Here is a 53,252-nt window from a genome sequence, read left to right as displayed (position 1 = left end):
GCGCCCCCCCTACCTGTTGATTCGTGTTATGCGGGTTTTGGGGGGCCCCGGGCCCCCCCCCCCCCCACCCCGCCCGTTAGCTAGGCAGTACAGACGACGACATAGGGGACATAGTGCTCGACGTCAACTTCTTCGACGAGCTGCGCATTGGCCTCGCCACCGCCGACGACATCCGTCAGTGGTCCCACGGCGAGGTCAAGAAGCCCGAGACCATCAACTACCGCACCCTGAAGCCGGAAAAGGACGGGCTCTTCTGCGAGAAGATCTTCGGTCCGCAGCGGGACTGGGAGTGCTACTGCGGTAAGTACAAGCGGGTCCGCTTCAAGGGCATCATCTGCGAGCGCTGCGGCGTCGAGGTGACCCGCTCCAAGGTCCGCCGGGAGCGGATGGGGCACATCGAGCTGGCCGCTCCGGTGACCCACATCTGGTACTTCAAGGGCGTGCCGAGCCGGCTGGGCTACCTGCTGGACCTCGCCCCGAAGGACCTCGAGAAGATCATCTACTTCGCCTCGTACGTCGTGACGAGCGTGGACGCCGAAGCGCGTCACCGTGACCTCTCGACCATCGAGAACGAGATCCTGGCCGAGAAGCGGCAGGCTGAGAACAGCCGCGACTCGGAGATCGAGAAGCGGGCCGCCAAGCTCGAGGCCGACCTGGCCGAGCTGGAGGCCGAGGGCGCGAAGGCGGACGTCCGGCGCAAGGTCAAGGAGGGCGGAGAGCGCGAGATGCGCCAGATCCGCGACCGGGCCCAGCGCGAGATCGACCGCCTCGACGAGGTCCTCGACACCTTCCGCAAGCTCGAGCCGAAGCAGCTGGTCACCGACGAGCTGCTCTACCGCGAGCTGCGCGACCGCTTCGGTGAGTACTTCACCGGCAGCATGGGCGCCGAGGCCATCAAGGCGCTGGTCCAGAACATGGACCTGGAGGCCGAGGCCGAGAGCCTGCGCGAGACCATCCGGTCCGGCAAGGGCCAGCGGAAGATCCGGGCGCTCAAGCGGCTCAAGGTCGTGGCGGCGTTCCAGAACACCCGCAACTCGCCGCTCGGCATGGTGCTGGACTGCGTCCCGGTCATCCCGCCGGACCTGCGTCCGATGGTGCAGCTGGACGGTGGCCGCTTCGCGACCTCCGACCTGAACGACCTGTACCGACGGGTGATCAACCGGAACAACCGCCTCAAGCGGCTGATCGACCTCGGCGCGCCCGAGATCATCGTCAACAACGAGAAGCGGATGCTCCAGGAGGCCGTCGACGCGCTGTTCGACAACGGCCGTCGCGGCCGGCCGGTCACCGGTCCGGGCAACCGCCCGCTGAAGTCGCTCTCCGACATGCTCAAGGGCAAGCAGGGCCGGTTCCGCCAGAACCTGCTCGGCAAGCGCGTCGACTACTCCGGCCGTTCGGTCATCGTGGTCGGCCCGAAGCTCAAGCTGCACCAGTGCGGCCTGCCCAAGCAGATGGCGCTGGAGCTGTTCAAGCCGTTCGTGATGAAGCGGCTGGTGGACCTCAACCACGCGCAGAACATCAAGTCCGCCAAGCGGATGGTCGAGCGGCAGCGGCCGGTCGTGTGGGACGTGCTGGAAGAGGTCATCGGCGAGCACCCGGTTCTGCTGAACCGGGCGCCGACCCTGCACCGGCTGGGCATCCAGGCCTTCGAGCCGCAGCTGGTCGAGGGCAAGGCCATCCAGATCCACCCGCTGGTCTGCACCGCGTTCAACGCCGACTTCGACGGTGACCAGATGGCGGTCCACGTGCCGCTGTCCGCCGAGGCCCAGGCCGAGGCGCGGATCCTGATGCTGTCGTCGAACAACATCCTCAAGCCGGCCGACGGCAAGCCGGTCACCATGCCGACCCAGGACATGGTCATCGGCCTCTACCACCTCACCCACCTCACCCCCGGTGGGCAGGGCGAGGGCCGGGCGTTCAGCTCGGACGCCGAGGCGCGGATGGCCTACGACAACCGTGAGCTGCACCTGCAGACCCCGGTCAAGATCCGCCTGCGGGGCATCGTCGGGGTCGACAACGGCGCCGGCGCGGAGCCGTGGGTCGCGCCCGAGGGCTGGGTCGAGGGCGAGCCGGTGACGGTGGAGACCACCCTGGGCCGGGTCCTGTTCAACGAGACGCTGCCGCAGGGCTACCGCTTCGTGAACTACGAGATCCGCAAGGGCCAGCTCTCCGCGATCGTCAACGACCTCGCCGAGCGCTTCCCGAAGGTGGCCCTGGCGGCCACCCTCGACGGGCTCAAGGAGGCCGGCTTCCACTGGGCCACCTGGTCCGGCGTCACCATCGGCATGGAGGACGTCATCGCTCCTCCGCGCAAGCGGGAGATTCTGGACAAGTACGAGAAGGAAGCCGACCGGATCGACAAGCAGTACCAGCGTGGTCTGATGACCGCCGAGGAGCGTCGCGGCGAGCTCATCGAGATCTGGACCAAGGCGACCAACGAGGTCGCTAAGGAGATGGACACCGCGCTGCCGCAGGAGAACCCGCTGTGGAAGATGATCAACTCGGGTGCCCGCGGTAACCTGCTCCAGCTCCGGCAGATCGCGGCGATCCGTGGTCTGGTGGCCAACCCGAAGGGTGAGATCATCCCGCGGCCGATCAAGGCCTCGTACCGGGAGGGTCTGTCCGTGCTGGAGTACTTCATCTCCACGCACGGCGCCCGGAAGGGTCTCGCGGACACCGCCCTGCGTACCGCCGACTCGGGTTACCTGACCCGACGTCTGGTGGACGTCTCGCAGGACGTCATCATCCGCGAGGAGGACTGCGGCACCGACCGCGCCATCCCGATGCAGATCGGCGAGCGGCTCGACGGCAAGCTGGTCGTGCACGAGCACGCCGAGACCAGCGTGCACGCCCGTACCCTGGCCGACGACATCAAGGGGCCGGACGGCACCGTGGTGGCCCACCGGGGTCAGGACCTCAACTCGATCCTGGTCGACGCGATCGTCGCGGCCGGGACCGAGACGGTGCGGGTGCGCAGCGTGCTCACCTGCGAGTCGAAGCTGGGCGTCTGCGGTGCGTGCTACGGCCGCTCGCTGCCGACCGGCAAGAGCGTGGACGTCGGCGAGGCGGTCGGCATCATCGCCGCCCAGTCGATCGGTGAGCCGGGTACGCAGCTGACGATGCGTACCTTCCACACCGGTGGTGTCGCGGGTGAGGACATCACCCAGGGTCTGCCCCGTGTCCAGGAGATCTTCGAGGCCCGGGTCCCGAAGGGTAAGGCGCCCATCGCCGACACCCCGGGTCGGATCCGGATCGAGGACGGCGAGCGGTCCCGCAAGATCGTCGTCATCCCGGACGACGGCAGCGACGAGATCGTCTACGACAAGATCTCGAAGCGGGTTCGGCTCCGGGCGCACGACGGCGACCACGTCGAGGTCGGCGAGAAGCTCACCGAGGGCACCATCGACCCGCACGAGCTGCTGCGCATCCTCGGCCCGCGCGCGGTCCAGGTCCACCTGACCCAGGAGGTCCAGGAGGTCTACCGCTCGCAGGGTGTGCTCATCCACGACAAGCACATCGAGATCATCATCCGCCAGATGCTCAAGCGGGTGACGGTCATCGACTCCGGCTCGACCGAGTTCCTGCCGGGCGTGCTGGTCGACCGGGCGCTGTTCGAGTCGGAGAACCGCCGGCTCGTCGGCGAGGGTGGCGAGCCCGCCGCCGGTCGCCCGGTGCTGATGGGTATCACCAAGGCCTCGCTGGCCACGGACTCCTGGCTCTCGGCGGCCTCCTTCCAGGAGACCACCCGGGTGCTGACCGACGCGGCGATCAACTCGCGCAGCGACTCGCTGGTCGGCCTCAAGGAGAACGTGATCATCGGAAAGCTCATCCCGGCCGGTACGGGCATCAGCAAGTACCGCAACGTCCGGGTCGAGCCGACCGAGGAGGCGAAGGCCAAGGTCTACTCGATGACCGGCTACCCGGAGACGGACTACGGCTTCGGGCCGGCCAGCGGCCAGGCGGTGCCGCTGGACGACTTCGACTTCGGGTCGTACCGCTAAGCAGTGGGAAACGACGAGGCCCCCGGCACCCGCCGGGGGCCTCGCCGCGTTCCCGGACGTGTCGAGCGGCCGTGGGACCCTCCGGTGGCGCGTCGGGGCATGATGGTGGGCATGACGACCGTGCCCGGGCAGGTGCCCGTCGTTCCGCAGGGGCACCGCCATCCGCTCGACCCCGAGCCGGTCCGCTCGACCAAGGCCCGCGCCGTCTTCGCCCTCGGGCTGATCGGGGCGCTCACCGGCTTCTTCGTCGGCGGGGTGGTGCCCGCGACCATCGCGCTCACCCTGGCCCGGCAGGCCCGCCGGGAGGCGTACGTCTCGGGTGGTTTCCTCACCGGCGCCGGCTGGCTGCGCCGCGGCGAGCAGTTGGCCTGGACGGGCCTGCTGCTCGCGGCCGTCGCGATCGTGGCGGCCGTGGTGGTCGGCCTGGTCCGGCTGGCGGGCGCCCCGTTCGGGCACGACTTCGCCCCGAACGTCGACTGACCGGGCGGGGGAGCCCGCACGCGCCCGACCCCGCCGGCGCGACCCGCGACGGTAGCCTGGCCGGTGTCCGCCGCGCGGTGGGCGCGCCACGTCGACAGGAGGACCCCGTGACGGAACCGGCCCCGCCGCCGGGAGGCGACCCGACCCGCCCCGGCACCGGGGCGGACGCCGCCGGGCCGCCGCAGTCGGCCCCGCCCGGGTCCTGGCCGCCCGCCGGGCCGTATCCGCCCGCGCCGCCCGGCCCCCCGGCACACCACGCCGGGTACGCCGCCGGGCCGTCGGCTCCGCCCGGTTCCCCGTCACAGCACACCGGATACCCGTCTCCCGCCGCCCCCGGACCGTCGACCCCGGCCGGCTGGCCGGCGTCCGGGGCGTACCCCGGGAACCTGCCGGCGTCCGGGGCGTACCCGGGGAGCCAGCCGGCGCCCGGCGGTGGGTGGGCGGCGCCGGGGAGCGCGCCGGCCGGCGGTGGCTGGGGTCCGGTGCCCCCGGCGTCGGTGCCGCCGCCCCCGCGCGAGGCGCCGCGCCCGCCGAAGCGCGTCGACGCGGTCCCGGGCACCCCGTTCGGGGTGGTCCACCTGGACGTGCCGCCGGTCACGTCGGGGCTCGCCATCGGGTCGCTGGTGATCGGGGTCGCCTCGATCCTGGTGTCGCTCCTGGTCCTCTGCTTCGGCGTGGCCGGGCGGAACTACGGTGGCGCCTGGGCCGCCGGGGCGTTCACCGTGCTGGGGGTGATCGCCGGCACGGCGGCCGTCGTGGCGGGGCTGCTGGCCCGGCGGCAGATCGGGCGGCCGGCGCCGCCGCCAGCGGTCCGGTTCACCGGGCGCGGCCTGGCCGTCGCCGGGCTCAGTTGCGGGGGAGTGGGCCTGCTGGTGAGCCTGGCCGGGCTGGCTCTGGCCCTGGTGGTGCAGATCACGTGACCGGGCCGGGCGGTCGGGCCGCGCATTGACCGGCAATGACCGGTATGCCGGGATCTCCGGTGCGCGGGTGGAAGCGGGGCCGCCGGGCCGAGCGCCGTGGAAGCCGGTACACTTGTCACCGTAGGTGCCCATGACGGGCGCGTGGGCACGATGTGATCGGCCGTCGGACCGCGACGCGGTTCTCCCGAGCCGCTCCGTTTTGACCGGCGCGGCTGTGGTAGGTACTCTTTCCCCTTGTGCCCGGGCCAGCCCGGGCAATGCGTGCGTGCGCTGGAGCCGGTGAGCCGGTGATCGCGCGGCCGCACGACAGAGCCGCAAGACCTGGCGTCGGGAGTTTCCTGCGCCGGTGACAAAAACCCGGTCGGACACGCACGTGACCGGGCCGGAACCGTGACTCGGGCGACACGCCCGACCGCGGGTGCTGGGACCCCGTCAGGTGGCCCTGGTTGGAATGTAGGAGAGCCGTCCATCAGGCCGGCTAGAGCAGACGGCGCGGTCGCCTCGCAGCGGCCGAAGGGAGCGGAGAAACCCGGTGCCCACCATTCAGCAGCTGGTCCGAAAGGGCCGTCAGGCCAAGACGACCAAGACCAAGACCCCGGCGCTCAAGGGGTCTCCCCAGCGGCGCGGCGTGTGCACCCGCGTGTACACCACCACCCCCAAGAAGCCGAACTCGGCGCTGCGCAAGGTCGCTCGCGTCAAGCTCAGCAGCCAGATCGAGGTGACCGCCTACATCCCGGGCGTCGGCCACAACCTGCAGGAGCACTCGATCGTGCTCGTCCGCGGCGGTCGTGTGAAGGACCTCCCCGGCGTGCGGTACAAGATCGTCCGCGGCTCGCTGGACACCCAGGGTGTCCGCAACCGCAAGCAGGCTCGCAGCCGTTACGGCGCGAAGAAGGAGAAGAGCTGACATGCCGCGTAAGGGACCCGCTCCGCGGAAGCCGCTGGTCGCTGACCCGGTGTACAACTCGCCGCTGGTCACCCAGCTGGTGAACAAGATCCTGATGCGCGGCAAGCGCCAGCTCGCCGAGCGCATCGTCTACGCCGCCCTGGAGGGCTGCCGCGAGAAGAGCGGCACCGACCCGGTCGTCACGCTCAAGCGCGCGATGGACAACGTCAAGCCCACCCTCGAGGTGCGCAGCCGCCGTGTCGGTGGCGCCACCTACCAGGTGCCGGTCGAGGTCCGTCCGGCCCGCGCGACCACCCTCGGCCTGCGCTGGCTGGTGACGTACTCCAAGGCCCGTCGCGAGAAGACCATGGTCGAGCGGCTGATGAACGAGCTGCTGGACGCGAGCAACGGCCTCGGTGCCGCCGTCAAGCGGCGCGAGGACACGCACAAGATGGCCGAGTCCAACAAGGCCTTCGCGCACTACCGCTGGTAACACCCTGGTTCCGGCGCCCACGAGGCGCCGGAACCGCCACCAGTTGTGTCTAGACGACGATAAGTAGGGATTGAAGTGGCCGCCGCAGACGCGCTCGCCAACGTACGCAACATCGGCATCATGGCGCACATCGATGCCGGTAAGACCACGACCACCGAGCGGATCCTGTTCTACACCGGTATCACGTACAAGATCGGTGAGGTCCACGAGGGCGCTGCCGTCATGGACTGGATGGAGCAGGAGCAGGAGCGTGGCATCACCATCACCTCCGCTGCTACCAAGTGTGAGTGGAAGGGCCACACGATCCAGATCATCGACACGCCCGGTCACGTCGACTTCACGGTCGAGGTCGAGCGGTCGCTGCGGGTGCTGGACGGTGCGGTCGCGGTCTACGACGGTGTCGCCGGTGTGGAGCCGCAGACGGAGAACGTCTGGCGGCAGGCCGACAAGTACCACGTCCCGCGGATGTGCTTCGTCAACAAGCTCGACCGGACCGGTGCCGACTTCTTCCGCTGCGTGCAGATGATGATCGACCGGCTCAACGCCACTCCGCTGGTGCTCCAGATCCCGATCGGGCTCGAGGGCGACCACATCGGCGTCGTCGACCTGATCGGCATGCGGGCGCTCACCTGGCGCGGGGAGACCCAGAAGGGTGAGGACTACGCGATCGAGGAGATCCCGGCCGACCTGGCCGACTCCGCGGCCGAGTGGCGCGAGAAGCTGATGGAGACCCTGGCCGACGTCGACGACTCGGTGATGGAGAAGTACCTGGAGGGCGAGGAGATCTCCGTCGAGGAGATCAAGGCCGCCATCCGGCGCGCCACCATCGCCAGCAAGGCCAACCCGGTGCTCTGCGGCTCGGCGTTCAAGAACAAGGGCGTGCAGCCCATGCTCGACGCCGTGGTCGACTTCCTGCCGTCGCCGCTGGACGTCCCGGCCATCGAGGGCACCGCCACCGACGGCGAGACGCCGATGCAGCGGAAGCCGTCGAAGTCCGAGCCGTTCTCCGGCCTGGCCTTCAAGATCCAGACCGACAAGCACCTCGGCAAGCTCACCTACGTCCGGGTCTACTCCGGTGTGGTCGAGACCGGTACCCAGGTGGTCAACTCCACCAAGGACCGCAAGGAGCGCATCGGCAAGATCTACCAGATGCACGCCAACAAGCGGGAAGAGCGCGGCTCGGCCCAGGCTGGCGACATCATCGCGGTGCAGGGTCTCAAGCAGACCACCACCGGCGACACGCTCTGCGACCCGGCCAACCCGGTCATCCTGGAGTCGATGACCTTCCCGGAGCCGGTCATCGAGGTCGCGATCGAGCCGAAGACCAAGGCTGACCAGGAGAAGCTCAGCACCGCCATCCAGCGGCTGGCCGAGGAGGACCCGACCTTCCGCGTCAAGCTGGACGAGGAGACCGGTCAGACGGTCATCTCCGGCATGGGCGAGCTGCACCTGGACATCCTGGTCGACCGGATGCGCCGCGAGTTCAACGTCGAGGCGAACATCGGTAAGCCGCAGGTGGCGTACCGCGAGACGATCCGCCGCAAGGTGGAGAAGATCGAGTACACCCACAAGAAGCAGACCGGTGGTTCCGGCCAGTACGCCCGCGTGATCGTGAGCATCGAGCCGCTGCCGCTGGACAACGACTCGCCGACCTACGAGTTCGCGAACGCCGTCACCGGTGGCCGCATCCCCCGAGAGTTCATCCCGTCGGTGGACGCGGGCGCCCAGGACGCCATGCAGTACGGCATTCTCGCCGGCTTCCCGCTGGTGGGTGTCAAGCTGACGCTGCTGGACGGCCAGTACCACGAGGTCGACTCGTCGGAAATGGCGTTCAAGATCGCCGGCTCGATGGTGATGAAGGAGGCGGCCCGCAAGGCCGACCCCGCGTTGCTCGAGCCGATGATGGCCGTTGAGGTCACCACCCCTGAGGAGAACATGGGTGACGTCATCGGCGACCTCAACTCCCGGCGGGGCATCATCCAGGCGATGGAGGAGCGCAGCGGCGCCCGCATCGTCCGGGCCCTGGTGCCGTTGTCGGAGATGTTCGGCTACGTCGGCGACCTGCGGTCGAAGACCCAGGGCCGGGCTAGCTACAGCATGCAGTTCGACTCCTACGCCGAGGTTCCTCAGAGCGTGGCGAAGGAGATCATCGCCAAGGCGACGGGTGAGTGACGCTCACCTGAGCTGACCCGATGATCCGGGGGCGGTCGCGGGAGGGATCTCCCGCCTGCGGCCACCTCGGTCGGGTTGTGTGAAATCCGGGCCTGTAGGCTTCATCGCCGCAGAACCCACCAAAGGCTCTCCGGCCGTCAGGTCGGAAAGGCTGTCGACAGAGTCCTAAGCGCCGACCGGCGCACCGGGGCGAACGAACCAAGAAAGTCCACAGGAGGACACCAGTGGCGAAGGCGAAGTTCGAGCGGACTAAGCCGCACGTCAACATCGGCACCATTGGTCACATCGACCACGGTAAGACGACGCTGACGGCGGCCATCACGAAGGTCCTGCACGACCAGTTCCCGGACCTCAACCCGTACACGCCGTTCGATCAGATCGACAAGGCGCCGGAGGAGAAGGCCCGCGGCATCACGATCTCGATCGCGCACGTCGAGTACCAGACCGAGGCGCGTCACTACGCGCACGTCGACTGCCCCGGTCACGCCGACTACATCAAGAACATGATCACCGGTGCCGCGCAGATGGACGGCGCGATCCTGGTGGTGGCGGCGACCGACGGCCCGATGCCGCAGACCCGCGAGCACGTGCTGCTGGCCCGTCAGGTCGGTGTGCCGTACATCGTCGTGGCGCTCAACAAGAGCGACATGGTTGACGACGAGGAGCTCCTGGAGCTCGTCGAGCTCGAGGTCCGCGAGCTGCTCTCGTCGCAGGAGTACCCGGGTGACGACCTGCCGGTCGTGCGGGTCTCGGCGCTGAAGGCCCTCGAGGGTGACCCCGAGTGGACCGGCAAGCTCATGGACCTCATGAACGCTGTCGACACCGCGATCCCGCAGCCGGAGCGCGAGACCGAGAAGCCGTTCCTGATGCCGATCGAGGACGTGTTCACGATCACCGGTCGTGGCACCGTCGTCACCGGTCGCGCCGAGCGCGGCATCCTCAAGCCGAACGAGGAGGTGGAGATCGTCGGCATCCGCGAGAAGTCGATGAAGACCACCTGCACCGGCATCGAGATGTTCCGCAAGCTGCTCGACGAGGCCCGGGCCGGCGAGAACGTCGGTCTGCTCCTCCGCGGCATCAAGCGCGAGGACGTCGAGCGCGGCATGGTCGTCATCAAGCCGGGCACCACGACCCCGCACACGGAGTTCGAGGCGACGGTCTACATCCTCTCCAAGGAGGAGGGCGGCCGGCACACCCCGTTCTTCCAGAACTACCGTCCGCAGTTCTACTTCCGGACCACGGACGTCACCGGCGTCGTCACGCTGCCCGAGGGCACCGAGATGGTCATGCCGGGCGACAACACCACGATGTCCGTGAAGCTGATCCAGCCCATCGCGATGGAGGAAAACCTCAAGTTCGCGATCCGGGAGGGTGGCCGCACGGTCGGCGCTGGTCGCGTCACCAAGATCGTCAAGTGAGCTGGGTAACCCCGATTAGCGTCGCCGCCGGTCGTGCGGCATACTAGTCAGGTTGCGTAACGACGGTCAGTCGCCCGCGTCCGGTTAACGCTGGACCTCCGGGAGACAGACAGTCTCGCGTGGGGTGGTTGATCGCCACTGGCGGTCAACCACCCTCGCGCGGCGTCCAGGTCGCGGTCACCGCGATCGGCGCCATGACCCACCGCGTGGTCGGAAATCGCTCCGGAGCCCCGGGGCGGAGCCCGGCCCACGGGCGCGACACGCCCGACCGCGGGGGTCGGCGAAGTGGGCCTGTGCCAGCCGGTACAGGCGCCCGCAACACAGCGGCATCGAGAGAAGGAACAGAAGCCACCATGGCGGGACAGAAGATCCGCATCCGGCTCAAGGCCTATGACCACGAGGTCGTCGACTCCTCGGCTCGGAAGATCGTCGAGACGGTGACGCGTACCGGGGCGCAGGTCGCTGGCCCGGTGCCGCTGCCCACGGAGATCAACCGTTTCTGCGTCATCCGCTCGCCGCACAAGTACAAGGACTCGCGCGAGCACTTCGAGATGCGCACGCACAAGCGTCTGATCGACATCATCGACCCGACCCCGAAGACGGTCGACTCGCTCATGCGCCTCGACCTGCCGGCTGGCGTCGACATCGAGATCAAGCTGTAGGGACCGGACAAATGGACAGGCAAGTCAAGGGGATCCTGGGCGCAAAGCTCGGCATGACCCAGGTCTGGGACAACAACCGCGTTGTTCCCGTGACCGTGGTTCAGGCCGGCCCGTGCGTCGTGAGCCAGGTTCGTAGCGCCGACAAGGACGGTTACTCCGCGGTCCAGCTGGCGTACGGGGCCATCGACCCGCGCAAGGTCAAGAAGCCGATCGCCGGGCACTACGCCAAGGCGGACGTCGCGCCGCGCCGGCACATCGTCGAGCTGCGCACCGCGGACGCCGCGGACTACTCGGCCGGCCAGGAGGTCACGGTCGAGGAGTTCCCGGCCGGCGTGACCATCGACGTCACCGGCAAGACCAAGGGCAAGGGCTACGCCGGCCCGATGAAGCGGCACGGCTTCCACGGTCTGCGCGCCAGCCACGGTGTGGAGCGCAAGCACCGCTCGCCGGGCTCGATCGGCGCCTGCGCGACCCCGGGTCGCGTCTTCAAGGGCACCCGGATGGCGGGTCGGATGGGTGGCGTTCGCTACACCGTCCAGAACCTGACCGTCCAGGCGGTGGACAGCGAGAACAACCTCCTGCTCGTCCGTGGCGCCATTCCCGGCCCCAAGGGCGCGCTGGTCCTGGTCCGTACCGCGGCCAAGACCAAGGTGAAGAAGGGCGGTGCGGCCAAGTGACCACCGTTGACGTCCTCAACGTCGAAGGCAACAAGGCCGGCTCCGTCGAGCTGCCCGCCGACATCTTCGACGCCCAGGCCAACATCCCGCTGATGCACCAGGTCGTGGTGGCTCAGCTGGCGGCGGCCCGGCAGGGCACGCACAAGGTCAAGACCCGCGGCGAGGTCTCCGGTGGAGGCAAGAAGCCGTACAAGCAGAAGGGCACCGGTCGTGCCCGCCAGGGCTCGATCCGCGCGCCGCAGTTCGCCGGCGGTGGCGTGGTCCACGGCCCGGTGCCGCGCGACTACAGCCAGCGCACCCCGAAGAAGATGAAGGCCGCCGCCCTGCGTGGCGCCCTCTCCGACCGGGCCCGCGCCGGCCAGGTGCACGTCGTCGAGGCGTTCGTCTCGGGCGAGAAGCCGTCGACCAAGGCCGCGCTGGCCACGCTGGCGAAGCTGACCGAGGCCCGTCGGGTCCTGGTCGTGCTGAGCAGCACCGACGAGCTGAACTGGGTGTCGCTGCGCAACGAGCCGCGGGTGCACCTGATCGAGTCCGGCCAGCTCAACACGTACGACGTGCTGGTGGCCGACGACGTGGTCTTCACGAAGGAGGCCCTGGACGAGTTCCTGGGCGTTCCCGCCGAGACCACCGAGGAGGGTGGCAAGTGAGCACGATCGCCGATCCGCGCGACATCATCGTCGCCCCGGTCGTCTCGGAGAAGAGCTACAGCGAGCTGAACCGGAACTGGTACACCTTCCTGGTGCACCCGGACGCCAACAAGACCGAGATCAAGATCGCTATCCAGCAGATCTTCAACGTCCGCGTCCTGACGGTCAACACGCTCAACCGCGAGGGCAAGCGCAAGCGCACCAAGACCGGCTTCGGTCAGCGCAAGTCCACCAAGCGGGCGATCGTGAAGCTGGCTGACGGTGACCGTATCGAGGCCTTCGGCGGCCCGGTCAGCTGAGGGGTGTAGACAATGGCTATCCGTAAGTACAAGCCGACGACGCCGGGCCGGCGTGGCTCGAGCGTTGCCGACTTCGCCGAGATCACCCGGTCGACGCCGGAGAAGTCGCTGCTGGCTCCGCTGCCGAAGAAGGGCGGACGCAACGCCCACGGCCGGATCACCACCCGGCACCACGGTGGCGGCCACAAGCGGCAGTACCGCCTGATCGACTTCAAGCGGGTCGACAAGGACGGCGTGCCGGCGAAGGTCGCGCACATCGAGTACGACCCGAACCGCACCGCGCGCATCGCGCTGCTGCACTACGCCGACGGCGAGAAGCGCTACATCCTCGCGCCGAAGGACCTGAAGCAGGGCGACCGGGTGGAGTCGGGGCCGAGCGCCGACATCAAGCCGGGCAACAACCTGCCGCTGCGCAACATCCCGGTCGGTACCACCATCCACAACGTGGAGCTGCGTCCGGGCGGCGGCGCCAAGCTGGCCCGCTCGGCCGGCGTCGGCATCCAGCTGCTCGGCCGTGAGGGCGCGTACGCGACCCTCCGCATGCCGTCCGGCGAGATCCGGCGGGTCGACGTGCGCTGCCGCGCCAGCGTCGGCGAGATCGGCAACGCCGACCAGTCGAACATCAACTGGGGTAAGGCCGGCCGGATGCGGTGGAAGGGCAAGCGCCCGACCGTCCGTGGTGTCGCCATGAACCCGGTGGACCACCCGCACGGTGGTGGTGAGGGTAAGACCTCCGGTGGTCGCCACCCGGTCAACCCGCAGGGTAAGCCCGAGGGCCGCACCCGTCGTAAGGGCCAGCCGAGCGACCGGCTGATCGTCCGCCGCCGCTACGCCACGCGTAAGCGCGGCTGAGGGAGATAAGACATGCCTCGCAGCCTGAAGAAGGGCCCGTTCGTCGACGACCACCTGCTCAAGAAGGTGGAGACGCAGAACGACAAGGGCTCGAAGAACGTCATCAAGACCTGGTCGCGGCGCTCGACGATCATCCCGGAGATGCTGGGTCACACGATCGCCGTGCACGACGGACGCAAGCACGTCCCGGTCTTCGTGACCGAGGCCATGGTCGGGCACAAGCTCGGCGAGTTCGCGCTGACCCGCACGTTCAAGGGTCACGAGAAGGACGACCGGAAGAGCCGCCGGCGCTGACGCCGCGGGCATACGGATAGAGGAACAAGGGGTTACAGCGATGCCAGGAAAGGGCGACGCTCCGGTGCTTCCGGGCGCGCGGGCGGTTGCGCGGCACGTGCGCATCTCGCCGATGAAGGCGCGCCGGGTGGTCAACCTCGTCCGCGGCCTGCCCGCGAAGGAGGCGCTCACGGTGCTGCAGTTCGCGCCGCAGGCTGCGAGCGAGCAGGTGTACAAGGTGCTCGCGAGCGCGATCGCCAACGCGGAGAACAACGAGCGGCTGGACCCCGACGCGCTGCTCGTCAGCGAGGCGTTCGTCGACGAGGGCCCGACGATGAAGCGGTTCCGGCCGCGGGCGCAGGGCCGGGCGTACCGGATCCGCAAGCGGACCTGCCACATCACCGTGGCGGTCGAGGCGGTGGCACCGGCCGCGCCGAAGAAGTCGGCGAAGAAGGCCCAGGCGCAGACGAAGGCCGAGGCGACCAACCAGGCCGAAGCGGCTGAGGGGCAGAGCACGACGGAAGGTGCCGAGTAATGGGTCAGAAGGTTCACCCCACTGGGTTCCGGCTCGGCATCTCGACCGACTGGAAGTCCCGCTGGTTCGCGGACAAGCTCTACAAGGACTACATCGGCGAGGACGTCAAGATCCGCCGGATGATGTCCAAGGGCCTCGAGCGCGCCGGCATCTCCAAGGTCGACATCGAGCGCACCCGGGACCGGGTCCGCGTCGACATCCACACCGCCCGGCCGGGCATCGTCATCGGCCGTAAGGGTGCGGAGGCCGACCGGATCCGCGGCGAGCTGGAGAAGCTCACCGGCAAGCAGGTCCAGCTGAACATCATCGAGGTGAAGAACCCCGAGTCGGACGCGCAGCTGGTTGCCCAGGGCGTCGCCGAGCAGCTGTCCAGCCGGGTCAGCTTCCGTCGGGCCATGCGCAAGGCGATGCAGTCCGCGATGAAGAACCCGGCCTGCAAGGGCATCCGGGTTCAGGTCTCGGGCCGTCTCGGCGGCGCCGAGATGAGCCGGACCGAGTTCTACCGCGAGGGACGGGTCCCGCTGCACACGCTGCGGGCCAACATCGAGTACGGCTTCTTCGAGGCCCGTACCACCTTCGGCCGGATCGGCGTGAAGGTCTGGATCTACAAGGGCGACGCCGTCCCGGGCCGGGAGGCTCCGGCCGAGACGGGTCCGTCCCGCCCGCGCCGTGACCGCGGTGACCGCCCCGAGCGGCCGCGCCGTGGCCGGTCGGGTTCGTCGGGCACGACCGCCGGTGGCACCGAGGCCGGCCGGGCTGCCGCGACCACCATCGCGCAGCAGGCCGAGACGCCGAGCGGCGAGCCGGTTGACGCCGGCGCCGTCGCCGCGGCCGCCACTCAGCCGGCAGAGACGCAGCAGGAGGGCTGACAGATGCTGATGCCGCGCAAGCCCCCGAAGGGCTTCCGCAAGCCGCACCACCCGGACCGCCACGGCGCGTCCAAGGGCGGTAACCGGGTGGTGTTCGGCGAGTTCGGGATCCAGGCTCTCGAGCCGGCGTACGTGACCAACCGTCAGATCGAGTCGGCGCGTATCGCGATGACCCGTCACATCAAGCGTGGCGGCAAGGTCTGGATCACGATCTTCCCGGACCAGGCCCTCACCAAGAAGCCGGCGGAAACCCGGATGGGTTCCGGTAAGGGTTCGCCCGAGTGGTGGGTCGCCAACGTCAAGCCGGGGCGGGTTCTCTTCGAGATGTCCTTCCCCAACGAGCAGATCGCGCGAGAGGCGATGCGTCGCGCGATCCACAAGCTCCCGATGAAGTGCCGCATTGTTACGCGCGAAGTGGGTGAATCCTGATGGCAGCGGGCGTCAAGGCCTCCGAGCTGCGTGAGCTCTCCGAGGAGGAGCTGGTCACGAAGCTGCGCGAGGCGAAGGCGGAGCTGTTCAACCTCCGCGTGCAGGGCGCAACCGGGCAGCTCGACAACAACCGACGGCTGCAGGTCATCCGTCGGGAGATCGCCCGGATCTACACGATCATGCGTGAGCGTGAGCTGGGTCTCTCGGCCGCGCCGACTGAGGTGACTGCATCATGAGTGAGAACACGACCGCCGCCGCGCGGGCCCGTCGCAAGGTGCGCGAGGGCCTCGTGGTCAGCGACAAGATGGACAAGACCGTCGTGGTCGAGGTCGAGGACCGGGTCAAGCACGCGCTGTACGGCAAGATCATGCGCCGCACCAGCAAGCTGAAGGTCCACGACGAGCAGAACTCGGCCGGCATCGGCGACCGGGTCCTGATCATGGAGACCCGGCCGCTGTCCGCCACCAAGCGGTGGCGGGTCGTGGAGATCCTCGAGAAGGCCAAGTAGCGAAGGCTCGAGCTCGGCCGGCTTCGGTCGGGCGCAGGTTCCGCCAGGCTCCGGCCACCCCCGGTGGCCGGAGAACCGGCAGACATAGGAGATAGACGTGATTCAGCAGGAGTCGCGACTGCGTGTCGCCGACAACACGGGTGCCAGGGAGATCCTGTGCATCCGGGTTCTCGGTGGCTCCGGTCGGCGCTACGCGAGCATCGGCGACGTCATCGTGGCCACGGTCAAGGACGCGATCCCCGGTGCCGGTGTGAAGAAGGGCGACGTCGTCAAGGCTGTCGTCGTTCGCACCGCCAAGGAGAGGCGGCGGCCGGACGGGTCGTACATCCGCTTCGACGAGAACGCTGCCGTCATCATCAAGGACGGTGGGGACCCGCGCGGTACCCGCATCTTCGGTCCGGTGGGCCGCGAGCTGCGGGACAAGCGGTTCATGAAGATCATCTCTCTCGCGCCGGAGGTGTTGTGACCGTGAAGGTCAAGAAGGGCGACACGGTCGTCGTCATCGCCGGCAAGGACAAGGGCGCCAAGGGCAAGGTCATCGCGGCCTACCCGCGGCAGGACAAGGTCCTGGTCGAGGGCGTGAACCGGGTCAAGAAGCACACTCGCATCAGCACCACCCAGCGTGGCGCCAAGACCGGTGGCATCGTCACCCAGGAGGCCCCGATCCACGTCTCGAACGTGCAGGTCCTGGACTCCGACGGCAAGCCGACCCGCGTCGGTTACCGGGTCGACGACAACGGCCAGAAGGTCCGCATCGCGCGTAGCACCGGTAAGGACCTCTGATGACCACGGCTACCGAAACCAAGACCCTGCCGCGCCTCAAGGAGCGGTACCGCAACGAGGTCGTGGCGAAGCTGCAGGAGCAGTACAGCTACGGCAACCCCATGCAGGTGCCCGGGCTCGTCAAGATCGTCGTCAACATGGGCGTCGGCGAGGCCGCTCGGGACGCCAAGCTGATCGACGGCGCCGTCCGCGACCTGGCCACCATCACCGGCCAGAAGCCGCTGGTGCGGCGGGCGACCAAGTCCATCGCGCAGTTCAAGCTGCGTGAGGGCATGCCGATCGGCGCGAAGGTCACCCTGCGGGGCGACCGGATGTGGGAGTTCCTGGACCGGCTGCTCTCCATCGCGCTGCCGCGTATCCGCGACTTCCGCGGCCTGGACGGGCGCAAGCTCGACGGCCACGGCAACTACACGTTCGGTCTGACCGAGCAGTCGGTGTTCCACGAGATCGACCAGGACAAGATCGATCGCCAGCGGGGCATGGACATCACGGTGGTCACGACCGCCACGACCGACGACGAGGGCCGGGCGCTGCTCAAGCTCCTGGGCTTCCCGTTCAAGGAGAACTGAGATGGCCAAGAAGGCGCTGATCCTCAAGGCGGCCGCGAAGCCGAAGTTCTCGGTTCGCGCGTACACCCGCTGCCAGCGGTGCGGGCGTCCGAAGGCGGTCTACCGCAAGTTCGGTCTCTGCCGGGTGTGCATCCGGGAGATGGCCCACCGCGGTGAGCTGCCCGGCGTGTCCAAGGCTTCCTGGTAATAGCCCGGCGCGCTCCGCGCGTCAGCTGAACTGTCTCTTCGCCGTAGGCCCCGGGCCTGGCCCGGGGAACCCCGGCGAGAAAGGTTGACGAATTTCATGACGATGACCGACCCGATCGCAGACATGCTCACGCGTCTGCGTAACGCCAACCAGGCGTACCACGACCGGGTGACGATGCCCTACTCGAAGATCAAGGCGAACATCGCCGAGGTCCTCAAGGCCGAGGGTTATGTCGCCGCCTGGTCGGTCGAGGAGCCCGAAGAGGGTGCCGTCGGCAAGCGACTGGTCGTCGAGCTGAAGTACGGCCAGAACCGGGAGCGGAGCCTGGCCGGCATCAAGCGCGTGTCCAAGCCCGGTCTCCGGGTGTACGCCAAGTCGGACGGGCTCCCGCGGGTGCTCGGCGGGCTGGGCGTGGCGATCATTTCGACGTCCCAGGGGCTGCTCACCGACCGGCAGGCCCGCAAGCGGAGCGTTGGCGGGGAAGTCCTCGCCTTCGTCTGGTAACGGGAGACAGGTAGAAATGTCGCGTATTGGACGTAAGTCGATCCCGGTGCCAGCCGGCGTCGACATCACCATCGACGGCCAGACCGTCAAGGTCAAGGGCCCCAAGGGCGAGCTGAGCCACGTACTGGCCGAGCCGATCACGGCGGAGCGGGGCGAGGACGGCGCGCTGCACGTCAACCGGCCCAACGACGAGCGCAAGGCCAAGGAGCTGCACGGCCTGAGCCGTACGCTGGTGGCCAACATGATCGTCGGCGTGACCGAGGGCTACCGCAAGAGCCTCGAGATCGCCGGTACCGGTTACCGCGTGACCGCCAAGGGCAAGGACCTCGAGTTCGCGCTCGGCTTCTCGCACCCGGTGCTGGTTCCGGCCCCGGAGGGCATCACCTTCACGGTGGAGCGGCCGACGCTGTTCCACGTGGCCGGCATCGACAAGCAGCAGGTCGGCGAGGTCGCCGCCAACATCCGGAAGATCCGCCCGCCGGAGCCCTACAAGGGCAAGGGCGTGAAGTACCAGGGCGAGGTCATCCGCCGCAAGGCTGGAAAGGCAGGTAAGAAGTGAGCGCCACGCTGCTCAAGCGCCGCCGCGGCGTCGCCGCCAAGCGGGCCGTCGGGCGTGCGCGCCGGCACTTCCGGGTCCGCAAGAACGTCAGCGGCACCACCGAGCGTCCCCGCCTGGTCGTCACCCGCTCCCTGCGGCACATCGTCGCCCAGATCGTGGACGACACCAAGGGTCACACCCTGGCGTCGGCCTCGACCATGGACGCCTCGCTGCGCGGCGCCGAGGGCGACAAGAGCGCCCTGGCCGGCAAGGTCGGCGCCCTGCTCGCCGAGCGCGCCAAGGCCGCCGGCGTCTCGAAGGTCGTCTTCGACCGCGGTGGCAACCGGTACGCGGGGCGGGTCGCCGCGCTTGCCGCAGCCGCCCGCGAAGCCGGGCTCGAGTTCTAGAAACCCCGTCACGAGAGAGAAGGAAGGCTGCTGATGCCAGGTCAACAGCGCCGTGGCGGCGGGTCCGGTGGCAACGAGGGTGGTCGCCGCGACAACCGCCGTGAGGGCGGCCGCGGAAACGCGCCCGTCGAGAAGACCCCGCACCTCGAGCGGGTCGTCGCGATCAACCGCGTCGCCAAGGTCGTGAAGGGTGGTCGTCGCTTCAGCTTCACCGCCCTGGTGATCGTGGGCGACGGCGACGGCACCGTCGGTGTGGGCTACGGAAAGGCCAAGGAGGTGCCCGCGGCGATCGCCAAGGGTGTCGAGGAGGCCAAGAAGCACTTCTTCAAGGTGCCGCGGATCGGCCAGTCGATCCCGCACCCGGTGCAGGGCGAGGACGCGGCCGGTGTGGTGCTGCTCAAGCCGGCCTCGGCCGGTACGGGTGTCATCGCCGGCGGTCCGGTCCGTGCCGTGCTGGAGTGCGCGGGCATCCACGACGTGCTCTCCAAGAGCCTCGGCTCGTCGAACCCGATCAACATCGTGCACGCCACGGTGGCGGCCCTGAAGGCGCTCGAGTCGCCGGAGCAGGTCGCGGCCCGTCGTGGTCTGCCGGTCGAGGACGTCGCGCCGGCCGCCATGCTGGCGTCGCGGGCGGGGGTGGCGTCCTGATGGCTCGCCTGAAGGTCACCCAGGTCCGGTCCGAGATCGGGACCAAGAAGAACCAGCGTGACTCGCTGCGTTCGCTCGGTCTCAAGCGGATCAACGACGTGGTGGTCAAGGAGGACCGGCCGGAGATCCGGGGCATGATCTTCACGGTCAACCACCTCGTGAAGGTCGAGGAGGTCGAGTAATGACGATCAAGGTTCACCACCTGCGCCCGGCGCCCGGAGCCAAGACCGACAAGACCCGCGTGGGTCGCGGTGAGGGCTCGAAGGGCAAGACCGCCGGTCGCGGTACCAAGGGCTCCAAGGCCCGGAAGAACATCTCGGCGGCGTTCGAGGGTGGGCAGATGCCCATCCACATGCGCCTGCCGAAGCTGAAGGGCTTCAAGAACAAGTTCAAGGTCGTCTTCCAGGTGGTCAACCTGGACCGGCTCGCCGAGCTCTTCCCGAACGGCGGCCAGGTCGGCCCGGCCGAGCTGGTCGAGGTCGGCGCGGTCCGCAAGGGCCACCCGGTCAAGGTGCTCGGCACCGGCGACCTCGGCGGCGTGGCTCTCCAGGTGTCGGCGCACGCGTTCAGCGCGTCGGCCAAGGAGAAGATCACCGCGGCCGGCGGCTCGGTCACCGAGCTGTAAGGCACGTCATGGCGCCCGCTCAGTTGTCCGCAACTGGGCGGGCGCCGTGCTCTACCTGGCACATGTGCGCCGGGTAACATCGGATTCGTTTTATGTAGCCGGGCACATCTGCCCGGACCCGGGTCGGGCTGTTAGAGTCCCTTCCCAGCTATGGATATCGGGCGGTCCGCCCGGCACCCACCCCGCTCCGCCAGGGATCATCACCGGCGGCCCGCGTCGCGCAGGAGGAAGAAGTTGCTGTCCGCCTTTCTCAGTGCGTTCCGTACGCCTGACCTGCGCAAGAAGCTGCTGTTCACAGTAGGCATCATCGCGGTCTACCGGCTGGGCGCCACGCTGCCCAGCCCGGGCGTCTCGTACGGCAACGTGCAGAAGTGCCTCGACACCGTCCAGGGCGGCACCGGTGTGCTGGGCCTGCTGGACCTCTTCTCCGGGGGCGCGCTGCTCCAGCTCTCGGTCTTCGCGCTGGGCATCATGCCCTACATCACCGCGTCGATCATCCTGCAGCTGCTGACCGTGGTCATTCCGCGCCTGGAGCAGCTCCGCAAGGAGGGGCAGGCCGGCCAGGCGAAGATCACCCAGTACACCCGCTACCTGACGCTGGGCCTGGGCATCCTCCAGTCCTCGGCGTTCGTGGCGCTGGCGCGCTCGGGTCAGCTCTTCAACAACCAGTGCGACCAGTTCCCGATCGTCCCGCGGGGCACCGGCATCCCGGACTGGCTGACGCTGACCATCCTGGTCATGACGATGACCGCCGGCACCGGCATGGTGATGTGGCTCGGTGAGCTGATCACCGACCGGGGCGTCGGCAACGGCATGTCCGTGCTGATCTTCACCTCGATCGCGGCCCGGCTCCCCAGCGAGGGCTGGAAGATCAAGACCACCAAGGGCTGGGGGATGTTCCTCCTCGTCATCGCCCTGGTCCTGCTGGTCATCACCGCGGTCACGTTCATCGAGCAGGCCCAGCGCCGGATCCCGGTGCAGTACGCCAAGCGCATGATCGGCCGGCGGATGTACGGCGGCACGTCGACCTACATCCCGCTCAAGGTGAACCAGGCCGGCGTCATCCCGGTCATCTTCGCCTCGTCGCTGCTCTACCTGCCGCAGCTCGCACTCCAGTTCTTCGACCAGAACAACCCGGGGAAGACCCAGGCCTGGATCCAGAACCACATCGTGAAGGCCGCGGCGCCGGAGCACATCGCGATCTACTTCCTGCTGATCATCTTCTTCACGTACTTCTACGTGTCGATCACGTTCAACCCGACCGAGGTCGCGGACAACATGAAGAAGTACGGCGGCTTCGTGCCGGGCATCCGCCCCGGCAAGCCGACCGCCGAGTACCTCGACTTCATCCTCAGCCGGATCACCCTGCCGGGCGCGCTCTACCTGGGCGTCGTCGCGATCCTGCCGAACTTCTTCTTCATCTGGCTCGACAACCAGCAGTTCCAGAACTTCCCGTTCGGCGGCACCGCTGTGCTCATCATGGTCGGCGTCGGTCTGGAGACCGTGAAGCAGATCGAGAGCCAACTCATGCAGCGGAACTACGAAGGGTTCCTGCGGTAGATGCGACTCGTTCTGGTTGGCCCGCCGGGCGCGGGCAAGGGCACGCAGGCGGAGTTCATTGCCGCTCACCTCTCGGTGCCGAAGATCTCGACCGGTGACATCTTCCGGGCCAACGTCTCCCAGGGCACGCCCCTGGGAGTCGAGGCGAAGCGGTACATGGACGCCGGCAAGCTGGTGCCGGACGAGGTCACCATCAACATGGTGCGGGACCGGCTCGCCGAGCCGGACGCCGGCGAGGGTTTCCTCCTCGACGGCTTCCCGCGGACGACCCCGCAGGCCGCCGCGCTGGACAAGCTCCTCGCCGACCTCGGCACGGCGCTGGACCTCGTGCTGGAGCTGGTGGTCGACGACGACGAGGTGATCCGGCGGCTCTCCGGCCGGCGCACCTGCCGCGGCTGCGGCAAGATCTGGCACGTCGAGTTCGACGCCACCACGCGCGAGGGCGTCTGCGACCGCTGCGGCGCCGAGCTGTTCCAGCGGGACGACGACAAGCCGGAGACCATCGCGGCCCGGCTGCGGGAGTACGCCGAGAAGACCGCGCCGCTGGTGGACTACTACGGCGCCCAGGGCAAGCTCGTCGGCATCGACGCGACCGGCCCGGTGGAGGACGTCACCGTCCGCGCCATCGACGCCCTCCGCTCGTACGGCGGCTGACGTCCCGCCGGGCTCCGGCGGATAGAGTGCGAACAGCGGGGTACGTGCGACGTGCCCCGCTGTTCCGCGCAACGAAAGGTGTCGCCTCCATGCGTCGTCCCCAGCTGGACATCCAGCTGAAGACCCCCGAGCAGATCGAGCTGATGCGGGCCGCCGGTCTGGTGGTCGCCCGCGCGCTGAGCCGGATGCGGGAGGCGGTCGCGCCCGGCGTGAGCACCGCCGATCTCGACGCGATCGCCGAGGCCACCATCCGGGAGGCCGGCGCGGTCCCGTCGTTCAAGGGCTACCACGGCTTCCCGGCGTCGATCTGCTCGTCGGTCAACGAGCAGGTGGTACACGCCATCCCGTCGCCGGCGCAGGTGCTCCGCGAGGGCGACATCATCTCGATCGACTGCGGCGCGGTGCTCGACGGTTGGCACGGCGACGCGGCCGTCACGGTCGGCGTCGGCGAGGTCGAGCCGGCCCTGCTGAAGATGGCCGCGGTCGCCGAGGACGCCATGTGGGCCGGCATCGCCGCCGCCGCGCGGGGCGCGGCGAGCGGCAAGGGCCGGCTCACCGACATCTCCCACGCCGTGGAGACCGCGGTCCGCAAGGGCGGCCGGTACGGCATCGTCGACGGCTACGGCGGGCACGGCATCGGCACCGAGATGCACCAGGACCCGCACGTGCTGAACCACGGGCGCCCGGGCAAGGGCCCGCGCCTGGTGCCGGGCATGGCGCTGGCCATCGAGCCGATGATCACCATGGGCTCCGCGCGTACCGCCGAGTTGGACGACGGCTGGACCGTGGTGACCCGCGACCGGTCGATGGCGGTGCACGTCGAGCACTCGATGGCGCTGCTGGACGACGGCGTCTGGGTGCTGACCGCCGAGGACGGCGGCCGGGCCCGGCTCGGCGACCTGATCACCGCGCGCCAGCCCGCCGGCTCTCCGGCCGTCTGACCGGAACCTCCCGCTCGGGCGGTTCGCGCCTCGCTGTCCCGCCCCGGTGCGGTACCGCCCGCTGGCGGGACGGTGTCATGCTTGCCGGCATGGACGGGCGGAGCGGGATGCGGGCGGCCGACGCCGACCGGGAGGCCACGGCGGAGCGGCTCCGGGTGGCCCTGGAGGAGGGCCGGCTCGGCCTGCACGAGTACGACGAGCGGCTGGGCCGGGCGTACGGCGCGAAGACCTACGCCGACCTGGACGAGGTGGTGGCCGACCTGCCCGGGCCGGCGCCCGCGCAGCGCGCCGCGGTGGCGCCCGCCGCGCCGCCCCCGGCACCACCCGCCGCCACCGGTGCGGGCGCGCCGGTCGTGGACAGCGGGCGGGGCACCGGCTGGCTGCTCGCCATCTGGTCGCCGTGGCTGCGGGTCGCCGCGATCCTCACCGCGATCTGGCTGTTCGCCTCTCTCGGCTCCGGGCACCTCGGGCACTACTGGCCGGCCTGGGCGATCGGGCCGTGGGGCTTCTTCCTGCTGATGCGTACCGTGGGCGGTCACGACCACGGGTGGCGCCCGGCCGAGCGGCGTGTCCGGGCCCGGCGGGACCGGGCCCGGCGGGACCGTCGCCGGCGCCACTGATCGACCGCCCGCGGAGTGTGGCCGGCGCCACAGCCGGCGGGTGAGCCCGGCGAATGTCCTCCGTCACGGTGACCCGCCCGGTGGTCGGTTTGGCGACGGCGCGCAGGCGGGCGTACACTTTCAGATCGGCGCACAGCGTCCACTCCGGCATGCCCACCCTGCGCTTCGGTGGGAGTTCGGAGCCGCGGCTGGCTCGGGCCCGGCGATTCCCGCCGGAGCCCGTGTAAGACGTTGTGGGCCGTCCGGAGCAACCGACGTCAGGACAGCGGAGGACATGCCGAAAAAAGACGGAGCCATCGAGATCGAGGGTCGGGTCATCGAGCCCCTGCCGAACGCCATGTTCCGGGTGGAGCTCGCGAACGGCCACAAGGTCCTGGCTCACATCAGCGGCAAGATGCGGCAGCACTACATCCGCATCCTGCCGGAGGACCGGGTCGTCGTCGAGCTCTCGCCGTACGACCTGACCCGCGGGCGCATCGTCTACCGCTACAAGTAAGCCTGACGACGGCCGGGACGTCCCCGTGTCCGTCTTCGACGTCCGGGTCGCGCATCGTCGCGTCTCCGGGCCAGATGGGAAGTAAGGCAACCGTGAAGGTCAAGCCGAGCGTCAAGAGGATCTGCAACAAGTGCCGGGTCATCCGCCGGCACGGCCGGGTCATGATCATTTGTTCTGACCCGCGCCACAAGCAGCGCCAGGGCTGAACCGTTTCCCGCCGACCGTGACGAGCGGCGGCGGAACCGGCCCGGGTGGCAGATCCGACACACACATCACCAGCTCGTCCCAGCCGCGAGCGGTACGCAGCGCGTACCCCCTCGTGGTTGACCCCCGGTCGGAGGCCGGGGCCCGCTCGGGCAGCGACCGATCCCGGTCGCCGGCGCTGATCGCGCCGGAAGGACAGGGACGGTCGGTAGCGGGGTGGGACGGGTCCACACCTCCGCCACAACATCACGAGGAGTACGCCCGCACATGGCACGTCTAGTCGGCGTGGACCTCCCCCGCGACAAGCGGTTGGAGATCGCGCTCACCTACATCTTCGGGGTCGGTCGTACCCGCGCCCTGGAGACGCTCGCCGCCACCGGCATCTCGCCGGACAAGCGCGCTCGGGACCTCACGGACGAGGAGCTCGTGCAGCTCCGCGACCACATCGAGGGCAACTACCAGGTTGAAGGTGACCTTCGCCGCGAGGTCGCCGCCGACATCCGCCGCAAGGTCGAGATCGGCTGCTACGCGGGCATCCGGCACCGCCGGGGCCTGCCCGTCCGTGGCCAGCGGACCAAGACCAACGCGCGGACCCGCAAGGGCCCGAAGCGGACCGTGGCCGGCAAGAAGAAGCCCGGCAAGAAGTAACTAGGAGCGCACAGACTTATGCCACCGAAGGCTCGTGCCGGAGCCGCCGTCAAGAAGGTCCGGCGCAAGGAACGCAAGAACGTCGCCCACGGGCAGGCGCACATCAAGAGCACCTTCAACAACACCATCGTGTCCATCACGGACCCGACCGGTGCGGTCATCTCCTGGGCCTCCTCGGGCCAGGTGGGCTTCAAGGGCTCGCGCAAGTCGACCCCGTTCGCCGCGCAGCTGGCCGCCGAGGCCGCCGCGCGCCGGGCCATGGATCACGGCATGCGCAAGGTCGACGTGTTCGTCAAGGGCCCCGGCTCCGGCCGGGAGACCGCCATCCGTTCGCTGCAGGCCGCCGGGCTGGAGGTCGGGCAGATCTCCGACGTCACCCCGCAGCCGCACAACGGGTGCCGTCCGCCGAAGCGTCGTCGGGTCTGAGAGGTAGAGAGAGATGGCTCGTTACACCGGTGCTGACTGCCGCCGTTGCCGGCGGGAGAAGATGAAGCTGTTCCTCAAGGGCAGCAAGTGCGATGGCCCGAAGTGCCCGTTCGAGTCCCGGCCGTTCCCGCCCGGGCAGCACGGCCGCGGCCGCACCAAGGAGACGGAGTACCTGCTCCAGCTCCGTGAGAAGCAGAAGGCCCGCCGGGTCTACGGCGTGCTGGAGAAGCAGTTCCGCGGCTACTACGAGGAGGCCGTGGGCAAGCAGGCGAAGACCGGTGAGGTCCTCCTGCAGATCCTCGAGTCGCGGCTGGACAACGTGGTCTACCGGGCCGGCTACGCCGGTTCCCGGGACATGGCCCGCCAGCTGGTCAAGCACGGTCACTTCACGGTGAACGGCAAGAAGGTCGACATCCCGTCGTACCGCGTCAAGGAGCACGACATCATCGAGGTCCGGGAGAAGAGCAAGCAGCTCACCCCGTTCCTGGTGGCGCAGGCTCAGGCCGGTTCGCGGTCGGTTCCGGCCTGGCTCGAGGCGATCCCCAGCCAGATGAAGATCCTCGTGCACTCGCTCCCGGCCCGCCAGGTGATCGACACCCAGGTCCAGGAGCAGCTGATCGTCGAGCTCTACTCCAAGTAAGGGCTCGTTGCGGTGGCCCGCCCTCCGGGGCGGGCCACCGGAACAGTTTGTGTCGTGGGCGTCATATAGCGGGCGCCCCGGAAGAGAAGAGAAAAGATGCTCATCAGCCAGCGACCGTCTCTCTCCGAAGAGTCGATCAACGAGACCCGTTCCCGGTTCACCATCGAGCCGCTGGAGCCGGGCTTCGGCTACACCCTGGGCAACTCGCTGCGGCGCACGCTGCTGTCGTCCATCCCGGGTGCGGCGGTCACCTCGATCAAGATCGACGGTGTCCTGCACGAGTTCACCACCATCCCCGGTGTCAAGGAGGACGTGGTCGAGCTCGTCATGAACATCAAGGAGCTGTGCGTCAGCTCCGAGCACGACGAGCCGGTCAGCATGTACCTGCGCAAGCAGGGCCCGGGCGACGTGACCGCCGGTGACATCCAGCCCCCGGCCGGTGTCTCGGTGCACAACCCGGACCTGAAGCTCGCCACCCTGAACGGCAAGGGCCGGCTCGACATGGAGCTGACCGTCGAGCGGGGTCGCGGCTACGTCACCGCGGCGCAGAACAAGCAGGCGGGCGCCGAGATCGGCCGGATCCCGGTCGACTCGATCTACTCGCCCGTGCTCAAGGTGACCTACCGGGTCGAGGCGACCCGTGTCGAGCAGCGGACCGACTTCGACCGGCTCATCATCGACGTCGAGACCAAGCCGTCGATGGGCCCGCGCACCGCGCTGGCCTCGGCCGGCTCGACGCTGGTGGAGCTGTTCGGGCTGGCCCGGGAGCTGGACGAGACCGCCGAGGGCATCGACATCGGGCCGTCCCCGCAGGACGCCCAGCTGGCGGCCGACCTGGCCCTGCCGATCGAGGAGCTGGACCTCACCGTCCGCTCCTACAACTGCCTCAAGCGCGAGGGCATCAACTCCGTTGGTGAGCTGATCGGGCGTACCGAGGCCGACCTCCTCGACATCCGCAACTTCGGTCAGAAGTCGATCGACGAGGTCAAGATGAAGCTCGCCGGGATGGGCCTGGGGCTGAAGGACTCGGCTCCGAACTTCGACCCGGCGCACGTCGTGGACGCCTTCGGCGAGGCCGACTACGACACCGACGACTACCGCGAGACCGAGCAGCTCTAGTCCGCGCTGCCGCCACACCTGAGGAGCACCAAGCATGCCCACGCCCACCAAGGGCCCCCGCCTCGGCGGCAGCCCCGCTCACGAGCGGCTGATGCTGGCCAACCTGGCCACCGCGCTGTTCCAGCACGGCAAGATCCAGACCACCGAGACGAAGGCCCGGCGGCTGCGTCCGCTGGCCGAGCAGCTCATCACCAAGGCCAAGCGCGGCGACCTCGCCGCGCGGCGCCGGGTGCTGGGCGTCGTCAAGGACAAGGACGTGGTCTACGCCCTGTTCGACCAGATCGCGCCCCGGTACGCCAACCGCAACGGTGGCTACACCCGGATCGTGAAGACCGGTCCGCGCAAGGGTGACGCCGCTCCGATGGCGATCATCGAGCTGGTGGAGGAGCTTCAGGTCGCCGAGCCGAAGGCGAACAAGAAGACCGCCGCCCGCAAGGCCGCCCAGCAGGACAAGGTCGAGGCCCTGGCCCCGGCCGAGGAGGCCCCGCGCTCCAGCGAGGTCGCCGACCAGGACGCCGAGGCTCCGGTCTCGGCCTCCGGTGACACCGCCGAGGCCCGCGAGGACAGCGACCTCGCGACCGAGGAGAACGGCAAGGCCTGATCATCGGGCTTGACCGGGCCCGGCACCCCTCGGGGTGCCGGGCCCGTTCCGTCACAGGAGGTACGAGGTGGACGAGCGGACCCGGCTGCGGCTGGACGTCTCGTACGACGGCACCGACTTTTCCGGCTGGGCCGCCCAGCCCGCCCGGCGCACGGTCGCCGGGGTGCTCATGGAGGCCCTGGACCTGGTCCTCGGCGCGGGCACCGTGACCGGACTGACCGTGGCCGGCCGCACCGACGCCGGGGTGCACGCCACCGGGCAGGTCTGCCACCTCGACCTGCCGGCCGAGGTGTGGCGGCAGCAAGACGGGAGGCTGCTGCGCCGGCTGGCCCGGCTGCTCCCGCCCGACGTGCGGGTGCGGGCAATGACCGAGGTGCCGGCCGACTTCGACGCGCGCTTCTCGGCCACCTTCCGCCGCTACGAGTACCGGGTGACCGACGCGCCGTGGGGCGCCGAGCCGCTGCGCCGCACCGACACCCTGGCCTGGCCCAAGCCGCTGGACCTGGCGGCGCTGAACGCCGCCGCGGCCGGCCTCGTGGGGGAGCACGACTTCGCCGCGTACTGCCGGCGCAAGGAGAACGCCACCACGCTGCGCGAGGTGACCCGGCTGGACTGGCGGCGCGAGCCGGACGGCATCCTGGTCGCCACGGTGCAGGCCGACGCGTTCTGCCAGAACATGGTGCGCAGCCTGGTCGGCGCCATGCTGGTGGCCGGTGACGGCCGCCGGCCGGTGGAGTGGCCCGCCGGCCTGCTGGACCGCCGGGAACGCGCCAGCGAGGTGACCGTGGCGCCCGCGCACGGGCTGGCCCTGGTCGAGGTCGGCTACCCGGCCGACCCCGCCGAGTACGCCCGCCGCGCCGACCTCACCCGCCGCCTCCGGGTGCCGGTCACCGAGGGCTGAGCCCAGGGAAACGGCCCGCCGCCCCCGGAAACGGGACAACGGGCCGTGGTGACCGTGCTCAGTTGCGGGTGCCGTCCTGGCCGGCGGTGCCCTCGCTCGGGCCGTCCGTGGGCTGGCTGGCCGTCCCGCCGCTGGCCCGCCGCTCCAGCACGCTCCGGTTCAGGTAGACCTCGATCATGTCGTACAGGATGTCCCGGGCCTTCGTGTCGCCGGAGCCGATCCGTTCCCCGTCGGCCCGGGTGACGACGCAGTAGGCGAGGTAGTGCCCGCGGATCTGCCAGCCGACCCGGGCGGCGGCGGTCGCCACCGCCTCGGTGTCCTCGCTCGCCGCCATGCCGCGGAACCGGCCCTGCCGTTCGTCGAGCATCGGCCGGATGCGGTCGCGCGCCCGCTGGGCGCTGGCCACGTCGGTCAGGTTGAACAGGCCGGCGGTGAGCAGGTGGTCGCCGTCGGGGGAGCGGAGGGTGCCCCGGACCACCTGGTTGCAGCCGAGCCGGACCAGCAGGTCGGCGATCTCGCCGGTGGCCGCGACCGCGCAGCTGCCGCTGGAGTGCGTCTTCAACACCCGGTACGCCGGCTGCCCGTCGGCCACCACCAGTTGCTGGCCGGGGAAGACCTCCTTGGCGGTGAGCGCCGCCTGGTCGGTGTCCCGGGAGTCCAGGTCGGTCCCGTCGGCCGCCGCGGACTGCTCCACCACCGGCTGGCTGCTCTGCTGGCTGGCCGGTGGCGTGGCGGTCCGGTCCTCCAGGAGGGCGGCGACGCCCAGCCCCGTGAGGGCGAGCAGCATCAGCACGGCGGCGCCGCCGATCAGCACCTGCCAGGCCCGGCCGCCGCGCCGGCGATCGGCCCGGCGGGGCCGGGTCAGGTCCTCCAGCGGATCGGTGGTCCGGACGACGGGGTCGGCCGCGGTCGACGTCGCCGGCTGCGGCGCCGCGGCCGGTGTGGGCTCCGGTGCGGCGGCCGGCGTCGGCTGCGGCACCGGTGGCGCGGGTGCCGGCACGGCCGGCGTGGGCTGCGGCACGGGAGCGGGCTCTCGCGGCGGGGCGGGCCGGCTGGGCGCCGGAGCCGGTGCCGGTGGGGCCGGGGCCCGGGCGGCGTCGACGGCCGGTCGGGTGGGCCGGACCGGTGGCGGCAGCGACGGGGTGGGGAAGCGGGACGGCGAGGGACCCGCCGGCGGAGCCGCCGCGTCCCCGGGCACGGACGGGTCCGACCCGGGCCGTGGGTACTCCAGGAAGGCGTCCTCATCGGACTCGTACCGATACACCATGTTGGCTACAGTAGGGGCCATTGTCCCTTTCGTGGGTAATATCGGCAAAATCTGGCGGAGTGGCGTCCCGCCCTGCCCGCCGCACCGTCGCGGGTGCCGGTCCCGGGCGGTGCGACAATGCCCGACGTGACCGGCGACCACTACTTCACCGCTGAACCCGCGACCCCCGCCCGGCCGCGCGAGGTCGAGTTCTCCGTCGCCGGGCGCGACTACACCCTCGCCTCGGCCGCCGGCGTCTTCTCCGCCGCCCGGCTGGACCCCGGCACCGCGGTGCTGCTCCGCAAGGCCGACCTGCCGGCGCGCGACGCCACCGGCCCGTTCCTCGACATCGGCTGCGGCTTCGGGCCGATCACCTGCGTGCTGGCCAGCAGCGCGCCGGCCGCCACGGTCTGGGCGGTCGACGTCAACCAGCGGGCCCGCGACCTCACCGCCGCCAACGCCGCCAGCATCGGCGCCGCCGACCGGGTCCGGGTGGCCGCGCCGGACGACGTACCCGCCGACCTCGCCTTCGCCGAGATCTGGTCCAACCCGCCCATCCACATCGGCAAGGCGGAGCTGCACGAACTGCTGCGGCGCTGGCTGCCCCGGCTCGCCCCGGCCGGGGTGGCCTGGCTGGTCGTCGCCCGGCACCTCGGCGGCGACTCGCTGCACCGCTGGCTGGTCGAGCAGGGCTGGCAGGTCGAGCGGCACGCCAGCCAGAAGGGCTACCGGGTGCTCCGGGTCACCCGGTAATCCGGTGTCGCTCGCGCCCGCCCCTCGGGCAGGATGCCCGCGTGGGATACGTGGACGTGGCAGGAGTCGGGCACATCCTCCCCGACGGCCGGGAACTCTTCGCCGAGGTGTCGTTCCGGGTCGGTGAGGGCGCCAAGGTGGCGCTCGTCGGCCCCAACGGCGCCGGCAAGACCACCCTGCTGCGCATGGTCGCCGGCGACCTGCCGGTGAAGACCGGCGTCGTCGCCCGCGCCGGCGGGCTCGGCGTGATGCGCCAGTTCATCGGCATGATCGGTGACGAGTCGACCCTCGCCGACCTGGCGCTGTCGCTCGCCCCGCCCGCGCTGCGCGACGCCGGCCGGCGCCTCGCCGACACCGAGGCGGCCATGCGGGCGGCCGAGGTCCGCGGCAAGTACAGCAGCGCCGCCGGCAAGGCCCAGCTCGCGTACGCGGACGCGCTGGCCGCCTGGGGCGAGACCGGCGGGTACGACGCCGAGGTGCTCTTCGACACCGTCGCCACCATCGTCCTCGACCTGCCGTGGGACGCCGCCCGGGAGCGCCCGGTGCGGACCCTCTCCGGTGGCCAGCAGAAGCGGTTCGCGCTGGAACTGCTGCTCCGCGGCCCGGACGAGGTGCTCCTCCTCGACGAGCCGGACAACTTCCTCGACGTGCCCGGCAAGCGCTGGCTGGAGGCCCGGCTGCGCGAGTCCGGCAAATCCGTGCTCTACGTCTCGCACGACCGGGAACTGCTCGCCCAGACCGCCGACCGGGTGGTCGCCGTGGAGGGCGGCAGCGCCTGGGTGCACCCGGGCGGCTTCGCGAGCTGGCACGAGGCCCGGGTGGCCCGGCACGCCCGACTCGACGAGCTGCGCCGCCGCTGGGACGAGGAACACCAGAAGCTGCGCGAGCTGATGCTCATGTACAAGCAGAAGGCCGCGTACAACGACGGGATGGCCTCCCGCTACCAGGCCGCGCAGACCCGGCTGCGCAAGTTCGAGGAGGCCGGGCCGCCGCCCGTACCCCCGAAGGAGCAGGACATCCGGATGCGCCTCACCGGCGGGCGGACCGGGAAGCGCGCGGTCATCGCCGAGCAGCTCGAACTGGACGGCCTCACCTACCCCTTCGACCTGGAACTCTGGTACGGCGACCGGGTCGCCGTGCTCGGCGCGAACGGGACCGGGAAGTCACACTTCCTGCGCCTGCTCGCCCGCGGCGGCACCGACCCCGACCCCGCCAACATCCCGGTCGACGGGGCGAAGCTGGCGCCCGTCGCGCACGGCGGGGTCGTACGCCTCGGCGCGCGGGTCCGGCCCGGCCACTTCTCGCAGACCCACGACCGGCCCGAGCTCATCGAGAAGACGCTTGTCGACATCCTGTGGCGGGGCGACGAGCACCGGGCCGGCATGGACCGGCACGCCGCCATGGCGGCGCTGTCCCGGTACGAGCTGGCCGGGCAGGGCGACCAGCGGTTCGGCACCCTCTCCGGCGGCCAGCAGGCGCGCTTCCTGGTGCTGCTGCTGGAGCTGTCCGGGGCCACCCTGCTGCTGCTCGACGAGCCGACCGACAACCTCGACCTGGCCTCCGCCGAAGCCCTCGAAGCGGGGCTGGACGCGTTCGCCGGGACGGTCGTCGCGGTCACCCACGACCGGTGGTTCACCCGCTCCTTCGACCGGTTCGTGCTGTTCCGCGGCGACGGCGAGGTGGTGGAGACCCCGGAGCCGGTCTGGGACGTCGGGTGAGGCCGAGCCCGGCGGCATAGGGTGGATCTCGTGACTGAGATGACCTACCGCCGGCTCGGCGACTCCGGACTCGTGGTGTCCGTCGTCGGCATCGGCTGCAACAACTTCGGCCGCAAGCTCGACCTCGACGGCACCCGTGCGGTCGTGGACGCCGCGCTCGACGCCGGGATCAACTTCTTCGACACCGCCGACATCTACGGTGAGCCGCAGGGCAGCTCCGAGGAACTGCTCGGGCAGGCGCTCAAGGGCCGCCGGGACGACGTGGTGGTCGCCACCAAGTTCGGCATGGACATGCACGGTCTGAACGGGCCGGACCACGGCGCCCGGGGCGCCCGCCGGTACATCGCCCGGGCGGTCGAGGCGTCCCTGCGCCGCCTCGACACCGACCACATCGACCTCTACCAGATGCACGAGCCCGACCCGGGCACCCCGATCGACGAGACCCTCGCCGCGCTGGACGACCTGGTCACCGCCGGCAAGGTGCGCTACCTCGGCAACTCGAACTTCGCCGGCTGGCAGATCGCCGACGCCGACTGGACCGCCTCCTCCCAGGGCCGAACGCGCTTCATCTCCGCGCAGAACCACTACTCGCTGGTGGAACGGTCCGTCGAGGCCGAGGTAATCCCGGCGTGCGAGCGGTTCGGCCTCGGCATGCTGCCGTTCTTCCCGCTGGCCAACGGCCTGCTCACCGGCAAGTACAAGCGGGACGAGGCCCCGCCCGCCGGCAGCCGGCTCTCCGGCGGCGGCCGGTACGCCGAGCGTTTCGCCGCCGCCGACTGGGACACCATCGAGGCCATCGAGGCGTACGCGATCGAGCGCGGAATCAGCATGCTCCAGGTGGCCATCGGCGGGCTCGCCGCCCGGCCCGCGGTGACCTCGGTGATCGCCGGCGCCACCACGCCCGAGCAGGTACGCGCCAACGCCGAGGCGGGCACCTGGCAGCCCACCGACGAGGACCTGGACACCCTCGACGCCATCCTCTGACCGCTCCCGTCCGCTGCCCCGGCACGCCTGCCCGGCCGCCGGGGCAGCGCGCTGTCCAGCCCCGGCGCGCCCTTGGGCGGGGGGCGCGCGAGCGCGCAGCGTGAGTGGAACGCTATGGAGGTCACCGGGCGGGTTTGACCTACATGGCGTTCCACTGACGGACGGGGTCAGCGGGTGGTGCGCTCCTGGAGGGCCTGGCGGACCAGGGCGATGGTGGCGCGGGGGTGGCGGAGGACGTCGTCGGCGGTGAAGCGGAGGACCAGCCAGCCGGCGGCGCGGAGGGCGTTCAGGCGGGCCACGTCCTGGCGGAAGTGGGCCCGTTCCCGGTGGTGGTCGCCGTCGTACTCGACGGCGACGCGGAGCGCGGGCCAGGCCAGGTCGACCCGGGCCACGAAACGCCCGGTGGCGTCGCGTACGTCGTGCTGGGCAGTCAGCGGGCCGAGGCCGGCGTCGAGGAGGAGCAGCCGGAGGCGCGTCTCCATCGGGGACTCGCTCAGCGGCTCCGCCAGCGCCAGCACCTCCCGCAGCAGCGTCGCGCCGGGCCAGCCGGGGCGCGCCGCCGCGTAGGCGCACAAGGCGGGCAGCTTGACGACCCGGCGGTGCAGCAACGCCTCGACGGCGACCAGCGCGTCGACGCGCGGACCCTGCCGCCCGAGGTCGAAGGCGGTGCGCAGCGCCGTGGTGACCGGCAGCCCGGCGAAGCGGGTCCGGTCGGTGCCCGGCAGCACGGAACGGACCTGGCGGACGCGGGGATGCGGCCGCATCCGGGCGGCCCGGGGCAGCAGCACCGTGACCGGCGCGTCCCGGGCGAGCAGGTCGGCGCCCCAGAGGAAGGCCGCACTTGATCCCGCGATCGCCGCGCCCGGCGGCAGTCGCAGCGCCACGGCGTCGCACCACAGGCGATGGTCGTCCGGCCGGTGGCCGTCGCGGTGCACGTACACATCGGGCAGGAGGCGGCGCCAGGCCGGACCCTGGAGCATCGCCCAGGTCAGGAGTCCTTCGGCGACCGCGGCGCTGCCCCGGAACGGCAGGAAGGACAGCCGGCGGGGGACGTGGGCGGACGAGGGCATCCGGACAGCATGACGTGATCGGGAGATCACCCGCTGTCCCCGTGCTCCACCTCGGACGGTCGGTGGGAAATTCCCCACCCGCCCCTTGGCGGATCCGCGCGCACGTCGTACGGTAGGCCCGCAAGTGACCCACGGGAGCCTGGTGCCACCGGGCTGAGAGGGGGGCTGGAAGCCCCCGACCGTCGAACCTGATCCGGGTAATGCCGGCGCAGGGAGGAGAGTTGCCGTGCCGTCCCTGGGACGACTGCATCTGATCACCGACACCCGGCCGGGGCGGGACCCCCTCGCCGTGCTGCGCGCCGCCCTGCCGGTGGCCCGCGACGAGCTGGTCATTCAGGTTCGAGTCGAGGACGACGCCACCGACCGGGAGGCGTACGAGCTGGCCAGCCGGGTGGTGGGGCTGTGCCGGCCGTACGGGGCGACGTGCCTGGTCAACGACCGGCTGCACGTGGCGCTGGCGGTGGGCGCCGCCGGTGGCCACGTCGGCGCGGAGGACCTGCCGGTGGCGGCCGCCCGGCGGGTGCTCGGCGAAGGCGCCGTGCTCGGCGCGACCGCGCGGGAGCCGGGCGGCGCCACGGCGGCGGTCGCCGCCGGGGCCAGCTACCTGGGCGTGGGCCCGTGCCACGCCACCACCACCAAGTCCGGCCTGCCCGATCCGATCGGCCCGGCCGGGCTGCGCGCGGTGGCCGGCGCCGTGGACGTGCCGGTGATCGCGATCGGCGGGGTGACCGCCGCGTCGGTGCCGGCGCTGCGGGTCGCGGGCGCGTACGGGGTGGCGGTCGTCGGCGCGCTGTCGGCCAGCCCCGATCCCGGCCGCACGACCGCCGAGCTGATTGCGGCCCTGACGTGCTGACCCGACCGGACGTCGCCATCGTGGGGGCGGGACCGGTCGGGCTGGCGATCGCGTGGCGGTGCGCGTCCCGCGGGCTGCGCGTGACCGTCCACGATCCCGCTCCCGGCTCCGGGGCCTCGCACGTCGCCGCCGGGATGCTCTCCCCGGTCGCCGAGGCGTACTTCGGCGAGCACGAGCTGACCGCCCTGCTGGCCGAGTCCGCCGCCCGCTGGCCCCGCTTCGCCGCCGACCTGGCCGAGGCGTCCGGCGCCGACGTCGGGTACCGGGCCGACGGCACCCTGGTGGTCGGGCTCACCGCCGACGACCTGGCCGAGGCGCGGCGGCTCTGGTCGTACCAGCAGGGGTTGGGACTGCCGATCACGCCGCTGCGCCCCTCGGAGCTGCGCGACCGCGAGCCGGCGCTGGCCCCGCGGGTGCGCGGCGGCGCGGTCGCCCCCGGCGACCACCAGGTCGACCCGCGCCGGCTGGTCCCCGCGCTGCGCGCGGCGGCCGGGCGGGCCGGCGCGGTGCTGCGCCCGGCCCGGGTCGGCGCGCTGTCCGACGTGGACGCCGGGGTGACCGTGGTCGCGGCCGGCTGCGGCGCGGCCGCGCTGACCGGGCTGCCGGTCCGGCCGGTCAAGGGCCAGGTGCTCCGGCTCCGCGCACCCGGTCGCGGCGCGCCGGACTTCCGGCACGTGATCCGGGGGTACGCCGACGGCGAGTCGGTCTATCTGGTGCCCCGGGACAGCGGCGAGGTCGTGGTCGGGGCGACCGTCGAGGAGCGCGCCGACACCGAGGTGACCGCCGGGGCGGTGCTCCGGCTGCTCCGCGCCGCCGTCGACCTGGTGCCGGAGCTGGCCGAGTACGACCTGGTGGAGGCGACCGCCGGACTGCGCCCCGGCACGCCGGACAACGCGCCGATCATCGGGCCGCTGCCGGGCCGGCCCGGCGTGGTCGTCGCCACCGGGCACCACCGGCACGGCATCGTGCTCACCCCGGTCACCGCCGACCTGGTCACCGAGCTGATCGTCACGGGCGAGCCGGATCCGCTGCTCGCCCCCTTCACCCCGGACCGGTTCGGGAAGGAGCCCAGGTGGAACTGATCGTCAACGGCGCGGGACGGGACCTGCCCGGCGGCTCGACCGTCGCCGACGTGGTCCGCGCGGTCACCGTCCAGGAGCGCGGCCTCGCGGTCGCGGTGAACGGCGAGGTGGTGCCGCGCGGCGGCTGGCCGGCGACCGTGCTGCGCGACGGCGACCGGGTCGAGGTGCTCAGCGCCGCCCAGGGCGGGTGAGCCGGATGTCCTTCGAGATCGGCGGGGTCGGCTTCGGCTCCCGGCTCATCCTCGGCACCGGCGGCGCGGCCAACCTGCACGTGCTCGAGCAGGCCATCCGCGCCTCCGGCACCGAACTGGTCACCCTGGCGCTGCGCCGGGTGGACACCGCACGGGCCGCCGCCGGCGGCCTGCTCGACCTGCTGGACCGGTGCGGGGTACGGCTGCTGCCGAACACGGCCGGCTGCTACACGGCGTCCGAGGCCGTGAAGGTGGCGCAGCTGGCCCGGGAGGCGTTCGACACCGACTGGGTGAAGCTGGAGGTGATCGGCGACGAGCGCACGCTGCTGCCCGACGGGGTGGAGCTGCTGCGCGCCGCCGAGGAGCTGGTGGCCGACGGGTTCACGGTGTTGCCGTACACCTCGGACGACCCGATCCTGGCCCGGCGGCTGGCCGACGTGGGCTGCGCGGCCGTGATGCCGGCCGGCGCGCCGATCGGCTCCGGGCTGGGGGTGAGCAACCCCCACCACATCCGGCTGATCCGGCAGGGTGTGGACGTGCCGGTGATCCTCGACGCGGGGATCGGCACCGCCTCCGACGCCGCGCTCGCCATGGAGCTGGGCTGCGACGCCGTGCTGCTGGCCAGCGCGGTCACCCGGGCCGCCGACCCGGTCGCGATGGCCACCGCCATGCGGCACGCCGTCGAGGCGGGGCGGCTGGCGTACGGGGCGGGCCGGATCGCCCGCCGCTTCCACGCGCTCGCCTCCACTCCGGACGAGGGAAGGCCCGACCTGTGACGGGCGCTGCTGTAGATCTTGGTGGGAAACGGCCCCTCGGGGGGCCGGACTCTTCCAAGATCTCGGGTGACGCCGTGCCGTCCGGCGTCGTGCTGCTCACCGAACGGTGGCAGGCGCGGCGACCGCTGACCGGAGTCGTCGAGGCGGCCGTGGCCGGGGGAGTGCGCTGGGTCGTGCTTCGCGAGAAGGACCTGTCCCGGGCCGAGCGCGCCGCCCTGGCCGCCGAGCTGCGCGCCATTCTCGGCGAGGCCGGCGGCACCCTGGTCGTGGCCGGACCCGACCCGCTCGGCGGCGACGCCGTCCACCTGCCGGCCGCCGGCCCGTACCCGCCGCCGGCCGCCGGACTGGTCGGGCGCTCCTGCCACGACGCCACCGAGCTGGCCCGACTCACCACGGAGGACTACGCGACCCTGTCGCCGGTCTTCCCGACGAGAACCAAGCCCGGCTACGGCCCACCCCTGCACCCGGCCGGGCTCCGCGAGCTGATCGCGATCAGCACCGTGCCGATCCTCGCCCTGGGCGGCATCGAAACCGCGGACCAGGTCCGGGAGTGCGTCGCGGCCGGCGCCGCCGGGGTGGCCGTCCTCGGCGCCCTGATGCGCGCCGACGACCCCACCGAGATCGCCGCCACGCTCACGGCGGCCCACGAATTCGCTGGTCGGGCCGGTCACGGGGCGGCCCGACCAGCCCCCACCGCAACAAAGGAAGTCAGATGACCCCGAGGACCACACTCACGATCGCCGGATCAGACTCCGGGGGCGGCGCCGGCATCCAGGCCGACCTCAAGGTCTTCGCGGCCCTCGGCGCCTACGGCACCAGCGTGATCACCGCGGTCACCGCGCAGAACACCCGGGGCGTGGACGCCGTGCTGCCCCTGCCCCCACAGACCGTGCGCGACCAGCTCGACAGCGTGCTCGACGACTTCGACGTACGCGCCGTGAAGACCGGCATGCTCGGCACGCCCGCGGTCGCCGACGCGGTGGCCGAGGCGGCGAAGGCCGGCCGCCTTCCCCACCTGGTCGTCGACCCGGTGCTGGTCGCCACCAGCGGGCACCGGCTCGGCGTCGTGTCGGCCGTCGAGCGGCTGCTCCCGTACGCCGAGGTGGCGACGCCGAACTGCGCGGAGGCCGCCGCACTCACCGGACGCCCGGTGACCACGGTCGAGGAGATGGTCGCGGCGGCCGAGGCGCTCGCGGCCGCCGGCCCGGCGCACGTGGTGGTGACCGGCGGCGACGTCGACGCGGCCGGCGACTCGGTCGACGTGCTGGCCGGCGGCGGCTCGACCACGCTGCTGCGCGCGCCCCGGGTGCCGACCCGGCACCACCACGGCACCGGCTGCTCGTTCTCGGCGGCGATCGCCGTCCGGCTGGCGGCGGGCGATCCGGTGCCGGTCGCGGTGGCCACCGCCAAGGAGTACGTGACCCGCGCGCTGACCGGCGCGCGGCACTGGGAGCTGGGCGCGGGACGCGGCCCGCTGGACCACTTCGGCTGGTCCGCATGAGCGACAGGGAGGCTGTCATGCACGCACGTCGCAAGGTCTGGGTCGAGGGGTCACGCCCGGACATCCGGGTGCCGTTCGCCGAGGTGGCGCTGACCGGGGACAACGCGCCGGTCCGGCTCTACGACACCTCCGGCCCCGGATCCGAGCCGGAAGTGGGGCTGCCGCCGCTGCGCGGACCGTGGATCGCCGCCCGCGGGGACGTCGCCCCGGTGCGCGGCGCCGGCACCCCGCTGGCCGGCGTGGACGGTCGCCGGCCCACGCAGCTCGCGTACGCCCGGGCCGGGATCGTCACGCCGGAGATGGAGTTCGTGGCGATCCGGGAGGGCGTCGCGCCGGAGTTCGTCCGGGACGAGATCGCAGCCGGGCGGGCCGTGCTGCCGCTCAACGTCAACCATCCGGAGTGCGAACCGGCGATCATCGGCAAGGCGTTCCTGGTCAAAGTCAACGCCAACATCGGCACCTCGGCCGTGACCTCCTCGGTCGCCGAGGAGGTGGAGAAGCTCACCTGGGCCACCCGGTGGGGCGCGGACACCGTGATGGACCTGTCCACCGGGAAGCGGATCCACGAGACCCGCGAGGCGATCGTGCGGAACTCGCCGGTGCCCATCGGCACCGTCCCGATCTACCAGGCGCTGGAGAAGGTCGGCGGCGACCCGGTGAAGCTGAGCTGGGAGGTGTTCCGCGAGACGGTGGTCGAGCAGGCCGAGCAGGGCGTCGACTACATGACCGTGCACGCCGGGGTGCTGCTCCCGTACGTGCCGCTGGCGGTGGACCGGGTGACCGGGATCGTCTCCCGCGGCGGCTCCATCATGGCCGCCTGGTGCCTGGCGCACCACGAGGAGAACTTCCTCTACACCCACTTCGACGAGCTGTGCGCGCTGCTCGCGCGCTACGACGTGACGTTCTCCCTCGGCGACGGGCTGCGGCCCGGCTCGATCGCGGACGCCAACGACGAGGCGCAGTTCGCCGAGCTGCGCACCCTGGGCGAGCTGACGAAGGTCGCCTGGGCGTACGACGTGCAGGTGATGATCGAGGGCCCCGGCCACGTGCCCATGCACAAGATCAAGGAGAACGTGGACCTCCAGCAGGAGTGGTGCCACGAGGCCCCGTTCTACACGCTCGGCCCGCTGACCACCGACATCGCCCCCGCGTACGACCACATCACCTCGGCCATCGGCGCCGCGATGATCGGCATGTTCGGCACCGCCATGCTCTGCTACGTCACCCCGAAGGAACACCTCGGGCTGCCCGACCGGGACGACGTGAAGGCGGGCGTGATCGCGTACAAGATCGCGGCGCACGCGGCCGACCTGGCCAAGGGGCACCCCGGGGCGCAGGCGTGGGACGACGCGCTCTCCAAGGCCCGGTTCGAGTTCCGCTGGGAGGACCAGTTCAACCTCGCGCTGGACCCGGAGACTGCCCGGTCGTACCACGACGCCACGCTCCCGGCGGAGCCGGCGAAGACCGCGCACTTCTGCTCGATGTGCGGGCCGAAGTTCTGCTCCATGAAGATCACGCAGGAGCTGAAGGACTACGCGGCGCGCGGCATGAAGGACAAGTCCGAGGAGTTCGTGGCCGGCGGCTCGCGGGTCTACCTGCCGCTCGCCTGAGCGCCGCCGGGGCCGGGCCGCTGGTCGGCCCGGCCCGCGGGCTCAGTCGCGGTGGTGCCGGCCGGTACGCAGGGAGCGAGCGTCGTCCGCGTTGTCGTCGGAGGCGAGGCCGGCGACCCAGTCGACGTACTCCTCGTCCTGCGCGGCGAGCGGCTCGCCGTCACGGTCGACCTCGCCCGGCTCGCCGCCCTTGCCCCGGTTGCGCCGGAACAGGCTGCGCCGGGCCTTCGACTTCCCGCCGGCCGCCTCGGGGCTCGCTTCGGGCCCGGACACGTCGGCGTGCCGGCCGCCGGGCGCGCTGCCGGCCGCCTGCGGGGGCGGAGCGTCCCAGGCTGGAAGGACAGGGCCGGCGGCCTCGGCGCCATCGGCGCCCTCGGCGGTTCCGCCGGTGGTCTGCGGGACGGGACCGCTGGTCTCCGGAGCCCGGCCGACGGAAGCCGTCGTCTCGGGGCCCTGGTCGGTGGTGTCGGTGTTCTCCGGGACCGGGCCGGTGGGGGCGGCGGTGTCCGGGGTCCGGCCGGTGGGCGGCGGGGCGGCCGGGCCGGCGGGGCGGGCGTTGGCGAGGGCCTCCCAGCCGGTGCTCCGGCCCAGGTCGGGCAGGGCGCGGTGCCGGGGGCGCGGCGCCGGCTCGGGCCGGGCCGGTCCGGCGGCCGCGGTGCCCTCGGGGCCGGCATCCCGCCCTGCGGCCGCGGTGCCCTCGGGGCCGGCATCCGGCCCTGCGGCCGGGCCGTCCGCTGCGGCCGGCTCGCTGCCGCCGCGCGGCGTGACCGGCCAGTTCGCGGCGGGGGCGATCGGCCAGGCCGGCCGGACGTTGCCCGGGGTCACGTCCTCGAAGATCGGGATCCGCGGCCGGGGTGACGCCGAGGGCTCGGGCAGGTCGACCGGGGCCGGCTCCGGGTCGAAGAAGAAGTTCCGCCGCTCGCCGGCCGCCGGCGTGCTGCCGCTGCTCGCGTCCGCCTCGGCCGACGCCGGCGCTTCCGGCAGGTCCGTGGCCCGGGTTTCCGGCTCGTTCGTGGCTCGGGTCTGCGGCACGTTCGCAGCTCGGGTTTGCGGCTGGTCCGTGGCTCGGGTCTCCGGCAGGTTCGTGGCTCGGGTATCCGGCTCGTTCGTGGCCCGGGTTTGCGGCTCGTTCGTGGCCCGCGCCTCGCCGGCCGGCTCGGCACCGGTCGACGGGGTGCGCGCGGTGGCCGCCTTCGACGTGGCCGAGATGCTTCCGGTCGGCTCGGAGGCGATGTCCGGCGTGTTCGCGCCCGGCTGGACGGTGGTGTCGTCCCGCCTGCTTCGGGCCCGCACGGACGTGCCGTCGGGTCCGGTGGCGGCGGGCTCGGCCGTGGTGTCCGCTGTGGTCGCGGTCGGCTCGGTGGTGCGGTCCGATGTGGCGGTGGCCGGCTCGGGTGCCTGATCCGGGACGGCCCGGGTCGTCCGCGGTTTGCGGGTGCGCTTCGCGCGGCCGGCCGGAGCCGGTGCGGCCGCGGTGGACTCGCCGGCCTCGGCCGCTGCCTCGGCGCCGGGAACGCCCGCCTGCGTGGGCTCGTCCGCCAAGCGAGCCGACGACGGGGCGTCGTCCGTCGGTCGGGGCGAGGGCGTCGAGGCGGCCCGGGCCCGCCGGGATCGCGTCGCCCGCGTCGGAGCCGCCTCGGTCGCCGGCTCCGGGGAGCCGGGGCCGGCCACCTCGCGTTCCGCCGCAGCCGCCGGGGCCGCCGCTTCCGGCCGGTCCGGCGCCGGGCGCGGCGCGACGGGCGGAGCCGGCGCCCGACCGGTGGCCCTCGTGGCCTCGGCGTGCGGTGCCGCCGGCTCGGTCGTCGGCGTGGGCCGCGTGACCGCGTCCGGCGAGACGGACGGTGCCTTGGTCCGGCCGGTCGCCCTCGGGACCTCCGCGTGCGCTGTCGCCGGGGCGGACGTGACCGGCTCCGGGTCGGCCGGCGGGGTCGGGCGGCCGGCGGCGAGCACGTCGATGGCCGAGGTCCGCCGGCCCGGGGGAGGCGACCCGGGCAGCTGACCGAGGCTGGTGTCCTCGGACGGCCGGCCCGGACGCGGGAAGTCCGAACCCTGCTCAGGGGAGAAGGCCGCCGCCGGCGCGTCGAACCGCTGGCCGTCCGGAGTCACCTCGTGGGCCACGCCCGGCGCCACGTCGGCCGTCGCGGGCGGGCCGTCCGGGTCCAGTTCCGGGGCCAGGTGCCGCCCACTGGTCCCGTCCGTCGTGCCGGGCCGCGCCGTGGTCCGGTCCGTCCTGCCGGGCCGCGCCGTGGTCCCGTCGATCGGGCCGGGCCGCGCCGTGGAGCCCGGCTCGGGGGCCGGCCGGTCCGCATCGTGCGCGTCCGGGGTCGGATCGGTCGTCCCACCCGCGGCGGCGGAGAAGGGTGCCGCGTCGAACCGGCGCCGGACCGGATCCGGCCGGGTCGCCTCGCGCTCGCCGGCGAGGCCCGGCCCGTGCACCGGGGTCGGCGCGTCCCGGTCCGCCGGACGCTCGGGGCCCGGGCGACCGGGGGGCCGGCTGGTCAGCCCGGCCGGCACGGGCGCCGGGGTGAGCCCCCCGGCTTCCGGCCAGTCCCAGTGGGCGGGGCTGGGTGCCCCGGCGGGGCGCAGGGCCACCGGGGCGGCGGGAGCCGGGCCGGCCGGGTCGGGGGTGGCCGGCGACGGCGGCAGGGCCTGGAGGATGTCGGTCGGTTCGATCGCGTCGGGCTCGCCGGCCGTGGTCACCGGCCGGGGCAGCACCGTGGTGGCGGTGGAGCCGAGCGCTCCGGCGACGACAGCGATGAGCGCGCCGTAGTAGGGCGCGAGCTGGTAGCGGTCGGCCGCGGTGCCGGGGCCGGCGGTCAGGTAGGCGAAGGCGAGCAGGACCGGGCCGGCGGCGCCGGCCGCGCCGCCGACCAGCGGCAGGTGGCCGGCCCGGCGGGCCAGCGCGCCGACCGCCGCGCCGGCCAGCAGGGCCAGGGTGGGCAGCAGCAGCATGGCCAGGCGCTCGGCCGCGGCCGGATCCAGCCAGGACGGTTCGAGGACGCCGAGGCGTACGGTGGGCAGCGTGCCGGTCGACGCGACCGACGGCGCGACGGAGACCAGGGCGAGCAGCCAGACGGCCGCGGCGCTGAGCGCGATGCTCCACCCGAACGGCGGCTTGAGCAGCACGGCGATCGCCGTGCCCGCCCCGACCACCGCCCCGAGGACGGCGCAGATGCCGGCCGCCCACACCGGGTCGACGGTGCCGCCCAGCTCGGCGGCGCGGGCCGGCTGCATGCAGAGCGGGGCGACCACGATCGCGCCCAGCCCGCTGACGCCGGCGATGGAGAGCAGCTCGGTGGTGCCGGCCGGGGAGGCGTCCCGGCGGGCGAGGCGTTCGGTGAGGACGGCCCCGGCGACCGTGGCGACCGCGGCGAACCAGCCGACCCAGGCGAGCTGGGCGGGCCACCGGTTCACCGAGTCGTCCACGAACGCGCCGTCGAGGCGTACGACGCCGAAGCCGTACGCGATGCCCAGCTGGCCGGCCCCGGCCAGCACGCTCACGCCGAGCGCCGTGAGCAGCAACCTGCCCCACGTCCGAAAGGCCATGTCGGGCACGTTACGGCCCGGTGCACCCGATCGCCACCTTGCCACCCGCGGCGCGGCGAGATGGCGTCGGCGTGGCTACTTCAGCTCGACCAGCCGGGCCAGGTACGTGGTGTCGCCGACGTTGGTCAGCATGTGCACGGCGCCGGGGTCGCGGTAGACCACCCCGCCGGTCGGCTCGTCGGCGTCGATGGTGGTGCCGTCGATCGTCTGCACCACGTTCTTGGCGCCCTGGATCGCCACCACCAGGTAGGGGTGGTCGTGCCGGTGCAGCGGCTGCCGCTCGCCCGGCTCGAGGCGGATGTGCCAGACGCGTACCCGGTCGTTCTCGAAGACGACCTCCTGGCCCACCGGGCCGAGTTCGAGGTCGGCGGAGAGGTCGGTCATCCTGGTCCGTCCAGTTGGGGGAGCACCTCGGCGGCGATGAGCTCCACGTGGTCGAGGTCGTCGAAGTCGATCAGCCGGAGGTGCACCCGGGTGGCCCCGATGGCGGCGAACTCGCCGAGCCGGTCGACGAGCTGGGCGGGGGAGCCGACCACCGGATCCTCCGGCGGGAGCGCGCTCTTGACGTGCAGCGGCGCGGCCCGGCGCTGGGCCTCCGCGTCGGTACGCCCGACGGCCACCACGATCCCGGCGGAGAGCACGAGCGGCGCCCGTCCCGACGCGGCGCGGCCGGTCCGGTCGCACGCCTCGCGGACCCGCTCGTACGCGGCGGCCGTCTCGGCGACGGTCTTGAACGGCATGTTGAACTCGTCGGCGTACCGGGCGGCGAGTTCCGGGGTGCGCTTCGGGCCCCGGCCGCCGACGATCACCGGCGGGCCGGGCTGTTGCACCGGCTTGGGCAGGGCGGGCGCGTCGACCAGCCGGTAGTGGTCCCCGGTGAAGCTGTAGGTCCCGCCGGGCGGGGTGCGCCACAGCCCGGTGACGACCTCCAGCTGCTCGGCCAGCCGGTCGAACCGCTCGGTGACGGCCGGGAACGGGATGCCGTAGGCGCTGTGCTCGCGCTCGTACCAGCCGGCGCCGATGCCCAGCTCGACCCGGCCGCCGCTCATCTGGTCGACCTGGGCGACCATCACGGCCAGCGGCCCGGGCAGCCGGAAGGTGGCCGAGGTGACCAGGGTGCCGAGCCGGATCCGGGAGGTCTCCCGGGCCAGCGCGGCGAGCGTCAGCCAGGCGTCGGTGGGGCCGGGCAGCCCGGGCTCGTCCCCCATGGCGCGGTAGTGGTCGGCCCGGAAGAAGCCCTCGAAGCCGGTCTCCTCGACCAGCCGGGCGAACCGGAGCTGGTCGTCGTAGCTCGCCCCGCGGTGCGGCTCGGTGAAGACGGACACCCGCATGGTCAGTGTCCTCCCGCGACGACACCGTCGGTGGCATCGCGCTCCATGAGCAGTTCATGCAGTTCGGCGCTGATCCGGGCCACCTCGGCCAGGTGCGCGTGGCGGCCCAGGGTGCGGGGCCGGGGCACGGCCACCTCGACCACCTCGCGGATCCGGCCGGGGCGCGGGCTGAGCACGACGACCCGGTCGGCGAGCAGCACCGCCTCGTCGATCGAGTGGGTGACGAAGACGATTGTCGCCTTCGTCTCCATGTGCACCCGCTGGAGTTCGCCGGAGAGCTCCTCGCGGGTGAGCGCGTCGAGCGCCGAGAAGGGTTCGTCCATGAGCATCACCCGCGGCTCGCCGATCAGCGACCGGCAGAGGGCGACCCGCTGCTGCATGCCGCCGGAGAGCTCGTGCGGGAGGCGCTTCTCGAAGCCGCCCAGGCCGGCCATCTCCAGCAGCTCGCGGGCCCGGTCGCGGTGCTTGGCCCGGCGCCAGCCGAAGATCTCCACCGGCAGCAGGACGTTGTCGAGCACGGTGCGCCAGGGCAGCAGCGCGGGCCGCTGGAACAGCATGGCGATGTCCCGGCGGGGCTTCGTGATCGGCGTGCCGGCCACGGTGATCTCGCCCTCGGTGACCGGGAGCAGGCCGGCGACCATGCGGAGCAGGGTGGACTTGCCGCATCCGGAGCGGCCGAGGACGGCCACGAACTCGCCCTCGGCGACGTCGAGGTCGATGCCGCGCAGCGCCTCGACCCGCCCCGAGCGGCCGTCGAAGGTGCGGGACACCCCGGACAGTCGGATCATCTCCCGCCGGCTCCCTTCCACAGTCGCGATCGCGAGCCGGGCTAGCGTAGCGGGCGGGAGTCCCTATAGCACCCTCCAGGATGGACGTCAGTCTCCTTTCCGTCAGGCAACTTCGTTTCCGTTCCGCAACCCGTACGCCCGCCTGACGTCATCAGCCTTCTCGTACGCTGTTGCGCGCGAAGAGTCCCCTCACGACGGTCCCGTCGGCTTCCCCCTCGTGCCGACACCGTCGGACCCACGACCCGACCGGGCGAACGTGCCCTGGTCGGAAAGGACATGGTGCACTGATGAGAAGGCTGACCCGTACGGTCGCCGCCGCAGCGCTGGCCACCGCCCTCGCCCTCGTCGGCGGTTGCAGCAGCGACTCGGACAAGTCGGAGGACGCCAAGGCCGGAAACGGCGCGGCGCTGGAGAAGGTGACCTACCTCACCTCGTTCGGCAACTTCGGCCGTGACTCCTATGCCTGGGTGGCGAAGGAGAAGGGCTTCTTCAAGGAGGCCGGCTTCGACGTCGACATCAAGCCCGGGCAGGGCACCGGCTCGGTCATCCAGACCATCACCGGCGGGCAGGCCGACTTCGGCCCGATCGACCTGACCGGCGGCATCCTCCAGCTCGGCAACGGCCAGGCCAAGGACTTCGTCGCCGTGGCGGCGATCCAGCAGCGCACCATGGCTGCCATCGTCTCGGTCGAGGGCAAGAAGATCGCCACCCCGAAGGACCTCGAGGGCAAGAAGCTCGCCGACACGCCCACCTCCGTGGTGCGCAACCTCTTCCCGACGTACGCGCGGCTGGCCGGCATCGACGGCAGCAAGGTGACCTGGGTCAACGGTGAGGCGCAGGGCCTGATCGGCATGCTCGGCTCCGGCGCGGTCGACGGCATCGGCCAGTTCGTGGTCGGCCAGCCCACCGTCGAGGCCGTGGCCAAGAAGAAGCCGGTCGTGCTGCCGTACAGCAACGTGATGCAGGACCTCTACGGCAACGTGCTGATCACCTCCAGCAAGATCGCCAAGGAGAAGCCGGAGATGGTCAAGCGCTTCACCGGGGCGCTGCTCAAGGGCCTGGAATACGCGCTGGCCCACCCGGACGAGGCGGGTGACCTCCTGAAGAAGAACGTGCCGGCCGCCAATCCGGCCGCGTCCTCCGCCGAGCTCCAGCTGATGGCCGCGTACGTCCGCTCCAGCAACTCCGGCACCGCGATCGGCACGCTGGACAGCGGCCGGGTCGCCAAGAGCATCGCCCTGCTCCAGGGCGCGGGCGCGCTCAAGCAGAACCTCACCCCCGATCAGATCATCGACTTCAACCTCGCGCCGAAGGCCTGACGGGTCGGCTCGGGCAACGGGGGGTGCGGCCCGCCGGGACACCCGGTGGGGCGCACCCCCTTCGCGTGCCGGTCGTCGGCCGGCGCAGAGAGGAGGACACGTTGACGCAGTTGACCGGGACCCGGGCCGGGGCGCCCGCGCCGGGGGAGCCGGTGGAGCCCACGGCCGCTCCGCGCCGGCTCGTCGTACGTCCGGCGGCGGTGGGCCTGCCGGCGCTCGGGCTGGTCATCGCGGTGGCCGCCTGGTGGCTGGTCACGTCGGGGCTGCACCTGGTCCACCCGGCCGCGCTGCCGCCGCCGCAGGCGGTGTGGCGCTCGCTGGTCGGCACCGCCGACGTGCTGCTGCCGGCGTTGGGCATCACCACCTGGATGACCCTGCTCGGCTTCCTGCTCTCGTCGCTCGCCGGGGTGCTGATCGGGATGGCGCTGGCCGCCTCCAGCCGGGTGGAGCGGATGTTCGCCCCGCTGCTCGTGGCGGTCAACGCGGTGCCCAAGATCGCGTTCGGTCCGCTGCTGGTGGTCGCGGTGGGCTGGGGGCAGAAGCCCATCCTGACCATGGTGTTCCTGCTCTGCTTCTTCCCGATCGTGCTCTCCACGGCGACCGGGCTGACCACCACTCCCGCGGACCTGGCCGAGCTGGGCCGCTCGCTGAACGCGTCGTGGTGGCAGGCGTTCCGGAAGGTGCGCTTCCCGGCCGCGCTGCCGCAGATCTTCGTCGGGTTGAAGGTGGCCATGCCGTTGGCCGCGATCGGCGCGGTGATCGGGGAGTTCTACTCGGACCGGCCGGGGCTGGGCTACCAGATCCTGCAGTACAACGGCGTGGGTGACACTGCCACGGCGTGGGCGGCGATCGTGCTGGTGGCGGTGATGAGCATCCTGCTCTACTCGGCCCTCAGCCTGGTCGAGCGCCTGGCCCTGCCCTGGGTCCGCGCCACCACCTCGGCCCGCTGACCGCTGCTCCCGGCAGGAAGCGTCCCCGCCTCCTGCCGGGAACCCGTCGCGATCAACCGGCCAGGCGCCAGCGGCCGCCACGCGCCACCAGCGTGGTCAGCGCCTGGGGCATGAGGCCGGAGTGGTTGTCCGGGGTCATCCGGATCGGCCCGGAGAGGCCGTCGAGCTGCGCGGTCTCGAGGACCTCGCGCAGGGCGCCCCGGTCCACCTCGCCCGGTTTGCCGCCGGCCCGCAGTTCGGCGTCGGCGATGAGCTGGACGGCGTCGGCGGCGAACGAGGAGAAGCCGTTGTAGCCGCCGAAGCGGGCGGTGTACTCCTGGAACCACTGCCGCCGGGCGGCCTTGGCCGGGGTGGTGGCGATGACGTCGTCGATCACCATGGTCTGGGTGAAGATCAGCGTGGTGCGCTCGGTGGATCGGGCGGAGGCGCCCAGGAAGAGGTCACCGGCGGCCGAGGCGTCGAAGAAGAGGGCGCCCGCGTAGCGGCTCTGCCGTGCGGTGGCGGCGGCCAGCGACGCCTGCTCGGGCGGGGTCCAGACGATCAGGGCTTCGGGCTTCTTGGCGGTCAGGTTGGCGATCTGGGTGCTGACCTCCGTGTCGGTGGTCCGCACCGACTGGGCGCGGGCCAGCTTGACGCCGGCCTTGGTGAACTCGCTGTTCAACGCGGCCAGCCCCTCCTCGCCGTACTTGTCGGCGCTGTGCAGCACGGCCACCTTGCGGATGTTGCGGCGGATCAGCTCGGTGGTGAGGGCGGCGGCGCTGTCGGCCGCATTCGGTGCCAGCTTGAAGACATAGCGGCGTTCGGCGACCGGTTCGGTGATCTCCCCGGAGGAGGCGAGAGCGATGGTGGGAATGCGCTTCTCACCAATCGTGCGGACGGCGCCGATCGCACATTCGTTGCATCCGCCCATGATGATGGCGCTGACCCGCGAGTCACCGCTGAAATCGTTGATGTTCCGCAACGATTCCGCGGCGTCGGAGCGGTTGTCCTTCACCTTCAGTTCGATCTTCCGGCCGCCCAGCGCGCCCGAGGAGTTCAACTGCTGGACCTTCAGTTCCAGGGCCCGCTGGTAGACCTTGCCGACCGACGCGGAGGCGCCGGACAGTTCCAGGTCCGCGGCGATCACGATCGGAGTGTTGTCCTGCGGCTCCCCGCCGAACTCGCAGCCGGTGAGCGTGGTGGCCAGCACGGCCGATGCGAGCACCGCGATGCTCGCGGAGCGGATGGGGCTCAACTCAGTCCTCCAGGTGCGGCGCGGGCCAGCGCCCGAACACCGCCGCTCGTCCGTCCTCAGTGGAGGATCGGGATTGGTGTGCCGTACGGTGTGCGCGAAGCCTGCAAAACCTTGCCAATGCCGGGCCCTGTGGTCAAGCGCGGATGTCGGCAGTCGTTTCGGGACGGCCGTCCCACATGCTGGGGACACGGAACGTTAACCGACAATTACTGCGCAGATACGTCTGACCACTCTGGAGTCACATGCCCTGTTCAGGGGGCCGGAGAAAAGAAGGTATTAGGTGATCGGATCACGGGTTGGGTCAGCCCTGACCGTTTCCTTCCTCACGGCCGCTTCCCAAACAGGATCTCGTCTGATGAAATCGCGGCCGTGCCGCGCGTGGCGCTGGCCGCTGCACCAGGCACGGGTCGGCGGGTCAGGCGTGGAAGAAACGACGGAGGCGATGTCGTGAGCACCGGACCTACGGCCCTGCCCGAGAGCCCCGACCCCGATCAGCGAAACCGGCGACGGCGGCTGCCTCGGCTGCGTGACGCGCGGATCCGCTCCAAGCTCGCCCTCATCCTCGTCGTTCCCGTGGCGGCTGTCATCGCACTGGCAACTATCCGACTCGTCTCGGTCGGCGAGGGCGCGTACGAGGCCAACCGGATCCGGTCGATGACCGCGCTGTCGATCGACGTCTCCGCGCTCACCCAGGACCTGCACAAGGAACGGATGGCGGCGGCGTCCTTCCTGGTCGCTCCGAACCAGAAGCCGGACGCCTACAACCTGCGGGTCCGCAGCACCGACGAGCGGATCACGGCCTACCAGGACGAGCGGGGCAGGGTCGGCGACGTGCCGGCCTCGGTGCGCGACCGGCTCAAGGTGATCGACGACCACCTGGCGACGCTCAACGGCACCCGCCAGGAGGTGCTGGACCGGCAGCAGATGCCAGTCTCCGAGGCGAGCCTGCGCTACGGCATCATCCTCGACGACCTCGTCGCGTACGGCGACACGCTGGCCCAGCAGCCCGGCGCGGAGGGCCTGGCCGACGCCCGCCGCGCGGTGGCCGCCTTCGCCCACGCCAAGGCGGAGGTCGCCGAGGAGGAGGCGGTCGCCTTCACCGCGCTGTCCACCGGCCAGATCGACGAGGAGCAGTTCTCCTCCTTCGTGGCCACCCTGACCGGCCAGCAGGAGGCCCTGCTGTCCTTCTCCCGGGCCGCCGAGCCGGCCCAGCGGTCCCTCGTGGACCGCACCGTCTCCGGTGACGCCGTGCAACTCTCCGACCGGGTCGCCAACGACATCTCCCGCTCGGTCGGGCAGGTGCCGCTGGTCACGCGGGACGAGGCCGCCGCGGCCGTCGGCGCGGTCGGAGACCTGATGCGGTGGGCCGAGATCCAGCTCCAGGACGAGCTGCTCGCCGACGCCGACGCGGTACGCAGCGACGTCATCCGGCAGGCCGTCGTGGAGAGCCTGCTGGTGCTGCTCACCCTGGCCATCGCCGTGACGCTGGCCGTGGTGCTGGCCCGCTCGCTCAACGACTCGCTGCGCCGGCTGCGCGAGGGCGCGCTGGCGGTGGCGAACCACGACCTGCCCGACGCGGTGAGCCGGCTGCAGAACGTCAACGCCATCGGCGACGGCGGCGTGGACGAAATCGTCCAGCAGGTCCGGGACCCGATCAGGTTGACCAACCGCGACGAGGTCGGCCAGGTGGCGTCGGCCTTCAACGTCGTGCACCGGGAGGCGGTCCGGGTGGCGGCCGAGCAGGCCGCGCTGCGGACCAGCGTCTCGGCCATGTTCCTCAACCTGGCCCGCCGCTCGCAGAGCCTGGTCGACCGGATGATCGGCGAGCTGGACGCGATCGAGCGCAGCGAGGAGGACCCCAAGCGGCTGGCCCAGCTCTTCGAGCTGGACCACCTGGCCACCCGGATGCGCCGCAACGACGAGAACCTGCTGGTGCTGGCCGGGGCCGACTCGGCCGTGCCGCGCCGCGACGACGCGCTCCTGGTCGACGTGCTGCGCGCCGCCCAGTCCGAGGTGGAGCTCTACAACCGGATCGAGTTCGGCACGGTCGACACCGACATCTCGGTCGCCGCCCACGCGGTCAACGACGTGGTCCGCCTGGTCGCCGAACTGCTGGACAACGCCACCCGGTTCTCGCCGCCGAACACCATCGTGGTGGCCGACGGTCGCCGGATCCGCGACTACGTGCTCATCCAGGTGGAGGACCGCGGCCTCGGGCTCAGCGACGAACAGCTCGACTCGCTCAACCGCCGGCTGGCCGCCCCGCCCACGGTCGACGTGGCCGCGTTCCGGCTGATGGGCCTGGCCGTGGTCAGCCGGCTCGCGTCCCGCTACGGGATCCGGGTGGAGCTGCGCCGCAACGTCGAGGGCGGCACCGTCGCGCAGGTCACCCTGCCGAACGCCACCGTGGTGCTGCCGGCGAACCGGGGTCAGGCCCCGCTGACCCGCCCGCGCCAGCCGCTCGCCGTCGAGCAGTCCCCGCTCGGCCAGGTGGGCGCCGCCGACGCGCTGGCCGGAGCGGGCCGGGCCGGCACGGCCACCCTGGCCGACCAGTGGCGCAGCACCGCCACGCCGCCGCCGGCCCGCTGGCAGGCGCCCGCCGAGGCCCGGGACACCGCCCCGGCCGTGCAGTTCGGCGGGACCGGCGCGCTGCCCACCGTGCCGGCGCCCGCGCCGCCCGCCCCCGTCGCCCCGGCCCCGGTCTCCGGCGCCGGCTGGTCGGTGGGCGGGGCGACGGCCGCGCACCCCGCTCTCGATCCGCTGCCCCACCGGACACCGGGCGGCGAGGCGGCGACGGCTGCCCCGGTGGCGCCGCCGGCCTACCAGCCGGCCGCGCCGGCCCCGGCGGTCGAGCCCGCCCCGGCGGCCCCGGTGGTGGCCCGGTCGGCCCGCCGGGCCGAGGCGCCGATCTTCCGGGAGATGGAGGCGGTCTGGTTCCGCTCGCACGGCGAGGACGAGACCACGATCTTCACCCGCCCCCGGTTCGACGACGAGCCGCCGGCCCCGGCGCAGCCCGCCTCGACCTTGGCCCGGTTGCGAACGATCCCCGCGTCGGCCAGCAACCGGGCCACGTCGGCCTCGCCGTAGCCGGCGACCTTGTCGATGCGG

General features: G+C 71.7%; 59 protein-coding genes, 2 pseudogenes and 1 riboswitch. Of the genes and pseudogenes, 53 read left to right on the top strand and 8 right to left on the bottom strand.

The features are described 5' to 3' along the window. Positions 1–113 precede the first annotated feature (113 nt). From ABZS80_RS31295 to truA, 40 genes are all read left to right on the top strand, one after another. Positions 114–4,001, top strand: a complete 3,888-nt coding sequence (locus tag ABZS80_RS31295) for a DNA-directed RNA polymerase subunit beta' (protein ID WP_355061524.1) — start codon at positions 114–116, stop codon at positions 3,999–4,001. Positions 4,002–4,112: 111 nt separating this feature from the next. Then, the gene (locus ABZS80_RS31290; RefSeq protein WP_355061522.1) at positions 4,113–4,481 is read left to right on the top strand and encodes a hypothetical protein; all 369 of its coding nucleotides are present in this window, start codon (positions 4,113–4,115) and stop codon (positions 4,479–4,481) included. A gap of 497 nt (positions 4,482–4,978) precedes the next feature. Then, the gene (locus ABZS80_RS31285) at positions 4,979–5,401 is read left to right on the top strand and encodes a hypothetical protein (RefSeq protein ID WP_355061532.1); all 423 of its coding nucleotides are present in this window, start codon (positions 4,979–4,981) and stop codon (positions 5,399–5,401) included. Positions 5,402–5,933: 532 nt separating this feature from the next. Beyond that, positions 5,934–6,308: a 30S ribosomal protein S12 gene (gene rpsL, locus ABZS80_RS31280; protein WP_007465318.1), complete on the top strand. Its 375-nt coding sequence runs from the start codon at positions 5,934–5,936 to the stop codon at positions 6,306–6,308. A 1-nt stretch (position 6,309) separates the two neighbouring features. Beyond that, a complete protein-coding gene (gene rpsG, locus ABZS80_RS31275) occupies positions 6,310–6,780 on the top strand; it encodes a 30S ribosomal protein S7 (protein WP_088647009.1) in 471 nt (156 codons plus the stop codon). Positions 6,781–6,855: 75 nt separating this feature from the next. Further along, positions 6,856–8,952 (top strand): elongation factor G, encoded by a 2,097-nt coding sequence (gene fusA / locus ABZS80_RS31270; protein ID WP_151463678.1) that lies wholly within the window; start codon positions 6,856–6,858, stop codon positions 8,950–8,952. A 224-nt stretch (positions 8,953–9,176) separates the two neighbouring features. Further along, positions 9,177–10,370, top strand: a complete 1,194-nt coding sequence (gene tuf, locus ABZS80_RS31265) for an elongation factor Tu (RefSeq protein ID WP_355061519.1) — start codon at positions 9,177–9,179, stop codon at positions 10,368–10,370. A gap of 353 nt (positions 10,371–10,723) precedes the next feature. Continuing rightward, positions 10,724–11,032, top strand: coding sequence for a 30S ribosomal protein S10 (gene rpsJ / locus ABZS80_RS31260; RefSeq protein ID WP_007073037.1), 309 nt, complete (start codon positions 10,724–10,726; stop codon positions 11,030–11,032). An 11-nt stretch (positions 11,033–11,043) separates the two neighbouring features. Next, entirely contained in the window at positions 11,044–11,709 is a 666-nt protein-coding gene (gene rplC, locus ABZS80_RS31255) for a 50S ribosomal protein L3 (RefSeq protein WP_355061517.1), read from the top strand. After that, positions 11,706–12,356 carry a 50S ribosomal protein L4 gene (gene rplD, locus ABZS80_RS31250; RefSeq protein WP_355061515.1) on the top strand — a complete coding sequence of 217 codons (651 nt, stop codon included), beginning with the start codon at positions 11,706–11,708 and terminating at the stop codon, positions 12,354–12,356. The genes rplC and rplD overlap by 4 nt, the downstream gene beginning before the upstream one ends. Beyond that, a complete protein-coding gene (gene rplW / locus ABZS80_RS31245; protein ID WP_091317975.1) occupies positions 12,353–12,655 on the top strand; it encodes a 50S ribosomal protein L23 in 303 nt (100 codons plus the stop codon). The genes rplD and rplW overlap by 4 nt, the downstream gene beginning before the upstream one ends. Positions 12,656–12,667: 12 nt before the next feature. Beyond that, the gene (gene rplB, locus ABZS80_RS31240) at positions 12,668–13,507 is read left to right on the top strand and encodes a 50S ribosomal protein L2 (protein WP_151463674.1); all 840 of its coding nucleotides are present in this window, start codon (positions 12,668–12,670) and stop codon (positions 13,505–13,507) included. A gap of 12 nt (positions 13,508–13,519) precedes the next feature. Beyond that, positions 13,520–13,801, top strand: coding sequence for a 30S ribosomal protein S19 (gene rpsS, locus ABZS80_RS31235; RefSeq protein ID WP_007073032.1), 282 nt, complete (start codon positions 13,520–13,522; stop codon positions 13,799–13,801). Between the two features lie 40 nt (positions 13,802–13,841). Continuing rightward, the gene (rplV, locus tag ABZS80_RS31230; protein WP_355061512.1) at positions 13,842–14,315 is read left to right on the top strand and encodes a 50S ribosomal protein L22; all 474 of its coding nucleotides are present in this window, start codon (positions 13,842–13,844) and stop codon (positions 14,313–14,315) included. Next, positions 14,315–15,184: a 30S ribosomal protein S3 gene (gene rpsC / locus ABZS80_RS31225; RefSeq protein WP_355061510.1), complete on the top strand. Its 870-nt coding sequence runs from the start codon at positions 14,315–14,317 to the stop codon at positions 15,182–15,184. Before rplV ends, rpsC begins: the two co-directional genes overlap by 1 nt. Positions 15,185–15,187: 3 nt before the next feature. Then, positions 15,188–15,613: a 50S ribosomal protein L16 gene (gene rplP / locus ABZS80_RS31220; RefSeq protein ID WP_073834927.1), complete on the top strand. Its 426-nt coding sequence runs from the start codon at positions 15,188–15,190 to the stop codon at positions 15,611–15,613. Continuing rightward, positions 15,613–15,849, top strand: a complete 237-nt coding sequence (gene rpmC, locus ABZS80_RS31215; protein WP_117665103.1) for a 50S ribosomal protein L29 — start codon at positions 15,613–15,615, stop codon at positions 15,847–15,849. Before rplP ends, rpmC begins: the two co-directional genes overlap by 1 nt. Then, on the top strand, positions 15,846–16,121 hold the full coding sequence (gene rpsQ, locus ABZS80_RS31210) for a 30S ribosomal protein S17 (RefSeq protein WP_151463671.1): 276 nt from the start codon (positions 15,846–15,848) through the stop codon (positions 16,119–16,121). Before rpmC ends, rpsQ begins: the two co-directional genes overlap by 4 nt. Positions 16,122–16,218: 97 nt before the next feature. After that, the gene (gene rplN, locus ABZS80_RS31205; protein ID WP_007465279.1) at positions 16,219–16,587 is read left to right on the top strand and encodes a 50S ribosomal protein L14; all 369 of its coding nucleotides are present in this window, start codon (positions 16,219–16,221) and stop codon (positions 16,585–16,587) included. Next, a complete protein-coding gene (rplX, locus tag ABZS80_RS31200; RefSeq protein ID WP_192579888.1) occupies positions 16,584–16,904 on the top strand; it encodes a 50S ribosomal protein L24 in 321 nt (106 codons plus the stop codon). Before rplN ends, rplX begins: the two co-directional genes overlap by 4 nt. Then, the gene (gene rplE / locus ABZS80_RS31195) at positions 16,904–17,473 is read left to right on the top strand and encodes a 50S ribosomal protein L5 (protein WP_091317981.1); all 570 of its coding nucleotides are present in this window, start codon (positions 16,904–16,906) and stop codon (positions 17,471–17,473) included. The genes rplX and rplE overlap by 1 nt, the downstream gene beginning before the upstream one ends. 1 nt (position 17,474) lies before the next feature. Beyond that, a complete protein-coding gene (locus ABZS80_RS31190) occupies positions 17,475–17,660 on the top strand; it encodes a type Z 30S ribosomal protein S14 (RefSeq protein ID WP_007073023.1) in 186 nt (61 codons plus the stop codon). A 96-nt stretch (positions 17,661–17,756) separates the two neighbouring features. Further along, positions 17,757–18,164: a 30S ribosomal protein S8 gene (gene rpsH, locus ABZS80_RS31185; protein ID WP_148430080.1), complete on the top strand. Its 408-nt coding sequence runs from the start codon at positions 17,757–17,759 to the stop codon at positions 18,162–18,164. Positions 18,165–18,180: 16 nt separating this feature from the next. Then, complete coding sequence (gene rplF, locus ABZS80_RS31180) at positions 18,181–18,723, top strand: 50S ribosomal protein L6 (RefSeq protein WP_091262793.1); 543 nt, start codon at positions 18,181–18,183, stop codon at positions 18,721–18,723. Continuing rightward, entirely contained in the window at positions 18,720–19,109 is a 390-nt protein-coding gene (rplR, locus tag ABZS80_RS31175) for a 50S ribosomal protein L18 (RefSeq protein ID WP_151463669.1), read from the top strand. The genes rplF and rplR overlap by 4 nt, the downstream gene beginning before the upstream one ends. Positions 19,110–19,142: 33 nt before the next feature. Then, positions 19,143–19,757 (top strand): 30S ribosomal protein S5, encoded by a 615-nt coding sequence (gene rpsE / locus ABZS80_RS31170; RefSeq protein WP_091262790.1) that lies wholly within the window; start codon positions 19,143–19,145, stop codon positions 19,755–19,757. Beyond that, positions 19,757–19,939 carry a 50S ribosomal protein L30 gene (gene rpmD / locus ABZS80_RS31165; RefSeq protein ID WP_013473693.1) on the top strand — a complete coding sequence of 61 codons (183 nt, stop codon included), beginning with the start codon at positions 19,757–19,759 and terminating at the stop codon, positions 19,937–19,939. Before rpsE ends, rpmD begins: the two co-directional genes overlap by 1 nt. Continuing rightward, entirely contained in the window at positions 19,939–20,382 is a 444-nt protein-coding gene (gene rplO / locus ABZS80_RS31160) for a 50S ribosomal protein L15 (protein ID WP_355061505.1), read from the top strand. The genes rpmD and rplO overlap by 1 nt, the downstream gene beginning before the upstream one ends. A gap of 234 nt (positions 20,383–20,616) precedes the next feature. Beyond that, positions 20,617–21,942 (top strand): preprotein translocase subunit SecY, encoded by a 1,326-nt coding sequence (secY, locus tag ABZS80_RS31155; RefSeq protein WP_151463667.1) that lies wholly within the window; start codon positions 20,617–20,619, stop codon positions 21,940–21,942. Further along, a complete protein-coding gene (locus ABZS80_RS31150; protein ID WP_151463666.1) occupies positions 21,943–22,596 on the top strand; it encodes an adenylate kinase in 654 nt (217 codons plus the stop codon). A gap of 89 nt (positions 22,597–22,685) precedes the next feature. Further along, positions 22,686–23,537 carry a type I methionyl aminopeptidase gene (gene map, locus ABZS80_RS31145; RefSeq protein ID WP_151463665.1) on the top strand — a complete coding sequence of 284 codons (852 nt, stop codon included), beginning with the start codon at positions 22,686–22,688 and terminating at the stop codon, positions 23,535–23,537. A gap of 89 nt (positions 23,538–23,626) precedes the next feature. Continuing rightward, positions 23,627–24,157: a DUF1707 domain-containing protein gene (locus ABZS80_RS31140; RefSeq protein ID WP_355061502.1), complete on the top strand. Its 531-nt coding sequence runs from the start codon at positions 23,627–23,629 to the stop codon at positions 24,155–24,157. A 274-nt stretch (positions 24,158–24,431) separates the two neighbouring features. Next, positions 24,432–24,653, top strand: coding sequence for a translation initiation factor IF-1 (gene infA, locus ABZS80_RS31135; protein ID WP_007073013.1), 222 nt, complete (start codon positions 24,432–24,434; stop codon positions 24,651–24,653). A 92-nt stretch (positions 24,654–24,745) separates the two neighbouring features. Then, positions 24,746–24,859 (top strand): 50S ribosomal protein L36, encoded by a 114-nt coding sequence (gene rpmJ, locus ABZS80_RS31130; RefSeq protein WP_088982067.1) that lies wholly within the window; start codon positions 24,746–24,748, stop codon positions 24,857–24,859. Between the two features lie 265 nt (positions 24,860–25,124). Then, the gene (gene rpsM, locus ABZS80_RS31125; RefSeq protein WP_355061500.1) at positions 25,125–25,505 is read left to right on the top strand and encodes a 30S ribosomal protein S13; all 381 of its coding nucleotides are present in this window, start codon (positions 25,125–25,127) and stop codon (positions 25,503–25,505) included. Between the two features lie 18 nt (positions 25,506–25,523). Continuing rightward, entirely contained in the window at positions 25,524–25,931 is a 408-nt protein-coding gene (gene rpsK / locus ABZS80_RS31120; protein ID WP_148430066.1) for a 30S ribosomal protein S11, read from the top strand. A 13-nt stretch (positions 25,932–25,944) separates the two neighbouring features. Then, positions 25,945–26,571 carry a 30S ribosomal protein S4 gene (gene rpsD / locus ABZS80_RS31115; RefSeq protein WP_151463663.1) on the top strand — a complete coding sequence of 209 codons (627 nt, stop codon included), beginning with the start codon at positions 25,945–25,947 and terminating at the stop codon, positions 26,569–26,571. 96 nt (positions 26,572–26,667) lie between these two features. Then, on the top strand, positions 26,668–27,690 hold the full coding sequence (locus tag ABZS80_RS31110) for a DNA-directed RNA polymerase subunit alpha (protein ID WP_007073009.1): 1,023 nt from the start codon (positions 26,668–26,670) through the stop codon (positions 27,688–27,690). Between the two features lie 34 nt (positions 27,691–27,724). After that, the gene (gene rplQ / locus ABZS80_RS31105; protein ID WP_151463662.1) at positions 27,725–28,291 is read left to right on the top strand and encodes a 50S ribosomal protein L17; all 567 of its coding nucleotides are present in this window, start codon (positions 27,725–27,727) and stop codon (positions 28,289–28,291) included. A gap of 67 nt (positions 28,292–28,358) precedes the next feature. Next, the gene (truA, locus tag ABZS80_RS31100; protein ID WP_355061496.1) at positions 28,359–29,192 is read left to right on the top strand and encodes a tRNA pseudouridine(38-40) synthase TruA; all 834 of its coding nucleotides are present in this window, start codon (positions 28,359–28,361) and stop codon (positions 29,190–29,192) included. 58 nt (positions 29,193–29,250) lie between these two features. Here truA and ABZS80_RS31095 read toward each other — a convergent pair whose 3' ends face one another. Then, positions 29,251–30,459: a hypothetical protein gene (locus tag ABZS80_RS31095; RefSeq protein ID WP_355061495.1), complete on the bottom strand. Its 1,209-nt coding sequence runs from the start codon at positions 30,457–30,459 to the stop codon at positions 29,251–29,253. A 126-nt stretch (positions 30,460–30,585) separates the two neighbouring features. On the opposite strand from ABZS80_RS31095, the gene ABZS80_RS31090 reads away from it, so the two are divergent. Genes ABZS80_RS31090 through ABZS80_RS31080 form a run of 3 tightly spaced genes read left to right on the top strand, consistent with a single transcriptional unit; the run spans position 30,586 to position 33,893 of the window. Then, a complete protein-coding gene (locus ABZS80_RS31090; protein WP_355061530.1) occupies positions 30,586–31,191 on the top strand; it encodes a methyltransferase in 606 nt (201 codons plus the stop codon). Positions 31,192–31,232: 41 nt separating this feature from the next. Further along, complete coding sequence (locus ABZS80_RS31085; RefSeq protein ID WP_355061493.1) at positions 31,233–32,909, top strand: ATP-binding cassette domain-containing protein; 1,677 nt, start codon at positions 31,233–31,235, stop codon at positions 32,907–32,909. A 21-nt stretch (positions 32,910–32,930) separates the two neighbouring features. Continuing rightward, positions 32,931–33,893 (top strand): aldo/keto reductase, encoded by a 963-nt coding sequence (locus ABZS80_RS31080; RefSeq protein WP_355061491.1) that lies wholly within the window; start codon positions 32,931–32,933, stop codon positions 33,891–33,893. Positions 33,894–34,060: 167 nt separating this feature from the next. Here the strand turns inward: ABZS80_RS31080 and ABZS80_RS31075 are convergent, their stop codons facing one another. After that, positions 34,061–34,963, bottom strand: coding sequence for a DUF559 domain-containing protein (locus ABZS80_RS31075; RefSeq protein WP_355061489.1), 903 nt, complete (start codon positions 34,961–34,963; stop codon positions 34,061–34,063). A 122-nt stretch (positions 34,964–35,085) separates the two neighbouring features. Beyond that, positions 35,086–35,195: riboswitch (TPP riboswitch) on the top strand. Here ABZS80_RS31075 and ABZS80_RS31070 point away from each other — a divergent pair. The 7 genes from ABZS80_RS31070 to thiC all read left to right on the top strand — a co-directional run bounded on the left by ABZS80_RS31070 (position 35,190) and on the right by thiC (position 40,976). Continuing rightward, positions 35,190–35,816 carry a thiamine phosphate synthase gene (locus ABZS80_RS31070; protein ID WP_355061487.1) on the top strand — a complete coding sequence of 209 codons (627 nt, stop codon included), beginning with the start codon at positions 35,190–35,192 and terminating at the stop codon, positions 35,814–35,816. It overlaps the preceding riboswitch by 6 nt. Continuing rightward, positions 35,810–36,898, top strand: a complete 1,089-nt coding sequence (gene thiO / locus ABZS80_RS31065; RefSeq protein WP_355061486.1) for a glycine oxidase ThiO — start codon at positions 35,810–35,812, stop codon at positions 36,896–36,898. Before ABZS80_RS31070 ends, thiO begins: the two co-directional genes overlap by 7 nt. Next, entirely contained in the window at positions 36,889–37,089 is a 201-nt protein-coding gene (gene thiS / locus ABZS80_RS31060) for a sulfur carrier protein ThiS (protein WP_355061484.1), read from the top strand. Before thiO ends, thiS begins: the two co-directional genes overlap by 10 nt. Continuing rightward, positions 37,086–37,865, top strand: coding sequence for a thiazole synthase (locus tag ABZS80_RS31055; RefSeq protein WP_355061482.1), 780 nt, complete (start codon positions 37,086–37,088; stop codon positions 37,863–37,865). Before thiS ends, ABZS80_RS31055 begins: the two co-directional genes overlap by 4 nt. Positions 37,866–37,924: 59 nt before the next feature. Further along, the gene (locus ABZS80_RS31050) at positions 37,925–38,581 is read left to right on the top strand and encodes a thiamine phosphate synthase (protein ID WP_355061528.1); all 657 of its coding nucleotides are present in this window, start codon (positions 37,925–37,927) and stop codon (positions 38,579–38,581) included. Further along, positions 38,578–39,366, top strand: coding sequence for a bifunctional hydroxymethylpyrimidine kinase/phosphomethylpyrimidine kinase (gene thiD / locus ABZS80_RS31045; protein WP_355061480.1), 789 nt, complete (start codon positions 38,578–38,580; stop codon positions 39,364–39,366). The genes ABZS80_RS31050 and thiD overlap by 4 nt, the downstream gene beginning before the upstream one ends. 17 nt (positions 39,367–39,383) lie before the next feature. Next, the gene (thiC, locus tag ABZS80_RS31040) at positions 39,384–40,976 is read left to right on the top strand and encodes a phosphomethylpyrimidine synthase ThiC (RefSeq protein ID WP_355061478.1); all 1,593 of its coding nucleotides are present in this window, start codon (positions 39,384–39,386) and stop codon (positions 40,974–40,976) included. 42 nt (positions 40,977–41,018) lie between these two features. On the opposite strand, the gene ABZS80_RS31035 is transcribed toward thiC, so the two are convergent. The 4 genes from ABZS80_RS31035 to ABZS80_RS31020 all read right to left on the bottom strand — a co-directional run bounded on the left by ABZS80_RS31035 (position 41,019) and on the right by ABZS80_RS31020 (position 46,641). Continuing rightward, on the bottom strand, positions 41,019–44,522 hold the full coding sequence (locus ABZS80_RS31035; RefSeq protein ID WP_355061476.1) for a hypothetical protein: 3,504 nt from the start codon (positions 44,520–44,522) through the stop codon (positions 41,019–41,021). Between the two features lie 75 nt (positions 44,523–44,597). Continuing rightward, on the bottom strand, positions 44,598–44,906 hold the full coding sequence (locus ABZS80_RS31030) for a cupin (RefSeq protein ID WP_355061475.1): 309 nt from the start codon (positions 44,904–44,906) through the stop codon (positions 44,598–44,600). Beyond that, complete coding sequence (locus tag ABZS80_RS31025) at positions 44,903–45,853, bottom strand: LLM class F420-dependent oxidoreductase (protein WP_355061473.1); 951 nt, start codon at positions 45,851–45,853, stop codon at positions 44,903–44,905. The genes ABZS80_RS31030 and ABZS80_RS31025 overlap by 4 nt, the downstream gene beginning before the upstream one ends. A 2-nt stretch (positions 45,854–45,855) precedes the next feature. Beyond that, positions 45,856–46,641 (bottom strand): ABC transporter ATP-binding protein, encoded by a 786-nt coding sequence (locus tag ABZS80_RS31020; RefSeq protein WP_355061471.1) that lies wholly within the window; start codon positions 46,639–46,641, stop codon positions 45,856–45,858. Between the two features lie 287 nt (positions 46,642–46,928). Here ABZS80_RS31020 and ABZS80_RS31015 point away from each other — a divergent pair, with 287 nt between their 5' ends. Both ABZS80_RS31015 and ABZS80_RS31010 read left to right on the top strand, forming a co-directional pair. Further along, positions 46,929–47,960 carry an ABC transporter substrate-binding protein gene (locus tag ABZS80_RS31015; RefSeq protein ID WP_355061469.1) on the top strand — a complete coding sequence of 344 codons (1,032 nt, stop codon included), beginning with the start codon at positions 46,929–46,931 and terminating at the stop codon, positions 47,958–47,960. A 152-nt stretch (positions 47,961–48,112) separates the two neighbouring features. After that, a complete protein-coding gene (locus tag ABZS80_RS31010) occupies positions 48,113–48,910 on the top strand; it encodes an ABC transporter permease (protein ID WP_355061526.1) in 798 nt (265 codons plus the stop codon). A gap of 52 nt (positions 48,911–48,962) precedes the next feature. Here the strand turns inward: ABZS80_RS31010 and ABZS80_RS31005 are convergent, their stop codons facing one another. Beyond that, the gene (locus ABZS80_RS31005) at positions 48,963–50,144 is read right to left on the bottom strand and encodes an ABC transporter substrate-binding protein (RefSeq protein WP_355061467.1); all 1,182 of its coding nucleotides are present in this window, start codon (positions 50,142–50,144) and stop codon (positions 48,963–48,965) included. A gap of 447 nt (positions 50,145–50,591) precedes the next feature. Here ABZS80_RS31005 and ABZS80_RS31000 point away from each other — a divergent pair. Continuing rightward, a pseudogene (locus ABZS80_RS31000) lies at positions 50,592–53,150 on the top strand (sensor histidine kinase); the annotation flags it as partial. Positions 53,151–53,158: 8 nt separating this feature from the next. On the opposite strand, the pseudogene ABZS80_RS30995 reads toward ABZS80_RS31000, so the two are convergent. Further along, a pseudogene (locus ABZS80_RS30995) lies at positions 53,159–53,252 on the bottom strand (DNA-3-methyladenine glycosylase I); the annotation flags it as partial.

Origin of the sequence: Micromonospora sp. NPDC005305 (assembly GCF_040607315.1) — a bacterium.
Lineage (GTDB): Bacteria > Actinomycetota > Actinomycetes > Mycobacteriales > Micromonosporaceae > Micromonospora.
This window is presented reverse-complemented; position numbering and strand designations above follow the sequence as displayed.

Bases quoted from the DNA above. Each gene is read 5' to 3' on its own strand.
- rpsC (WP_355061510.1), top strand. From the start codon at position 14,315: ATGGGTCAGAAGGTTCACCCCACTGGGTTCCGGCTCGGCATCTCGACC.
- rpsJ (WP_007073037.1), top strand. From the start codon at position 10,724: ATGGCGGGACAGAAGATCCGCATCCGGCTCAAGGCCTATGACCACGAG.
- ABZS80_RS31075 (WP_355061489.1), bottom strand. From the start codon at position 34,963: ATGCCCTCGTCCGCCCACGTCCCCCGCCGGCTGTCCTTCCTGCCGTTC.
- rpmC (WP_117665103.1), top strand. From the start codon at position 15,613: ATGGCAGCGGGCGTCAAGGCCTCCGAGCTGCGTGAGCTCTCCGAGGAG.
- rplE (WP_091317981.1), top strand. From the start codon at position 16,904: ATGACCACGGCTACCGAAACCAAGACCCTGCCGCGCCTCAAGGAGCGG.
- ABZS80_RS31025 (WP_355061473.1), bottom strand. From the start codon at position 45,853: ATGCGGGTGTCCGTCTTCACCGAGCCGCACCGCGGGGCGAGCTACGAC.
- rplB (WP_151463674.1), top strand. From the start codon at position 12,668: ATGGCTATCCGTAAGTACAAGCCGACGACGCCGGGCCGGCGTGGCTCG.
- rpsK (WP_148430066.1), top strand. From the start codon at position 25,524: ATGCCACCGAAGGCTCGTGCCGGAGCCGCCGTCAAGAAGGTCCGGCGC.
- rpsH (WP_148430080.1), top strand. From the start codon at position 17,757: ATGACGATGACCGACCCGATCGCAGACATGCTCACGCGTCTGCGTAAC.
- ABZS80_RS31020 (WP_355061471.1), bottom strand. From the start codon at position 46,641: ATGATCCGACTGTCCGGGGTGTCCCGCACCTTCGACGGCCGCTCGGGG.
- rpsD (WP_151463663.1), top strand. From the start codon at position 25,945: ATGGCTCGTTACACCGGTGCTGACTGCCGCCGTTGCCGGCGGGAGAAG.
- ABZS80_RS31095 (WP_355061495.1), bottom strand. From the start codon at position 30,459: ATGGTGTATCGGTACGAGTCCGATGAGGACGCCTTCCTGGAGTACCCA.
- rplF (WP_091262793.1), top strand. From the start codon at position 18,181: ATGTCGCGTATTGGACGTAAGTCGATCCCGGTGCCAGCCGGCGTCGAC.
- rpmD (WP_013473693.1), top strand. From the start codon at position 19,757: ATGGCTCGCCTGAAGGTCACCCAGGTCCGGTCCGAGATCGGGACCAAG.
- rplO (WP_355061505.1), top strand. From the start codon at position 19,939: ATGACGATCAAGGTTCACCACCTGCGCCCGGCGCCCGGAGCCAAGACC.
- rpsM (WP_355061500.1), top strand. From the start codon at position 25,125: ATGGCACGTCTAGTCGGCGTGGACCTCCCCCGCGACAAGCGGTTGGAG.
- rplC (WP_355061517.1), top strand. From the start codon at position 11,044: ATGGACAGGCAAGTCAAGGGGATCCTGGGCGCAAAGCTCGGCATGACC.
- ABZS80_RS31140 (WP_355061502.1), top strand. From the start codon at position 23,627: ATGGACGGGCGGAGCGGGATGCGGGCGGCCGACGCCGACCGGGAGGCC.
- infA (WP_007073013.1), top strand. From the start codon at position 24,432: ATGCCGAAAAAAGACGGAGCCATCGAGATCGAGGGTCGGGTCATCGAG.
- ABZS80_RS31190 (WP_007073023.1), top strand. From the start codon at position 17,475: ATGGCCAAGAAGGCGCTGATCCTCAAGGCGGCCGCGAAGCCGAAGTTC.
- ABZS80_RS31110 (WP_007073009.1), top strand. From the start codon at position 26,668: ATGCTCATCAGCCAGCGACCGTCTCTCTCCGAAGAGTCGATCAACGAG.
- map (WP_151463665.1), top strand. From the start codon at position 22,686: ATGCGTCGTCCCCAGCTGGACATCCAGCTGAAGACCCCCGAGCAGATC.
- thiD (WP_355061480.1), top strand. From the start codon at position 38,578: ATGACCCCGAGGACCACACTCACGATCGCCGGATCAGACTCCGGGGGC.
- rpsG (WP_088647009.1), top strand. From the start codon at position 6,310: ATGCCGCGTAAGGGACCCGCTCCGCGGAAGCCGCTGGTCGCTGACCCG.
- rpsS (WP_007073032.1), top strand. From the start codon at position 13,520: ATGCCTCGCAGCCTGAAGAAGGGCCCGTTCGTCGACGACCACCTGCTC.
- ABZS80_RS31015 (WP_355061469.1), top strand. From the start codon at position 46,929: ATGAGAAGGCTGACCCGTACGGTCGCCGCCGCAGCGCTGGCCACCGCC.
- ABZS80_RS31290 (WP_355061522.1), top strand. From the start codon at position 4,113: ATGACGACCGTGCCCGGGCAGGTGCCCGTCGTTCCGCAGGGGCACCGC.
- thiC (WP_355061478.1), top strand. From the start codon at position 39,384: ATGCACGCACGTCGCAAGGTCTGGGTCGAGGGGTCACGCCCGGACATC.
- ABZS80_RS31150 (WP_151463666.1), top strand. From the start codon at position 21,943: ATGCGACTCGTTCTGGTTGGCCCGCCGGGCGCGGGCAAGGGCACGCAG.
- rpsE (WP_091262790.1), top strand. From the start codon at position 19,143: ATGCCAGGTCAACAGCGCCGTGGCGGCGGGTCCGGTGGCAACGAGGGT.
- rplQ (WP_151463662.1), top strand. From the start codon at position 27,725: ATGCCCACGCCCACCAAGGGCCCCCGCCTCGGCGGCAGCCCCGCTCAC.
- rplV (WP_355061512.1), top strand. From the start codon at position 13,842: ATGCCAGGAAAGGGCGACGCTCCGGTGCTTCCGGGCGCGCGGGCGGTT.
- ABZS80_RS31035 (WP_355061476.1), bottom strand. From the start codon at position 44,522: ATGGCCTTTCGGACGTGGGGCAGGTTGCTGCTCACGGCGCTCGGCGTG.
- rpsQ (WP_151463671.1), top strand. From the start codon at position 15,846: ATGAGTGAGAACACGACCGCCGCCGCGCGGGCCCGTCGCAAGGTGCGC.
- rplP (WP_073834927.1), top strand. From the start codon at position 15,188: ATGCTGATGCCGCGCAAGCCCCCGAAGGGCTTCCGCAAGCCGCACCAC.
- ABZS80_RS31030 (WP_355061475.1), bottom strand. From the start codon at position 44,906: ATGACCGACCTCTCCGCCGACCTCGAACTCGGCCCGGTGGGCCAGGAG.